This window comes from Nocardia sp. NPDC005746, from assembly GCF_040630785.1.
Lineage (GTDB): Bacteria > Actinomycetota > Actinomycetes > Mycobacteriales > Mycobacteriaceae > Nocardia.
Map to the genome: position 1 here is coordinate 112,596 of NZ_JBEXYE010000012.1, position 57,671 is coordinate 170,266.

The 57,671-nt window shown below is 69.7% G+C and carries 46 protein-coding genes (2 of these 46 cut by a window edge); 23 read left to right on the forward strand and 23 right to left on the reverse strand.

The annotated features are described in order from the left end of the window. On the forward strand, positions 1-366 hold the 3' end of the coding sequence (locus ABZ412_RS23150) for a long-chain fatty acid--CoA ligase (protein ID WP_357283379.1). Its footprint begins 1,431 nt before the window's first position; 366 of the gene's 1,797 nt are visible here — the last part of the coding sequence; its start codon lies beyond the left edge, outside the window; the stop codon is at positions 364-366. A 73-nt stretch (positions 367-439) separates the two neighbouring features. Here the strand turns inward: ABZ412_RS23150 and ABZ412_RS23155 are convergent, their stop codons facing one another. Continuing rightward, positions 440-1,309 (reverse strand): alpha/beta hydrolase, encoded by an 870-nt coding sequence (locus ABZ412_RS23155; protein ID WP_357283381.1) that lies wholly within the window; start codon positions 1,307-1,309, stop codon positions 440-442. A 140-nt stretch (positions 1,310-1,449) separates the two neighbouring features. Between ABZ412_RS23155 and ABZ412_RS23160 the strand changes: the two genes are divergently transcribed. The 3 genes from ABZ412_RS23160 to ABZ412_RS23170 all read left to right on the forward strand — a co-directional run bounded on the left by ABZ412_RS23160 (position 1,450) and on the right by ABZ412_RS23170 (position 4,366). Continuing rightward, entirely contained in the window at positions 1,450-1,881 is a 432-nt protein-coding gene (locus ABZ412_RS23160; protein WP_357087266.1) for a VOC family protein, read from the forward strand. Between the two features lie 66 nt (positions 1,882-1,947). Beyond that, complete coding sequence (locus ABZ412_RS23165) at positions 1,948-3,501, forward strand: molybdopterin-dependent oxidoreductase (RefSeq protein ID WP_357283383.1); 1,554 nt, start codon at positions 1,948-1,950, stop codon at positions 3,499-3,501. Positions 3,502-3,745: 244 nt separating this feature from the next. Further along, positions 3,746-4,366: a Uma2 family endonuclease gene (locus ABZ412_RS23170; RefSeq protein WP_357283386.1), complete on the forward strand. Its 621-nt coding sequence runs from the start codon at positions 3,746-3,748 to the stop codon at positions 4,364-4,366. Positions 4,367-4,474: 108 nt separating this feature from the next. On the opposite strand, the gene ABZ412_RS23175 is transcribed toward ABZ412_RS23170, so the two are convergent. Together ABZ412_RS23175 and ABZ412_RS23180 are read right to left on the reverse strand one after the other, a co-directional pair. Next, positions 4,475-5,971, reverse strand: a complete 1,497-nt coding sequence (locus tag ABZ412_RS23175; protein WP_357283388.1) for a DHA2 family efflux MFS transporter permease subunit — start codon at positions 5,969-5,971, stop codon at positions 4,475-4,477. Positions 5,972-5,983: 12 nt separating this feature from the next. Further along, positions 5,984-6,640: a PadR family transcriptional regulator gene (locus ABZ412_RS23180; protein ID WP_357283391.1), complete on the reverse strand. Its 657-nt coding sequence runs from the start codon at positions 6,638-6,640 to the stop codon at positions 5,984-5,986. Positions 6,641-6,861: 221 nt separating this feature from the next. On the opposite strand from ABZ412_RS23180, the gene ABZ412_RS23185 reads away from it, so the two are divergent. Continuing rightward, positions 6,862-6,990, forward strand: coding sequence for a hypothetical protein (locus ABZ412_RS23185; RefSeq protein ID WP_357283393.1), 129 nt, complete (start codon positions 6,862-6,864; stop codon positions 6,988-6,990). Between the two features lie 86 nt (positions 6,991-7,076). After that, positions 7,077-7,925, forward strand: a complete 849-nt coding sequence (locus ABZ412_RS23190; RefSeq protein ID WP_357283396.1) for a GNAT family N-acetyltransferase — start codon at positions 7,077-7,079, stop codon at positions 7,923-7,925. Between the two features lie 58 nt (positions 7,926-7,983). Here ABZ412_RS23190 and ABZ412_RS23195 read toward each other — a convergent pair whose 3' ends face one another. Together ABZ412_RS23195 and ABZ412_RS23200 are read right to left on the reverse strand one after the other, a co-directional pair. After that, positions 7,984-11,730 (reverse strand): multifunctional oxoglutarate decarboxylase/oxoglutarate dehydrogenase thiamine pyrophosphate-binding subunit/dihydrolipoyllysine-residue succinyltransferase subunit, encoded by a 3,747-nt coding sequence (locus tag ABZ412_RS23195; RefSeq protein ID WP_357283398.1) that lies wholly within the window; start codon positions 11,728-11,730, stop codon positions 7,984-7,986. Between the two features lie 112 nt (positions 11,731-11,842). After that, complete coding sequence (locus ABZ412_RS23200; RefSeq protein WP_357283401.1) at positions 11,843-15,592, reverse strand: ABC transporter ATP-binding protein; 3,750 nt, start codon at positions 15,590-15,592, stop codon at positions 11,843-11,845. A gap of 145 nt (positions 15,593-15,737) precedes the next feature. Here ABZ412_RS23200 and ABZ412_RS23205 point away from each other — a divergent pair, with 145 nt between their 5' ends. Beyond that, complete coding sequence (locus ABZ412_RS23205) at positions 15,738-16,271, forward strand: VOC family protein (RefSeq protein WP_357283404.1); 534 nt, start codon at positions 15,738-15,740, stop codon at positions 16,269-16,271. A 3-nt stretch (positions 16,272-16,274) separates the two neighbouring features. Here ABZ412_RS23205 and ABZ412_RS23210 read toward each other — a convergent pair whose 3' ends face one another. From ABZ412_RS23210 to ABZ412_RS23220, 3 genes are all read right to left on the reverse strand, one after another. Further along, the gene (locus ABZ412_RS23210; RefSeq protein ID WP_357283406.1) at positions 16,275-17,063 is read right to left on the reverse strand and encodes a hypothetical protein; all 789 of its coding nucleotides are present in this window, start codon (positions 17,061-17,063) and stop codon (positions 16,275-16,277) included. Positions 17,064-17,250: 187 nt separating this feature from the next. Further along, positions 17,251-18,198, reverse strand: a complete 948-nt coding sequence (locus ABZ412_RS23215) for an ABC transporter ATP-binding protein (RefSeq protein ID WP_357283409.1) — start codon at positions 18,196-18,198, stop codon at positions 17,251-17,253. Further along, positions 18,195-18,911 (reverse strand): hypothetical protein, encoded by a 717-nt coding sequence (locus ABZ412_RS23220; protein WP_357087233.1) that lies wholly within the window; start codon positions 18,909-18,911, stop codon positions 18,195-18,197. The genes ABZ412_RS23215 and ABZ412_RS23220 overlap by 4 nt, the downstream gene beginning before the upstream one ends. 130 nt (positions 18,912-19,041) lie before the next feature. Here ABZ412_RS23220 and ABZ412_RS23225 point away from each other — a divergent pair, with 130 nt between their 5' ends. Both ABZ412_RS23225 and ABZ412_RS23230 read left to right on the forward strand, forming a co-directional pair. Beyond that, the gene (locus tag ABZ412_RS23225; protein ID WP_357283411.1) at positions 19,042-19,881 is read left to right on the forward strand and encodes a helix-turn-helix transcriptional regulator; all 840 of its coding nucleotides are present in this window, start codon (positions 19,042-19,044) and stop codon (positions 19,879-19,881) included. Between the two features lie 4 nt (positions 19,882-19,885). Further along, positions 19,886-20,305: a VOC family protein gene (locus ABZ412_RS23230; RefSeq protein ID WP_357283414.1), complete on the forward strand. Its 420-nt coding sequence runs from the start codon at positions 19,886-19,888 to the stop codon at positions 20,303-20,305. A 4-nt stretch (positions 20,306-20,309) separates the two neighbouring features. On the opposite strand, the gene ABZ412_RS23235 is transcribed toward ABZ412_RS23230, so the two are convergent. Further along, entirely contained in the window at positions 20,310-21,335 is a 1,026-nt protein-coding gene (locus ABZ412_RS23235) for a glutathione S-transferase C-terminal domain-containing protein (RefSeq protein WP_357283416.1), read from the reverse strand. 208 nt (positions 21,336-21,543) lie between these two features. Here ABZ412_RS23235 and ABZ412_RS23240 point away from each other — a divergent pair, with 208 nt between their 5' ends. After that, a complete protein-coding gene (locus tag ABZ412_RS23240; RefSeq protein WP_357283419.1) occupies positions 21,544-22,338 on the forward strand; it encodes an enoyl-CoA hydratase/isomerase family protein in 795 nt (264 codons plus the stop codon). Between the two features lie 320 nt (positions 22,339-22,658). Then, positions 22,659-23,909, forward strand: a complete 1,251-nt coding sequence (locus ABZ412_RS23245; protein ID WP_357283422.1) for an AMP-binding protein — start codon at positions 22,659-22,661, stop codon at positions 23,907-23,909. 27 nt (positions 23,910-23,936) lie between these two features. Here the strand turns inward: ABZ412_RS23245 and ABZ412_RS23250 are convergent, their stop codons facing one another. Beyond that, positions 23,937-24,671, reverse strand: a complete 735-nt coding sequence (locus ABZ412_RS23250; protein WP_357283425.1) for a tyrosine-protein phosphatase — start codon at positions 24,669-24,671, stop codon at positions 23,937-23,939. A gap of 419 nt (positions 24,672-25,090) precedes the next feature. Between ABZ412_RS23250 and ABZ412_RS23255 the strand changes: the two genes are divergently transcribed. Together ABZ412_RS23255 and ABZ412_RS23260 are read left to right on the forward strand one after the other, a co-directional pair. After that, a complete protein-coding gene (locus ABZ412_RS23255; protein WP_357283428.1) occupies positions 25,091-25,570 on the forward strand; it encodes a TetR family transcriptional regulator in 480 nt (159 codons plus the stop codon). A 56-nt stretch (positions 25,571-25,626) separates the two neighbouring features. Next, complete coding sequence (locus ABZ412_RS23260) at positions 25,627-26,802, forward strand: amino acid deaminase/aldolase (protein WP_357283430.1); 1,176 nt, start codon at positions 25,627-25,629, stop codon at positions 26,800-26,802. Positions 26,803-26,851: 49 nt separating this feature from the next. Here ABZ412_RS23260 and ABZ412_RS23265 read toward each other — a convergent pair whose 3' ends face one another. Continuing rightward, a complete protein-coding gene (locus ABZ412_RS23265) occupies positions 26,852-30,592 on the reverse strand; it encodes an AAA domain-containing protein (protein ID WP_357283433.1) in 3,741 nt (1,246 codons plus the stop codon). Between the two features lie 422 nt (positions 30,593-31,014). Here ABZ412_RS23265 and ABZ412_RS23270 point away from each other — a divergent pair, with 422 nt between their 5' ends. After that, positions 31,015-31,758, forward strand: coding sequence for an alpha/beta fold hydrolase (locus tag ABZ412_RS23270; protein WP_357283436.1), 744 nt, complete (start codon positions 31,015-31,017; stop codon positions 31,756-31,758). Positions 31,759-31,764: 6 nt separating this feature from the next. On the opposite strand, the gene ABZ412_RS23275 is transcribed toward ABZ412_RS23270, so the two are convergent. Beyond that, the gene (locus ABZ412_RS23275; protein ID WP_357283439.1) at positions 31,765-32,412 is read right to left on the reverse strand and encodes a phosphoribosyltransferase family protein; all 648 of its coding nucleotides are present in this window, start codon (positions 32,410-32,412) and stop codon (positions 31,765-31,767) included. A gap of 41 nt (positions 32,413-32,453) precedes the next feature. Then, entirely contained in the window at positions 32,454-33,257 is an 804-nt protein-coding gene (locus ABZ412_RS23280) for a carbon-nitrogen hydrolase family protein (protein ID WP_357283713.1), read from the reverse strand. A gap of 272 nt (positions 33,258-33,529) precedes the next feature. On the opposite strand from ABZ412_RS23280, the gene ABZ412_RS23285 reads away from it, so the two are divergent. Next, positions 33,530-35,329, forward strand: a complete 1,800-nt coding sequence (locus tag ABZ412_RS23285) for a DEAD/DEAH box helicase (protein WP_357283442.1) — start codon at positions 33,530-33,532, stop codon at positions 35,327-35,329. A gap of 73 nt (positions 35,330-35,402) precedes the next feature. On the opposite strand, the gene ABZ412_RS23290 is transcribed toward ABZ412_RS23285, so the two are convergent. Next, positions 35,403-36,161, reverse strand: a complete 759-nt coding sequence (locus ABZ412_RS23290) for a hypothetical protein (protein ID WP_357283445.1) — start codon at positions 36,159-36,161, stop codon at positions 35,403-35,405. Positions 36,162-36,324: 163 nt separating this feature from the next. Between ABZ412_RS23290 and ABZ412_RS23295 the strand changes: the two genes are divergently transcribed. The 3 genes from ABZ412_RS23295 to ABZ412_RS23305 all read left to right on the forward strand — a co-directional run bounded on the left by ABZ412_RS23295 (position 36,325) and on the right by ABZ412_RS23305 (position 39,825). Beyond that, the gene (locus ABZ412_RS23295; protein WP_357283448.1) at positions 36,325-37,494 is read left to right on the forward strand and encodes an acyl-CoA dehydrogenase family protein; all 1,170 of its coding nucleotides are present in this window, start codon (positions 36,325-36,327) and stop codon (positions 37,492-37,494) included. A gap of 9 nt (positions 37,495-37,503) precedes the next feature. Then, positions 37,504-38,631: an acyl-CoA dehydrogenase family protein gene (locus tag ABZ412_RS23300; RefSeq protein WP_357283451.1), complete on the forward strand. Its 1,128-nt coding sequence runs from the start codon at positions 37,504-37,506 to the stop codon at positions 38,629-38,631. Positions 38,632-38,751: 120 nt separating this feature from the next. Beyond that, positions 38,752-39,825 carry a hypothetical protein gene (locus tag ABZ412_RS23305; RefSeq protein WP_357283454.1) on the forward strand — a complete coding sequence of 358 codons (1,074 nt, stop codon included), beginning with the start codon at positions 38,752-38,754 and terminating at the stop codon, positions 39,823-39,825. A gap of 59 nt (positions 39,826-39,884) precedes the next feature. On the opposite strand, the gene ABZ412_RS23310 is transcribed toward ABZ412_RS23305, so the two are convergent. After that, positions 39,885-40,412 carry a hypothetical protein gene (locus ABZ412_RS23310; protein WP_357283456.1) on the reverse strand — a complete coding sequence of 176 codons (528 nt, stop codon included), beginning with the start codon at positions 40,410-40,412 and terminating at the stop codon, positions 39,885-39,887. A gap of 303 nt (positions 40,413-40,715) precedes the next feature. Here ABZ412_RS23310 and ABZ412_RS23315 point away from each other — a divergent pair, with 303 nt between their 5' ends. Next, positions 40,716-40,964, forward strand: a complete 249-nt coding sequence (locus ABZ412_RS23315; RefSeq protein WP_357283459.1) for a hypothetical protein — start codon at positions 40,716-40,718, stop codon at positions 40,962-40,964. Positions 40,965-40,975: 11 nt separating this feature from the next. Here the strand turns inward: ABZ412_RS23315 and ABZ412_RS23320 are convergent, their stop codons facing one another. The 4 genes from ABZ412_RS23320 to ABZ412_RS23335 form a co-directional block, all read right to left on the reverse strand. Further along, positions 40,976-41,902 carry a hydroxymethylglutaryl-CoA lyase gene (locus ABZ412_RS23320; protein WP_357283462.1) on the reverse strand — a complete coding sequence of 309 codons (927 nt, stop codon included), beginning with the start codon at positions 41,900-41,902 and terminating at the stop codon, positions 40,976-40,978. Next, on the reverse strand, positions 41,899-43,116 hold the full coding sequence (locus ABZ412_RS23325) for a CaiB/BaiF CoA-transferase family protein (protein WP_357283465.1): 1,218 nt from the start codon (positions 43,114-43,116) through the stop codon (positions 41,899-41,901). The genes ABZ412_RS23320 and ABZ412_RS23325 overlap by 4 nt, the downstream gene beginning before the upstream one ends. A gap of 375 nt (positions 43,117-43,491) precedes the next feature. Further along, positions 43,492-44,442, reverse strand: coding sequence for a TauD/TfdA family dioxygenase (locus tag ABZ412_RS23330; protein ID WP_357283467.1), 951 nt, complete (start codon positions 44,440-44,442; stop codon positions 43,492-43,494). A 127-nt stretch (positions 44,443-44,569) separates the two neighbouring features. Then, positions 44,570-45,340: a deoxyribonuclease IV gene (locus tag ABZ412_RS23335; protein WP_357283469.1), complete on the reverse strand. Its 771-nt coding sequence runs from the start codon at positions 45,338-45,340 to the stop codon at positions 44,570-44,572. Positions 45,341-45,660: 320 nt separating this feature from the next. Between ABZ412_RS23335 and ABZ412_RS23340 the strand changes: the two genes are divergently transcribed. The 4 genes from ABZ412_RS23340 (at position 45,661) to ABZ412_RS23355 (ending at position 52,837) form a co-directional block, all read left to right on the forward strand. Further along, the gene (locus ABZ412_RS23340) at positions 45,661-47,571 is read left to right on the forward strand and encodes a protein kinase (protein ID WP_357283472.1); all 1,911 of its coding nucleotides are present in this window, start codon (positions 45,661-45,663) and stop codon (positions 47,569-47,571) included. A 79-nt stretch (positions 47,572-47,650) separates the two neighbouring features. Continuing rightward, the gene (locus ABZ412_RS23345; protein WP_357283475.1) at positions 47,651-49,417 is read left to right on the forward strand and encodes a protein kinase; all 1,767 of its coding nucleotides are present in this window, start codon (positions 47,651-47,653) and stop codon (positions 49,415-49,417) included. A 97-nt stretch (positions 49,418-49,514) separates the two neighbouring features. After that, positions 49,515-50,306: an ABC transporter ATP-binding protein gene (locus ABZ412_RS23350; RefSeq protein WP_357283477.1), complete on the forward strand. Its 792-nt coding sequence runs from the start codon at positions 49,515-49,517 to the stop codon at positions 50,304-50,306. Then, complete coding sequence (locus ABZ412_RS23355) at positions 50,306-52,837, forward strand: FtsX-like permease family protein (protein ID WP_357283480.1); 2,532 nt, start codon at positions 50,306-50,308, stop codon at positions 52,835-52,837. The genes ABZ412_RS23350 and ABZ412_RS23355 overlap by 1 nt, the downstream gene beginning before the upstream one ends. Positions 52,838-53,001: 164 nt before the next feature. Here the strand turns inward: ABZ412_RS23355 and chrA are convergent, their stop codons facing one another. From chrA to ABZ412_RS23375, 4 genes are all read right to left on the reverse strand, one after another. Beyond that, positions 53,002-54,183, reverse strand: coding sequence for a chromate efflux transporter (gene chrA / locus ABZ412_RS23360; protein ID WP_357283482.1), 1,182 nt, complete (start codon positions 54,181-54,183; stop codon positions 53,002-53,004). Positions 54,184-54,255: 72 nt separating this feature from the next. Then, the gene (locus tag ABZ412_RS23365; protein ID WP_357283485.1) at positions 54,256-55,401 is read right to left on the reverse strand and encodes a serine hydrolase domain-containing protein; all 1,146 of its coding nucleotides are present in this window, start codon (positions 55,399-55,401) and stop codon (positions 54,256-54,258) included. Between the two features lie 79 nt (positions 55,402-55,480). Next, positions 55,481-56,905, reverse strand: a complete 1,425-nt coding sequence (locus tag ABZ412_RS23370; protein ID WP_357283487.1) for a protein kinase — start codon at positions 56,903-56,905, stop codon at positions 55,481-55,483. Between the two features lie 178 nt (positions 56,906-57,083). Further along, positions 57,084-57,671, reverse strand: the 3' portion of a protein-coding gene (locus ABZ412_RS23375; protein WP_357283490.1) for a VWA domain-containing protein. The gene runs 582 nt beyond the window's last position; 588 of the gene's 1,170 nt are visible here — the last part of the coding sequence; its start codon lies off the right edge, out of view; it ends in the stop codon at positions 57,084-57,086.

The following is a 57,671-nucleotide window of genomic DNA, read 5'->3' on the forward strand; positions in this document are numbered from 1 at the left end:
GAGGACTCGCTGCGGCAGAACGCGCTGATCAGCCAGGTCATGGTGGTCGGCGACGGGCAGCCCTTCATCGGCGCGCTGGTCACCCTCGACCCTGAGGCGCTGCCGGCGTGGAAGACCCGCAACGGGATTCCCGCCGACACCCCGATCGAGCACCTCATCGAGAACCCGGCCCTGGTCGGCGAGATCAATGACGCGGTCGCGGCCACCAACAAGCTGGTCTCGCACGCGGAGGCGATCAAGAAGGTCCGCATTCTGTCGGTCGACTGGACCCAGGAGGGTGGCGAGCTGACCCCGAAGCTGTCGCTCAAGCGGGCCGTCGTCATGAAGCAGTACGCGGCCGACGTGGACGCGATCTACAACTCCTGATCGGAGTCGACTCCTGATCCGAGTCGAAAGCAGGCGCTGCCGGTGGAATTTCCACCGGCAGCGCCTTTTCCGTTCAGGCGGGCAACCGGTCCAGGAAGTCCGCGATCAGCCGGGCGATCTCGGCTGCATGCGTTTCCAGTGCGAAGTGGCCGGTGTCGAACAGGTGCAGTTCGGCGTCGGGAACATCCGCGAGATACGCGTGCGCGCCCGGGGCGGGAAAGAACATGTCGTTCGCACCCCAGGTGATGAGGGTCGGGGGAGTGTATTTGCGCAGCCACGCTTGCCATTCGGGGTAGCGGGCCACATTCGACTTGTAGTCGTAGGCCAGGGCCAGCTGCGCTTCCTTGCGGCCGGGGAGGTCCAGGTAGTGCTGGTCCAGGGTCCAGGCGTCGGGGTTCAGCAGGCTCGGATCGGGAACCCCGCCCTCGTACTGGCCGCGGGTGCCCTCGAGGGTGAGCAGGCCGAGGATGACGTCCTCGTCGCCCTCGTGATCGGGCCGCAACGCGACGAAACCCTGTGCGGCCTCGGACAGTCCGGCCTCGTAGGCATTGCCGTTCTGGACCACGAGCCCGGCGATCCACTCCGGATGGCGGGCTGCCACGCGCAGGCCGATCGGCGCGCCGAAGTCGAAGATGTACATGGCGAACCGGGTCAGGCCGAGCCCCCGCACGAATCCCTCGGTGATATCGGCCAACCGGTCGAAGGTGTAGTCGAAATCCGCCGGCGCCACGGTGTTTCCGAAACCCGGGTAGTCCGGCGCGATCAGCCGGTAGCGGTCGCCGAGCGCGTCCATGAGCCGCCGGAACTGGTGCGAGGCGGCGGGAAAGCCGTGCAGTAGCAGCAGGACCGGGGCATCGGCGCGGGTGGGGACCGATTCGCGGTAGAACACGTCGACGCCGTCCACCTCGAGGTGACGGTGCTGGACCCGGGGCAGTTCGCTCATAGCTAGGTCAACCGGGGGACGCACCGAATATTTCTCGCATTCACCGAAATTTCCCGGCCGCGACCGATGATTTCCGGGCGGCCCCCGCGTCCTACCTGTCGGGTGCCGCCGCACCCGCCACACCGACCGAGGAGGAACCCATGCCCGCACTGAACCCGTACCTGGTCTTCAACGGCAATGCCGAGGAGGCGATCACCTTCTACCAGTCCGTCTTCGGCGGCGAGGCCACCATCGTCCGCTTCGGTGACATGGGCGGCGACACCCCGGGCGACCTGCCCCCGGAGATCGCCAACCGGGTCGCCAACGCGCAGCTGCCGCTGAGCGCCACCAATATCCTCATGGTGTCCGACACCCCGCCCGGCAACGACATCGACAACTCCAACCCCGGCTTCGCCGTCCAGGTCGAGGTGGAGTCCGCGGCCGAGGCCGAGCGCCTGTTCAACGAGTTCGCCCCCGGCGGCACCGTCACCATGCCGCTCGGCAAGGTCGAGTGGGCCGACGCGTTCGCCATGGTCACCGACAAGTTCTCGGTGCCGTGGATGATCAACTACACCGGTTCCGCCACCATGTGACGACGTCACCGGATCGTCATTTCTCGCGCGGGTTCGCGCGGCGGTTCCCGCAGTAGGGTCGGTTTCGTGGCCGATCGCGAAGTACGAATCGCCGGCGGCATCGTCGCGGGCCTGGTCACGCTCGGTGTGGCCGAAGTGGTGTCGGTGCTGGTCAGTCCGGACGGCACCCCCTTGCAGGCCGTCGGGGCGTGGGTCGTCGATCAGACGCCGGACGGGTTCCGGGAATGGGTGATCGGGCTGGTCGGCACCAACGACAAACTGCTGTTGTTCGTGTCGATGGGCGTGGCGGCCGTCGTGCTGGCGGCCGTCGCCGGACTCGCCGAGCGCGTCCGGCGGCCCTGGGGATCGATACTGTTCGGGGTCTTCGGACTGCTCGCGATGTCGGCCGCGGTGGGACGACCCGCTGCCGCCTGGACCTGGGCGATACCCGCGCTGCTCGGCACCGTGGCCGGAATTCTCGTGCTGCGCAGCCTGATTCGCCGACTCGAGGAGTCCGCGGAACGCGCCGGCGCGACACCGGCCCCCGCGGAGTCCGCCGCGGAACAGACCACGCAACGGCGGCAGGTGATGCGCTGGCTCGCCATCACCGGAGCCGCCGCGGTCGCCGGTGGCCTGGCCGGACGGATCATCGGGCTGCGGTCGCGGGACGTCTCCGCCGAGCGGGCCGACGTCGAATTGCCCACGCCGACCAGCGTCGAGCCGCCCGTCGATCCGGGCGGGGACCTGAAACTGCCGGGCCTCACGCCCTACCTCACCTCGAACTCCAGCTTCTACCGCATCGACACGGCGCTGACCGTGCCGCAGGTCAGCAAGGACGACTGGTCCCTGCGCATCCACGGCATGGTCGATCGCGAGATCCGGCTCGGTTACGCCGATCTCGCCGCCCGCACCCCCATCGAACGGCTGGTCACCCTGGCCTGCGTCTCCAACCCGGTCGGCGGCGAACTGGTCGGCAATGCCCGCTGGCTCGGCTACCGGCTCGACGAACTGATCGCCCAGGCCGGGCCGCACCCCGACGCCGACATGGTGCTCTCCCGCAGCGTCGACGGCTTCACCGCGGGCAGCCCCCTCGCCGTGCTCACCGACGGCCGCGACGCCATGCTGGCGGTCGGCATGAACGGTGAACCGCTGCCCACCGCGCACGGCTATCCCGCGCGGCTGGTGGTGCCGGGCCTGTACGGGTACGTGTCGGCCACCAAGTGGGTGACCGAACTCGAGATCACCAGATTCGATCGCGCGGAAGCGTTCTGGACCAAACGCGGCTGGTCGGCATACGGCCCCATCAAGACCGAATGCCGCATCGACACCCCGCGCGGCCGGACCCTCGCGCCCGGCAAGGTCACCATCGCGGGGGTGGCGTGGGCGCAGCATCGCGGCATCCGCGGCGTGGAAGTCCGTATCGACCAAGGGGACTGGCAGCCCGCGCGCCTGGCGACCGCCCCGTCCATCGACACCTGGGTGCAGTGGGCCTTCGACTGGGACGCGCCCGCGGGCAGCGGCGTGCACACCGTCTGGGCGCGCGCCACCGACGGCACTGGGGAGACCCAGACCGAGCGGCGACAGGACGTCGTGCCCGACGGCGCGACCGGATATCCGTCGTTGACCGTGCGAATCGGCTGAAAAAGACTGTTCCGCCCCAAGAATCGGCGCCGCGTCACGCACGCCGCCGATCCAGTGCGCGAAACACCTCGTGCCCGACCATCGTCCGCGCGGCTCGCCGGTCCGGCGCGGGCGAACGTTCCGAACAACCGTTTCGGCGGCCGCGCGGATTAAGATCATCGCGGCAGTCGTGGCTCGGTCCGGCCGCTCGGGGGCATCCGCTCGCCCGGGGGCACAACTCGTTCGGGGAATGAGGGGAGCGCGCATGTTCGGCGTACTCGAATGGGCGCGGGCGGAAAACCTGCAGCCCGAACCGATCACGCTCGACATCTGGAAGCAGCTGCCCCCCGACTTCTGCCGGCTCGTCGAGGTGGTCAACGGTGACGTGGTGCGCGCCGAAACGCCCGCCCTGCCCCACCGCAACGCCACCCGCCGGCTGGCCGCCATGCTGGAGTCCGGGGCCGAGCACCATATGAGCCGATACAACGACGGCTCGCTCTACGTCGGCGTCGACCAGGACGTGCTGCTGTGGGAATCGCCGCGCCTCACCATCCGCCGCCCCGATATCATCCTGTTCTCCTGTGCGCCCGCCGATGTCGGCCCGCTGCGGGCCGAGCGGGTGAAGATCGCCGTCGAGGTGGTGTCCCCGGCGACCGAACGCGTCGACACCGCGGACAAGATGGCCGAGTACGCACTGGCCGGAATCCCCTGGTACTGGCTGGTCTACATGGATCGCGATCGAGTGCGCGCCATCCAGACCCACGTCCTGGTACTGGGCCACTACCGGCCGCTGCGGCGGCTGACCGCCCACATCGGCGAGACCCTGACGGATATGCCGATCGACATCCGCATCGACTGGACCCGCCTCATCGGCCTGCTGCTCTGACCGCGACCCGCAGGGGACGGAAGCAGCGCTGCCCGCCGGGAAGCCCTGGCGGGCAGCACCTTTGGATTCGAGCCCATCGACCAGCGGCCGATCAGGCCCTGCGATAGGTCAGTGCGCTCCGATGTTCGCCTTCGCCATATCGTCCTGCTTCCCGTCGCCCTGCTTGCCGAAGCCGATGAACATGGCCGAGGCGACCACGCCGATCAGCAGGATCGCCGCGGGCAGGTACATGGACTGGCTCAGCGCGGTGCTGAGCTTCTCCAGGATCGGATCCCGCACCTGTGCGGGCAGATCGCTCAGGCTCTTACCGCCCGAGCCCTCGCCGATCGGTCCGCTCTGCAGGCCCTGCGCCGAGATCCGCGCCGACAGCAGCGCGCTGATCGCCGCCGAACCGAGCACCGAACCCACCTGGCGGGTGGTGTTGTAGACGCCCGCGCCCGCACCGGCCTGCTGCACCGGCAGGTTGTGGGTGGCGGTGGAGGCCAGCGGCGCCCAGATGCAGGCGTTGGCGATACCGGCGAAACCGCCGACGATCATGAACAGCGGCAGCGAGCCGTCCGGCTTCATCAGCACGGCGAAACCGAACAGGGTGGCCGCGAACATCGCGAAACCGAGGGTCGGGATGACCCGCGGCGCGACCTTGTCCGAGATCTTGCCGATGATCGGCGCGAACACACCGGTCAGAACGGCCATCGGCGCGAAGATCAGCGCCGAGCGGGTCGGCGACAGCTCGTGCACCTGCTGCAGGTAGAAGTAGGCGGGCACGAACACACTGGTCACCGCCGCGCCCATGGCTGCGATCCCCACATTGGACAGCGCGAAGTTGCGGTCCTTGAACAGGCTCAGCGGCACCAGCGGCTCACCGGTATTGCGAGCTTGGTTGACCACGAACAGCGCCAGCACCACCACACCGGCGGCGATCATGGCCCAGATCTGGGCGTCCCAGTCGTGGGTGTTGCCCTCCTGGATACCGAACACCAGCAGGAACATGCCGACGCCCGACAGCGCCACACCGACCAGGTCGAACTTGTGCTCGTGCGTGGGCAGCGAGGGGACCAGCCAGAACGCCAGCGCGAAGGCGATGATGCCGATCGGCACGTTCACGTAGAAGATCCACTGCCAGCCCTGCCAGTCCACCAGCACGCCGCCCAGGATCGGGCCGACCAGGGTGGCCAGACCGGCCACACCGCCCCACAGGCCCATGGCCGCGCCGCGCTTGTCCGGCGGGAAGGTGCGGGTGATGACGGCCATGGTCTGCGGCGTCATCAGCGCCGCGCCCAGGCCCTGCACGGCGCGGGCCGCGATCAGCATGTCGATGCTGGTCGACTCGGCGCACCAGAGCGAGGCGAGGGTGAATACGACCAGGCCGCCGAGGTAGATGTTCTTGGGGCCGAAGCGATCCCCGAGCCGGCCGGTGACCAGCAGCGGCACCGCGTAGGCCAGCAGGTAGGCGGAGGTGACCCAGATGACCTGGGAGACATCGGCGTTCAGGTCCTTCATGATCGCCGGATTGGCCACCGCGACGATGGTCATGTCCAGCAGGATCATGAAGAACCCGACGACCAGCGCGTACAGCGCGAGCCACGGGTTGCGTTGAGTGGACATGGATTCGGGTTCCTATCCCTGGGAGTGGGTTCTGGTGTCGACGCGCTCGCCGGACTCGGAGTCGAAGGTTTCCCATTCGAGTTCGCCGCTGCGGAGCTCGTCCATGAGTCCGCGGAGCCAGGTGACTTCGGCGGTGCTGTGCGCGCGTATGTAGTCGACCCGCATCCAGTAACGGCGCGGGACATCGGAGGCGGCGGCCAGGTCGCGGAGCGTGGTCAGCTCGGCCACCCGCGCCTCGATCGAGGCGACGCGTTCGCGGAGGGCATCGATGACCTCGTCCACGGGCAGATTGTGCGCTTCGGCCAATCCGGTCACGAACGCCGGGTACTCGTGGACCGGTTCCCGCAGCAGGTCCCGGACTCGTTCACGCAGCGCCGCGTGCCCGGCCGTGCGAATGCGATAGGTGGTCCGTTCCGGCCGGTTACCGGCCCGATCGGTGCTCTCCGCCGCGATCAGTTCCTGATCGGTCAGCCGCGCCACCGTGTGATACAGCGACCCCGGCTTGATCTTGGTGAACTGGTCCTCATGGCGGCTCAATAACAGCTGATACATCTCGTACGGGTGCATCGGACGTTCCTCCAGCAGTGCGAGAACCAGCAGCGCCATCGGCGTGAGCGCTGGAGCCGACTGCTTCTTGATCACCACGACCTCCGTTTCGAGTGACGCCATCACCGCCACCACCATCCTCCGGACCAAATATTCCACGTGGAATATACGACGCCGAACACCCCGCCCGCAACCCCTCCCGGGCGACCGGCTCCCCGGCATTTGTGACCCCTGTCACTTATCTGTGAAATCGCTTGTCGCAGGCCATTTCTCGGCGCGCGGCAACTGAAACCGACCGGTAACATCAACCTTTCGTCAGGGAAGTAGCAGAAAGAGGTACCCGCATGTCGGACCAGGAATCGACCACTCAGGACACCGCCGCCGCGGACGGCCTCGCCGCGATGATGGCGGCCTGGGACATCAAGGGCACGGCCGATTCCACTGCGGAGCAGGCGGATTCGGCGGGCGAGTAACTCGTCCCGGCACCGGACACCGAACAGCCCGCCGAGTCGTTCTCGGCGGGCTGTTCCGTTCCCGTCGTCTGCGCCATGATGGACGCATGGGGTGGACGATTACCGAGGAGCTGTCGGCGTACGAGCGGGCGGCGGGCGAATTCCTGCGGTCGGATCCGATCCGGAACACCGTGCTGCTCACGGTGCTGGATCGATTGCGACGGCAGGGGCCGACGATCTACGGGGACGCCCCACCCCACTTCGGATGGTGGACCACGACCGGAGGCGAGGTCGCAGCCGCGTTCTTCCGGACACCACCCTTCGGAATCGTGGTGTCCCCGTTGCCGTCCGAGGCGATCGTTCCACTCGTGCGCGACTACTCGGCGATCGATCCGGCGCTGCCCGCGGTGTCCGGCCCCTCCGACTCGGCCCGTCCCGTCGCGGAAGCCTGGGCGCGGTCGCACGGCAGGTCGGTCACCCTGAGCCGCGCCGATCGCCTCTACCGGCTGGGCGATCTGATCCCGCCCGATCCGATGCCGGACGGCATTGGACGCCTCGCGACCGACCGTGACCGGGAACTGGCGATCGAATGGCTGCTCGAATTCACCCGGGATATCGGCGACCCGCCCCCGGCGCACCTGGACCGCATGGTCGACGAACGCCTCACGCGGGGCGGCCTGTCACTGTGGGAAGTGGACGGCACCCCGGTGTCGATGGCCGGAACCGGCCCGGTCGTAACCGGAACCGTCCGCATCGCCCCGGTCTTCACCCCGAAACCCCTGCGCGGCAAGGGCTTCGCGGCCGCCGCCACCACCTTCGCCTGCCGCCACGCTCTCGCCTCCGGCGCGCGAGATGTCATGCTCTTCGCTGATCTGGCGAACCGCACCAGCACGGCCCTCTATCAGCGACTCGGCTTCCGGCCACTCGGCGACTACGACATCTACCGCCTCGACTGAGAAACGGCGCGGGGCCGGATCTCGGTGAGAGATCCGGCCCCGCACTGGGATTCGGTGACTAGACGGTCGGGGAGAACGCCTCGTCGATGATTTCCTGCTGCTCCACGGCGTGCACCTTGGACGAACCCGAGGACGGGGCCGACATGGCGCGGCGGGAGATGCGACGCAGCTTGCCGAAGCGGGCCGGGAGGATCTCCGGGAGGTTGAGGCCGAAGAAGGGCCAGGCGCCCTGGTTGGCCGGTTCCTCCTGGACCCACGCCAGATCGGAGGCGTTGGGGTACTGCTCCAGGGCCTCGTTGAGGCGGAACTTCGGAATCGGGTACAGCTGCTCGACGCGGACGATGGCCACGTCGTCGCGGTTGTGCTTGTTCTTCTCGGCCACCAGCTCGTAGTAGATCTTGCCGGAGGTGAGCAGCACGCGCTTGACCTTGGCGCGGTCGCCGTTGCCCGACTCGTAGGTGGGCTCCTCGAGTACGGTGCGGAACTTGTTGTCGGTGAAGTCCTCGACCTCGGAGACCACAGCCTTGTTGCGCAGCATGGACTTCGGGGTGAACACCACCAGCGGGCGGCGGATGCCGTCCAGGGCGTGGCGGCGCAGCAGGTGGAAGTAGTTCGACGGGGTGGAGGGGACCGCCACCGTCATCGAACCCTCGGCGCACAGCTGCAGGAAGCGCTCGATACGACCCGAGGTGTGGTCCGGGCCCTGGCCCTCGTGACCGTGCGGCAGCAGCAGCACGACCTCGGAGAGCTGACCCCACTTGGCCTCACCGGAGGAGATGAACTCGTCGATGATGGACTGCGCGCCGTTGACGAAGTCACCGAACTGCGCCTCCCACAGGACGAGCGCGTCCGGGTTGCCCAGTGAGTAGCCGTACTCGAAGCCGACCGCCGCGTACTCCGACAGCGCCGAGTCGTGCACCGCGAACCAGCCCGGGTTGGCCGAGCCGATGTTGTGCAGCGGGGTGTACTCGTCGCCGTTCTTGCGGTCGATGATGACCGAGTGGCGCTGCGAGAAGGTACCGCGACGCGAGTCCTGACCGGTCAGGCGGACGGCCTTGCCTTCGTCGATGAGCGTGCCGAAGGCCAGCAACTCGGCCATGGCCCAGTCGACCTTGCCCTCGTAGGCCATCTCGCGGCGCTTCTCCAGCACCGGCTTGACGCGCGGGTGCACGGTGAAGCCCTCGGGCACGTTCAGGAACGCGTCGCCGATGCGCTGCAGCACCGTCTTGTCCACGGAGGTCACGAGATTCGGCGGCAGCTGCTGCTCTTCCTCGATCGACTCCGACTTTTCCGGCGGGAACTTCTCCAGTTCGCGCACCTCGTTGAAGATCCGCTCCAGCTGACCCTGGTAGTCCCGCAGGGCGTCTTCGGCTTCCTTCATGGAGATGTCGCCACGGCCGATCAGCGACTCGGTGTACGCCTTGCGGACCGAACGCTTGGTGTCGATCACGTCGTACATGCCCGGCTGGGTCATCGACGGGTCGTCGCCCTCGTTGTGACCGCGACGGCGGTAGCAGATCAGGTCGATCACGACGTCGCGCTGGAACTTCTGCCGGTAGTCGACGGCCAGCTTGGCCACCCACACACAGGCTTCCGGGTCGTCGCCGTTCACGTGGAAGATCGGGGCGCCGATGAACTTCGCGATGTCGGTGGAGTATTCGGTGGAACGCGAGTACTCCGGCGCGGTGGTGAAGCCGATCTGGTTGTTCACCACGATGTGCACGGTGCCACCGGTGCGGTAGCCGCGCAGACCCGACAGGTTCAGGGTCTCGGCAACGACACCCTGGCCGGCGAAGGCCGCGTCACCGTGCAGCATCAGCGGCACGACCGAGAACGACCGCGCCTCTTCGCCCTTGGTGACGATGTCTTCCTTGGTGAGCAGGTCCTGCTTGGCGCGGACCAGACCCTCCAGCACCGGGTCGACGGCCTCGAGGTGCGAGGGGTTCGCGGTCAGCGACACCTCGATCTCGTTGTCGCCGAACATCTGCAGGTAGGTGCCGCGCGCACCCAGGTGGTACTTCACGTCGCCGGAGCCGTGGGTGGCGGCCGGGTTCATGTTGCCCTCGAACTCGGTGAAGATCTTCGAGTAGGGCTTGCCCACGATGTTGGCCAGCACGTTCAGGCGGCCACGGTGCGGCATACCGATGACGACCTCGTCGAGGGCGTACTCGGCGCACTGGTCGATGACGGCGTCCATCATCGGGATGACCGACTCGGCGCCTTCCAGCGAGAAGCGCTTCTGGCCGACGTATTTGGTCTGCAGGAAGGTCTCGAACGCCTCGGCCGCGTTGAGCCGGGACATGATGTACTTCTGCTCCGCGACGGTCGGCTTCGCGTGCTTCTGCTCGACCCGCTCCTGAATCCACTTGAGCTGCTCGGGATCCAGAATGTGGGTGTACTCCACACCTACGTGGCGGGCGTAGGCGTCGCGCAGGATGGACAGCACGTCGCGCAGCTTCATGCGCTCCTGGCCGTGGAAGCCCGCGACATTGAACTCGCGGTCCAGGTCCCACAGGGTCAGGCCGTGCTGGGTGACATCCAGGTCGGGGTGCGAGCGGAACTTGTCCTTCACCAGCCGCAGCGGGTCGGTGTCGGCCATCAGGTGGCCGCGGCTGCGGTAGGCGTTGATCATCTCCTGGACGCGGGTCGACTTGTCGATACCGCGTTCCTGAATATCCTTGCGCCAGCGGACCGGCTCGTAGGGGACACCCATGCCGTGGAAGATCTCGTCGTAGAACTCGTCGGAGATCAGCAGGTTGTGGACGGTCCGCAGGAAGTCGCCGGACTCCGCGCCCTGGATGATGCGGTGGTCGTAGGTCGAGGTCAGGGTCATCAGCTTGCCGATGCCCATTTCCGCGAGCTGCTGATCACTCATGCCCTGGAACTCGGCCGGGTACTCCATGGCGCCCGCGCCGATGATCGCGCCCTGGCCCAGCATCAGACGCGGCACCGAGTGGTTGGTGCCGATGGTGCCCGGGTTGGTGAGCGAGATGGTGACGCCGGAGAAGTCGTCGTTGGTGAGCTTGCCGTCACGGGCGCGCCGCACGACGTCCTCGTACGCGCTGTGGAACTGCGCGAAGGTCATGCCCTCGGTGTTCTTGATGGCCGCGACCGCGAGCGCGCGGTTGCCGTCCTTGCCCGGAAGATCGATGGCCAGACCGAGATTGGTGTGCGCGGGGGTGACCGCGTTCGGCTTCCCGTCGACCTCGGCGAAGTGCCGGTTCATGTTCGGGAAGGCCTTGATGGCCTGCACAATGGCGTAGCCCAGCAGGTGGGTGAAGGAGATCTTGCCACCGCGGGTGCGGGCCAGGTGGTTGTTGATGACCAGCCGGTTGTCGATCATCAGCTTCGCCGGGATGGCACGCACCGAGGTAGCGGTGGGGATGGCCAGCGACGCCGACATGTTCTTCACGGTCGCGGCGGCCGCGCCGCGCAGCACCTTGGTCTCGTCCTCGGCGGACGGCTTGGGGCCGCCGGAGGTCGGGGCCGCGTTCGAGCTCGGGGCCGGGGTGGTCTGCGGGGCGCGCACCTGCGCGGGGGCCGGAGCCGGGGCGGGCGCGGCGGGTGCGGCGACGGGGGGAGCGGCGGGCGCGACGGCGGCGGGGGCCGGAGCGACGGCGGCGGCCGCCTGGCTGTTGTTACCAATCTCGGCAGTGTTCTCCGGCGTGTAGTCCGCCAGGAACTCGTGCCAGCTCTCATCGACGGACGAGGGGTCTTGCTTGTACTTCTGGTACATCTCGTCGACAAGCCACTGGTTCTGTCCGAACTGGTCTGTTGAGCTGCTCACAGCAGGTGTTCGCCTCATTTCGTTCTTCGCGCTGCGACGTTTGTGACGTGCCCGGCACGGGTAATCGGCGGATGCGCGCCGATGCGCCCCCACTGAGGATATGCCCACCCCCGTTCGCCGTCGGTCGTGGCTACCACCGAGCGGACGCATTCTCTCGTGACGACTCGTCCTCGCTCGAGAATATTCCTTCCGTCGCCCGCGCCGCAGCCCACAAGCGGGAGTACGCGCCGCGGGCCGCGAGGAGTTCGTCGTGCGACCCGATTTCGCTGATCCGGCCGTGCTCGACGACCGCGATCCGATCGGCCTGCGCGGCTGTCGCGAGCCGGTGCGCCACGATGATCGAGGTCCGCCCCCGCGTCACCGATTCGCTCGCGACCAGCACCGATGCCTCGGCGGCCGGATCCAGCACGGCGGTGGCCTCGTCGAGCAGGAGCAGGTCGGGCCGGACCAGTTCGGCCCGGGCCAGGGCGATGAGCTGGCGTTGCCCGGCCGAGAGCCCGCGCCCGCGTTCCCCGACCGGCTGTGACATGCCCCGGGGCAGCGCCGCGATGGTGTCCAGCGCACCGACCGCGGCGGCCGCCGCCTCGATTTCAACGCGACTCGCAAAAGGTTTGCCAAATGCAATGTTGCTGGCAATGTCGCCGGTGAAGAGGTGAGCTTCCTGCGGCACCACGCCGAGCCGGGAACGGAAGTCGGCGAGGCGATAGTCGCGAATATCCACGCCGTCCACCCGAATTGCGCCGTGGGTGTCCGGATCACGGGCTTTATCATGCGTTTTCGCTATGGAGATTGCCGTCGCGGCGTCGGTAACTTCGTGATTCGCGTCACCGGACACACGTTCTCGTGGCATGTCGTAGAGCCGGGCCAGCAACTTCACGATGGTCGACTTGCCCGCGCCGGTCTCACCCACCAGCGCGAGGCTGCCGCCCGCCGGAATGCCGAGGCTGACGCCCTCCAGGGCGGGCCGCACCGCACCCGGGTACTGGAAACGCACGTCGTCGAACACCACCTCGCCGCGCAGCTGCCCGTCGATCGGGGCCGCGTCCGCGGGATCGGGGGCGATCGAGGACGGGGTGCGCAGCAGTTCCCCGATGCGCCGCAACCCGACCCGCGCCTGCTGGTACCCGTCGAAGAGTTGCGACAACTGCATGATCGGCCCGAACAGCAGCTGCAGGTACAGCACGAACGCGACCAGGGTGCCCGCGGTGGTGGTCCCGTGCGCGACCGCCCAGGCCCCGGTGAACACGACGGCGGCCAGCGCCAGGTCCGCCCACATGCCGACGAAGGCGAAGAAGGTGGCGATGGCCCGCTGCGCCTGCATCCGGCTGACCCGGTAGTTGTCCGAGTATCCGGCGAAGCGCCGCTCGGAGATCGCCTCGTGCCGATTGGCCTGCACCACCCGCAGTCCCGCGACGTTCTCGGCGAAGTCGGCGTTCACGGTCGCCGAATGTTCCCGGGAGGCGCTGTAGGCGGCGTCGGAGACCTTGCGGAACTTCCAGCTGGCCACCAGCAGCGCGGGCACCGTCACGAACACCACCAGGGCCAGGCCCGGATCGATGATGGTGAGCGCCACCGCGATTCCGCCGACGGTCAGCAGCGCGACCAGCGCGTCCGGCAGGCCGGTCTGCATGAACGTCGACAGCGCGTCGATGTCGGTGGTCATCCGGGTCATGATGCGGCCGGACAGTTCCCGCTCGTAGAAGTCCAGGCCGAGCCGCTGCAGATGTGCGTAACTGCGCACCCGCAACCCGAACAGCACCCGTTCCCCGGCCCGGTTGCTCCACAGCAGCGCGGTCGCCGCGACCAGCCACCCGGCCACGACCAGGACGACGCCGATGATGGTGGCCCGGACCAGCGCCGCGCCGTCGTGCCGCCCGACGCCCGCGTCCACCGCATACCGCACCACCGACGGGAAACCCACGCCGACAAGCGCGTTCAGTGCGAGCAGGATCATGGTTCCGGCGACCAGCCATTTCACCAGTCCCAGCGCGTGACTCAGCCGGAACCCGGGGTCGGGCTCCCGCAACGAGTCCGCGTCCAGCCCTGGCTCTTCCAGCGCGGGCGGCAGCTTGCCGAGCACCCGCCGCACTTCCTCGGGCGTATCCCGGTCCGGTTGCGAGCCCGCCGCGGTCTGCCCGAGCTCGAGGTCGGAGTCCGCGGCCGCCGGATCGAGCGGCGCGAATTCCGGTGCGGGCAGCCGGATCACGCGGTCGGCGTGGGACAGCGTCGATTCGCGGTGGGCCAGGATCAGGGTGGTCCGGCCGGAATCGGTGGGCAGGGACGCGAAGATCGCGGCCTCGGTGACCGCGTCGACCGCTGAGGTGGCGTCGTCGAGGATCAGGACGCGCGGGTTGGTCAGCAGGGCACGGGCCAGGGCGATGCGCTGGCGCTGACCGCCGGACAAGGTCAGGCCGCGTTCGCCGACCACGGTGTCGTAACCGTCGGCGAGGGCATTGATGAAGTCGTCCGCCGCGGCCTGTGCGGCGGCCGCGTGGATCTCGGCCGCGGTCGCCTCCGGGCGGCCCAGGGCGATATTGGCGGCGATGGTGTCGGACAGCAGGAACGCCTCGTCGAACACCACCCCGACGGCCGCGCGCAGGTCGGCCGCGCGCAGGTCGGCGACATCGGCGCGGGAATCGGTGCCGTACAGGCTGATCCGGCCGGAGCCGGGGGAGTAGAAGCGCGGCAGCAGCAGGCTCAGCGTGGACTTGCCCGAGCCCGCCGGGCCGATGATCGCCACCGTCTCCCCGGGCGCGATGTCGAGGCTGAAATCGCGCAGCACCGGCCGGTCCGGATCGAAACCGAAAGTGACGCCCTCGATGTCGATGCCGAGCGGTCCGTCGGGCACCGGCGCCGGATGCTCGGGGTCGACGCGGTCGGGCGCGCTGTCGATGACCTGGTGCACGCGTTCGGCCGCGGCCCGCGTCAACTGCGCCATCACCACCACGTACGACACGATCCGGGTGGAGTTGGTCATGGTGGCCACGTAGGCGACGAAGGCCAGGAAGGTGCCGAGCCCGATGCTGCCGTGGAAGGCCAGCAGCCCGCCCGCCGCGATCACCGCGACCAGCCCGGCCTGCGGAATCGAGCCCAGTGTCGGGCTGAAGCGGGCGTCGATGCGGGCCGCGCGCATGCGTTCGGCGTACAGCTCGCGGCCGTGGCCCTCCAGCAGGTCGACCATGCGGGCCTCCTGACCGAAGCCCTTCACCACGCGCACGCCGGTGACGGTCTCCTCGACGTGCTGGGCCAGATCGGCGGCGCGCTGCTGCGCGGACCAGGTGGCGGCGTACAGACGCGGCCGCACCCGGTAGACCACGAAGGCCAGCACCGGCACCACCAGCAGCGCGGCCAGCGCCAGTGGCGGCGAGAGCCACAGCATGACGCCCGCGGCGAGCACGAATTGCAGCGCCGCCACCGAGGACCAGGGCGCCATCGACAGCAGCCCCTGCACCAGGGTGAGGTCGCTGATCGAGCGGGAGATGACCTGGCCGGTGCGCAGCTCGTCCTGCCCGGGCCCGTCCAGGCGTTGCAGGGCGGCCAGCAGATCCACCCGCAGTTCGTGCTGGACGTCGAGGGCGAGCCGCCCGGCCAGCATGCGGCGGCCGAAGGAGGCGAGGAAGCGTCCCACGGCGAGCGCGCCCAAGGCGATCGCCAGGCCCGCGATGATGCCGGTATTGCCCGCGGTCGCGCCGTCGAGGGCGCGTTTGGCCAGCAGCGGCCCGGTCACCTCGACGACCGCGCCGGCCACGATCGCCGCCGCCAGCCCGGCCAGCATCCACGGGTGCCCCGCGCACCTGTCCCACAGCCGCCGCAGCCATCCGCGGCCTGTTCCGTCACCGGCCCCGGTCACCATCGCCTCGCCCACATCGCTCGAACTCATCGCGGAGAACAACGACCGCCCCACCCCCTGTTTGTTCCCGTCCCCTCACCAGTGTGGCCGGGACGCCGCCTTGTGTCTCCGGTCCCGGCGTGTTCCGCTGAACTTCGCACCCCGCGTCCGGTCTCGTCGAAACGGAGTTCCCGCCATGCCGATTCAGCGCCTCAATCACGCTGTCCTGTTCGTCTCCGACGTGGAACGCTCGGTCGCGTTCTACAGCGAGGTGCTCGGCTTCCGCCGGTTGCCCGGCGGCTTCCCGGGCGGGGCGTTCCTACAGGCCGAGGGGTCGGCCAATGACCACGACCTGGGTCTGTTCCAGTCCCCGGACCCGTCGGTCCCGCACCGCACCGGCCGGGTCGGGCTCTATCACCTGGCCTGGGAGGTGGACACGCTCAGCGAGTTGCAGCGGGTGCGCGACGCCCTGATCGCGGCGGGCGCGCTCACGGGGGCGTCCGACCATGCCTCCACCAAGGCCCTCTACGCCGCCGATCCGGACGGCATCGAATTCGAGGTCTGCTGGCTGGTTCCCGACACCGCGGTGGAGGCCGAACTGGCGGGTATGACCGCGCCGAGCCTGCCGCTCGACCTGCCGGGGCTCATCGCCGAGTACGGCGCGGACACCCCGGGCGGCCCGCGCACCGATCACGCGGTCTGGCAGCGGGTGTTCGCCGACCGAGGCTGAGCGTCAGATGTCGCGGCGGGTGTAGAACCACCAGCCCGCCGCGCCCGCGGCCGCGCTCCACAGCACCAGCATCGCCATGGCCGCCGGCGTGGGCGCGATGAGCGCGTTCTTGGCGTACCGTCCGCCGCTGATCGCCCCGACCGTCGAGGACACCGGCAGGATGGCCGCCAGCCCGCCGAATCCGATGGCGCGCGCGGTGATCCAGATCAGCGGTTCCAGCACCGCCCAGCCCAGCACCGCCATCAGCGCCTGGGTGGGCGAGCGCAGCACGAAGCCCACCGCGGTCCCGATCACCGCCCAGCACACCGCGGCCAGCGCCACCCCGATCAGCACGCCGAAGAAGCCACCGTCCATGGGCACCCGCGAGCCGCCCGCCAGTCGCATGGCGGCTCCGCCGAGCACCTCCATGGCGACCACGGTGGCGAGCGAGAACGCCCCCGCCACCACGAGTTTCGCGCTCAGCAGCAGGGTCCGGTCGGGTGTGAACAGCGAGCTCATCGCCACGCCCCCGGTCGCGAACTCCGAGCCCGCGCCGACCGCCCCGAAGGCAGCGGCCGCGGCCACGGTCAGCACCACCACCCAGGCGGTCAGCACGGCCGCCCAGCCGGACCCGGAGCTGAACCCCTGCGCGTTCTCGCCCCCGGGCTGGAATCCGGCGCCCAGCGCCACGAACGCCGCCACACCCGCCGCGACGACCCCGCCGCCGATCACCCAGTTCAGCCGCACCGAAGTCACCTTCCGCACTTCGGAATTCGCGGCCCGGGCCACCACCGGCGGCACAGTGAACTTCATCGAGCGTCCTTTCGTGAAGCGTCCCCGGTCTGCGTGATCTGCCCGGCACCGCATATCCGTGCGGCACGGGGCGCTGCTCCGGAATCGAGCGTCTCGGCGGCGGTGCCGCGGACCGATCGTTCGCGGGCCGGGCCACCGGTTGCCGGCGCCGTCGACCGATAGCGAATGCCGATGTGGCACACCGATGTCACCGATACGCCCCGGGGGCGGCCGGGCCGGGGTAGGCGGGGGCGGTGGGTCCGGTGTGGGTGAGGGCGGCCAGCACCTGATCCGGATGGATGTGTTCGGGCGTGACCTCGGTGAGCTGGACCCGGGCGGCGGAGGCGGCCGATTCCAGTTGTGACAGTGAGGCTTCCGCGATCGCGAGGCGGCCGTCGGGCCGCATGACCGCGTCGGTGAAGCCCTGCGCGGCCAGCGAGGTGGCCAGCGCGATCGGGCTGGAGGCCTTGACCAGCAGCCGGTCCGGGTGGCTGCGGCGCAGCCGGGCGGGGCTGCCCTGGTAGGCGATGCGGCCGCGGTCCATGACGATGAGCTCGTCGGCGATGGGCAGCACGGTGCTCATGGTGCGCGAGGTGAGCAGCACGGTGCCGCCGCGGCGGGCGTGGCCGCGCAGATGGTCATTGAGCCAGGCGGTTTCGCCGATGTCGAGTCCGGTGGCCGGATCGTCGAGCACCAGCAGCGGGGGATCGCCGAGCAGGGCGACGGCCAGCGCCAGCCGGGTCCGCATGCCCTCGGTGAGATTGCCGATCCGTTCGTCGGCGGCGTCGAGGAGCCGGACCAGCCGCAGCAGTTCCTCGGCCCGCTCATCGGCGACGCCCGCGGCGGCGGCGTACACGCGCAGCTGGGCGAACACTCGCCGCGCCGGGTCCAGCCCGCGCGGGGTGAGCATCGCGCCGACCGCCCGCCGTCCGGCGCGCGCACCGGAACCGGGCCCGCCCACGCTCGCGGTGCCCGAGGTGGGGGCGAGCAGTCCGAGCAGCATGCGCAGCACCGTGGACTTGCCCGCGCCGTGCGGTCCCACCAGCGCGGCCACCGTCCCGGCGGGCACCACGAAACTGACGTCGTCGACGCCGGTGATGCTGTCGAAGGTCTTGGTCAGCCCGCCGGCGGCGAAGGCGAGGGGCCGGGCGCTCACTGCTGCTTGTTCCAGGCCGGCGCGTTCAGGGCGGTCAGCGGGTCGGCGTCGACGATCATGGGCTGTGGCCAGCTCAGCGGCGGCGCTCCGAAGGCGTTGCGGGCATTGTCGACGGTGCGGCGGCCCAGCGCCCGGTTGCCGAATCCGCCGATGGCCGCGCCGATTCCGGCCGGGATCACCTTGCCGACCATGAGCGCCCCGCGCTTGGCGATGAACTGCACCATGAACCGCTTGAGCAGCGAGTCGTTCATGGAGCTCAGGCCGGGGATCTTGGCGGCCATCAGGCCACCCCAGTTCTTGGCCGACACGCCGACGCTCTTCTGCACGATCTCCATGCCGCTCTCCCCGAGCACCACGGCCAGGACCAGGGCGCGGCGGCGTTCCTTGTCCTCGGGCGCGATGCCGTGCACGGCGGCCACGGCCAGGGTGAACACCGCGGACGCCTCCAGGAAGAACGCGGTCTCCGCGCTCATGGCGGCCACCGACGCGACGGTTCCGACGCCGGGCACGGCCGCCGTCGCTCCGACCGCGGTGCCGGAGGCGGTGACGGTGTTCAGATACAGCTTCTCGAACCGCGCGATGATCTGCCCGGGTGTCTCGTCAGGATGATCGGCCCGCAGCTTCGCGACGTATTTCGCGACCGCCGGGGCCTGCACCTGGGACCCGTTGTCGAGCAGCGAAACGACCGCCTTTTCGAATCCGCCCTTGAACATCGGCAACCCCTTACTTCCGTGCGGTCCTCTCCGACCGAAACTCTATGGCACCTCGACAACGATTCGCGAGATAGACCGGTTCCGGATGGGAGCATCGCGCACCGCGCCGGATCGGCCTAGGGTGGACCGCGTGGCAGGCGTGTCCGAAGGCGCGTTGGGTGTGCCCGACCCGCGGCTGAGCGCGTACGTCCTCGGCTACGAGGGCTACCTGTTGCACGGCTTCACCCCGGGCACCCATATCGGCATGCCGGGGTCGGCGCTGACGGTGATCATCACCATCGGCGAACCCATCCACGTCCCCGTCTCCAGCCATCCCGAGCAGGCGGGCGGCCATTGGGACATGCTGGCCAGCGGGCTCACGGTGCGTCCGGCGGTGATCGCGCACAACGGCTTCCAGCACGGCGTGCAGCTGAATCTGACCCCGCTGGGCTGCCGGGCGGTGCTGGGGATGCCGGCCGCGGCGCTCGGTTCGTGGATCGTGGACCTGGCCGACGTGCTCGGGCCGCGCGCGACGGAGCTGCGGGAACGGCTGGCGGAGCCGGTGTCGTGGCCGGAGCGGTTCGCCGTCATCGACGAGATCCTGCTGCGGCACCTCGCCCCCGTGCGCTGGGACGACGAGCTGACCCACGCCTGGGCGCTGCTGTCCGGGCCGGACCCGGCGGTGCGGGTGGCCGAGGTCGCCGACGAGATCGGCTGGAGCCGAAGGCATCTCGGCAGCCGTTTCGGCGCGGAGTTCGGCATCACCCCCAAGGACGCGGTCCGGGTGGCCCGTTTCGAACGCTCGCACCGGCTGCTGCGCGAGCCGGTCGCGCCGCAGCTGGCGACGGTGGCGGCCGCCGCCGGGTATTACGACCAGGCGCACATGGCCCGCGAGTGGCGGGAGCTGGCGGGCATGCCGCCGTCGGTGTGGCGGGAACACGAGGAGTTCCCATTCGTCCAAGACCAACCGGTGGCCGAGGTCGGAGGCTAGTGCCATGAGCGAAACCACCAATTCCGTGCGGACCGCCATCGTCGTCTGGCCGACCCTGGTCTACCGCGACGCCGCGGCCGCGATCACGTTCCTGGAGGCCGCCTTCGGCTTCGAGACCACCGCCCGCTACGACTCGGGCGACACCGTCGACCACGCCGAACTGGCCTGGCCGGGCGGCGGCGCGATCATGCTCGGCGGGGTGCGTGAGGGCATGGCGCTGGACTGCCAGCCGCCCGGCGTCGGCTCGGTGTACATCGCCCTCGACGACGTCGACGCGCTGTACGAGCGGGCGCGGGCCGCGGGCGCGACCGTCACCCGCGAACTGCGTGACGAAACCGATTACGAATCAAAGGGTTTCACCTGCCGCGACCCCGAAGGCGTCTACTGGAGCTTCGGCACCTATCGGGGCGCGGCGGGGGAGTGAGCGGTCAGACCGCGCCGTGACCGGCGGGCACCCGCTCGGCCTCCACCGGCGGAGGCGGCGGGGTGCCGTCACCGAACGGCTTGCCGCCCAGGGCTTCCCGGTCGTGCGGGGTCAGCCAGTCGCCGAGTTCGGGGCCCTTGGGCACGACCCGCGTCGGATTGATGTCGGTGTGCACGATGTAGTAGTGCTGCTTGATCTGCACGAAGTCGACGGTGTCGCCGAAACCGGGGGTCTGGAACAGGTCGCGGGCGTACGCCCACAGCACCGGCATCTCGGTGAGCTTCTGCCGGTTGGTCTTGAAGTGGCCGTGGTAGACCGGGTCGAAACGGGCCAGGGTGGTGAACAGCCGCACATCGGCCTCGGTGATGGTGTCGCCCATCAGGTACCGCTGGCCCGCGAGGCGTTCGCTCAGCCAGTCGAGGGCGGTGAAGAGCCGGTCGTAGGCGGCGTCGTAGGCCTGCTGGTCGCCCGCGAACCCGCACCGGTACACGCCGTTGTTGACCTCGGTGTAGATCCGGCGCATGACCGGATCCATTTCCGCGCGTAGATCTTCCGGGTACAGGTCGGGTGCGCCGGGCCGGTGGTACTCGGTCCACTCGGTGGAGAAGTCGAGGGTCATCTGCGCGTAGTCGTTGGTGACCACCGCGCCGGTGTGCTCGTCCACGACGGCGGGCACGGTGATGCCGCGCGGGTAGTCGGGGAACCGCTCGAAGTAGGCGTCGCGCAGGAAGTGGATGCCGAGCACCGGATCCACCTCGCCCGGATCCAGGTCGAATGTCCAGCTGCGCTTGTCGTGGGTCGGCCCGCACAAACCCAGGGACAGCACCGATTCCAGCCCGAGCAGCCGCCGCACGATCAGCGTGCGATTGGCCCACGGGCAGGCCCGCGCCGCGACCAGCCGGTACCGGCCCGGCTCGACCGGATACCCGTCCCGCCCGTCCGCGGTGATCCGCGTCTCGATGTAATTCGTGTCCCGCTTGAATTCGCCGGGCTCGACATAGGTCCCCGGCTCGCTGTTCGAGGTGGTCACCGTGTCTATTTTGCCCTCCGCTCCGCTCCGGGTGGGTTCGCGGCCCCGAGGTCTCGATTCTTCCCTCCTCCGCTCCAAGGCGGAGGTCTATCGAGGTGCGGTCCAGAATCGAGACGGCCGCGACCCTCTGGGTGATCTTGTTGCAGGTAGTCGTACCGATGTTGTGCCGCCTCTTTTGCGAAGGTAAGCGTCCGCATACATTCAGGGCATGACTGACTCGAAGCCCACCCGCCTGGAGCGCATCGTCACCGATGGCGGCGCGGACGCGGCGATCCTCACCATCGACCATCCGCCGCTGAACCTCTTCGACAAGGCGCTGATGGACACCCTCGCCTCGGATCTCGAGGAGCTGTCGGCGAATCCGCCCCGCGCGCTGCTGATCCGCGCCGACGGCAAGCTGGTGTCGGGCGGCGTGGACGTGCACGTCTTCGACGGGCTGTCGGAGGAGGAGGGCGCGCAGCTGTGGCAGGCCCTGTTCGCGCGCATCATCCACCCGCTCGAGGCGCTGCCCTGCCCGGTCGTCTTCGCCGCCCACTCGCTGACCCTGACCGCGGCCTTCGAGATGTCGCTGGCCTGCGACATCGTCCTGGCCGCTCCCAAGGCCAAGTTCGGCCTGGTGGAGACCGTGGTGGGCCTGACCCCGTCCATGGGCGGCCCGCAGCGGCTGGCCGAGCGGGCGGGTTCGGGCCGGGCCCGCGAGTTCGTCATGACCGGTGACCTCTACGACGCCGCCACCATGGCCGACTGGGGTGTGGTCAATGCCGTGCACGAGGACGTGGACGCCGCCGCCCGGGCGCTGCTGGCCCGCCTCGCCGAGGGTCCGACCCGCGCGCACGCGGCCACCAAGACGATCATCGAGGCCTGGCGGTCCGGTGGTGTCGCCCACGCGGATTCGGTGACCCCGGAGGTGTCCGGGCAACTTTTCGGCACCGCGGACCTGAAGGGCGCGGTGCGCAGCTTCCTGGAGGTCGGCCCCGGAAAGGCCACGTACACGGGCAAATAGACCCAGGCCGGCCGGACCGGCTGTGCGCGCCCGGGCGTGTCTAATGACGCCCGGGCGTGTCAAGCCGTCTACCTGCGATGCTGTCGGATCGGGTGCGACACGAGACCGCTCGATGCTCATTCCGGACGCCCGGTCGTGAACGACATCCCAAATCCTGCGTTTCCGCAGGCTCGATTGGGGGAACCGAGGTTTGGCAGGACGCCGATCTGTTTCCGTGGGGTCAAAGCCTGACATCCGTTTGCCGACAATCCGCCCACTTCTGTGATCTGCATCATATAGTCACTCATGCCTGGCAGGGCTTCGAGGCACTCGGAGGGACGATGTCGCAGTTACTCGTGGAATTCCCGCACACGCGAAACGGCTGGTGTGACAACCCGCTTGCGCGCGCCGCGGACGGCATCCTGCGCTACGGAAACCTCACCCCCGCACTGACCGAGCTACTCGACGTCCAGGTCCACACTTTCGCCGCCCGCGAGGCCGTCGTCGAGATCGGCGGCCCCCGGCTCACCTACCGCGAGCTCTGGTACTCGGCCTCCCGCATCGCGGGCGGGTTGCAGGAGCACGGCATCGGCTACGGCGACCGGGTCGCGGTCCGCATGCCGGTCGGCGCCCGGTGGGTCCAGGCCTTCCTGGGCGCGCTGCTCTCCGGCGCGGTCCCGGTGCTGGTCCACGACGGCCTCCCGGACGCGCTGGCGGACCGCGTGATTCGCGACGCCTGCGCCGACTTCGTGCTGGACGGCGGCGGTACCGCGACCGGTTTCGCCGCGGCCCTGCCCGACGGCGCGGCCTTCATCGACGACGGCGCGTCCCTGGGCGAGCTGGCGCTGCTCTCCTACACCAGCCCGGGCCCCGGCACCGCCCCGCGCGGGGTGGAGCTGACCAACGAGAACCTGCTCTCCGCAATCCGTTCCGTGGTCGGCGCGCTGGACCTGCCCACCGACGGCCTGCGCAACCTGGTGCTGCTGCCGCTCGCGCACGCCAGCGGGTGCGTGGATCAACTGCTGCCGACGTTCGCGGTCGGCGGCACGGTGGTGCTCACCCCGGACCGGTCCCTGGTGCCGCGGGCGCTGGTGGCCGAACGCATCGACATGGTCGCCGCGACCCCCAGCATCTTCGCCGGACTGCTGCCCGGCCTGGCGGGGCTGCGGGTGGAGCAGGTGCGTCAGGTGTGCAGCGCCGGGCACCGCGCCGAACTGGCCGCGGCCACCGCCGCCTCCGGCTCGGTCGCCGACACCCTGCGCGAGGTCTTCCCGGCCGCGCGGCAGTGGTCGGTGTGGGGCGCGACCGAGACCTCCGGCATCGGCCTGGCCCGCGACGACACCGCCGTGGACCTCGAGGACCACGACAGCGCTCGCGACACCCTCGGATTCGCCTTCGGGGGAACCGAACTCGCGTTATGGGGCCCGCGCGCGGACGCCGGGTGCGGCGAATTGCTGTGCCGCGGGCCGAATGTGAGCCCGCGGTACTGGAACGACCCGAAGACCACCGAATCGCGCTTCACCGGGCCCTGGTTCCACACCGGGAACCAGGTCAGCATCACCGCCGACGGCTTGGTCCGCCGCGTCGGCTGACGCGCGGACCCGACCGGACGCGAGCGCTCAGCCGAGCAGGCGGGTGTGCAGGGCGTCGCGGATCTCGATGGTGATGCCGATTTCGGTGAGGTAGCCGTCGAGGCCGCCGTAGAGGGCGTGCATCGAGGTGGTGGCGCATTCCAGGTATTCGGTGCGGACGCCGAGCAGGTCGTCGGAGACGTCCTTGTCGGACTCCGCGGTCATGAACGAGCGCAGCACCGGCACCGCGTCATTGCTGAGCAGGTAGTCGGCGAACACGTCGTCCTCGGTGACCCCGACCGCGCGCAGCAGCGTGGCCACCGCCCAGCCGGTGCGGTCCTTGCCGGCGGCGCAGTGCACCAGCGCGGTGCCGGCCAGCGCGGAGTCGGCCAGCGACTTGATCGCGACGTGGGCCTCGGGCAGGGCCGGGAACTCGCGGTAGACCTCGAGCATGTGGGCCTGGGCGGTCGCCTTGTCACGCGCCTCGTGCGGCGGGGTCTGGCCCATGCGGGAGTCGAAGGGCGTGACCCGCAGTCGCACGCCGTCCGGGATGACGTCGTGCCCGATGTACTCGATCTCGGCGTGTCCGCGCAGGTCGTGGATGTCGGTGACGCCCAGTGTGCGCAGGGTGTCGACACCGGCGTCGTCGATCCGGCTGAGCTGGGCGGACCGCAGCAGGACGCCTTCCTTGACGGTGGATCCGCCCACGGTCCGTGCTCCACCCAGATCACGGAAGTTGAAGGTGCCGGAGATCAGGAATTGGTCGTAGCGCGCAGAGGTCACGAGCTCAGGTTATCGGTGAGTGGGACTCGCGGTCGGCGATCGATCGGTGAGCGGGACTCGTTCGCGGCGAATCCGGGGCCCGAAAATACGCCGCCGGGTGTGGGTTCGCGCACACCCGCTCTGTGTGTCGCGCATACCGCCATAAAATACCGATTGGTCCAAATAGCGGCTTTACCTGGCGATCGTTCAATTTGATCATTCCCAATCGATCGCGGGCCCGTTTCAATCAGGTAACAAAACAATCCTGAGGTCCGTATTCGCCTATCAAAGCTGGTCGCAAGGCAAGTAAAAGACGTAACATCGGTACCCGTTGAACGGGTACGCCGGGGTACAGGCCGGTGATCGATGCTGATCTGCAACCCGTTGAGCGAGCCGCGCAGGCAGAGGTGCGCGAGTCTTTTCGCCAAAGGGAGTCGTCGTTGAGCGCAAGTGGAGAAATCACCCAGGTCGGACTTCGTCCGGCCATGACCGAGGCCATCGAGGCCGCGGCCGGGTCGCTCGATTTCAGCGGTAATCGTGCGCTTCGAGTTCTGTTGCACGCGGGCGTCAGCACGCTGTGGCCGATCCTGAAATCCTCACCCGATCGGCAGCTGCGAGCCTACGAATCGACCCTGTCGGTCCTGCGGCGGCGCTGGGAGAACCAGACCGGTTGCGTACCGGATCCGATCGCCACCGCCATGTTCCGCGAACTGGACGCCGACGTGACCGAGTTCCTGGACCTGTGCGCCCGCCGATCGGGCACCCAGTGGCTGGAACCGGTCGATGCCATCGCCGCCTACCTGCTGGCCGTCATCCAGGGCATGGTGTTGCGCTGGCTGGCGGACTGCGATGACGAGATCTCGCTGGTCGTGCTGGATGACCTGGTCTCGTACCTGTCCACCAAGGCCGTCGACCTCTGAGGATTCCCCCGAACTTTGTGCTGGACGAGTGACCAGGTTCGTGGTCGAATGATCTGGTGACCGATTCGTCGCCGATCAGCGGGCTGCACGCGGCCACCGCCGACCTGGAACCACCGCTGGCCGCGGTCGACCTGACCGCCCTGCGCGCCAATGCCGCCGATCTGGTGCGCCGCGCCCGCGGCGTGCCGATCCGGGTAGCCAGTAAATCCGTCCGCTGCCGCGCGGTGCTCGAGGAAGTGCTGGGCGACAAACTCACCGCGTCCGGCGGCTTCGCCGGGATCATGGGTTACTCACTGCGCGAAGCGATCTGGCTGGTCCGCGAGGGCGCGCGCGACGTGCTGCTCGGCTATCCCACCGTCGACCGGCACGCGCTGGCCGAACTCGCCGCAGATCCGCTGCTGCTCGACTCCATCACCCTCATGGTCGACGACACCGACCAGCTGGACTTCATCCGCGCCGTCGTCGGCGAGAAGGCCGCTCCCCGTGTGTGTCTCGACGTCGACGCCTCCCTGCGCATCGGACCGCTCCACCTGGGCGTGCGCCGCTCCCCGATTCGCACCCCCGACCAGGCCGCGAAGCTGGCGACCGAAACCCGTTCCCGCGGTTTCCGGCTCGTCGGCGTGATGACCTACGAGGCCCAGATCGCTGGCCTGCCCGACACCAATCTGGCTGTGCGCCTGGTGAAGTGGGCCTCCGCCGCGGAGATCGGCAAGCGCCGCCGCCAGGTGCTGGACGCGGTGCGGTCGGTGGCCGGTGAACTGGAGCTGGTCAACAGCGGCGGCACCGGGTCCATCGAGGTCTCCATCACCGACCCGGGTGTCACCGAGGTGACCGCGGGTTCGGGCCTGTACCTGCCGACCCTGTTCGACGGCTACCGCAATCTCGCTCCGCGCCCGTCCATGTACTTCGCGGCCCCCGTGCTGCGCCGTCCCGCGCCCGGGATCGCCACCGTGTACTCGGGCGGCTACATCGCCTCGGGTCCCACGGGTGCGTCCCGGGTGCCGAAACCGGTGTGGCCCTTGGGCTTGAAGCTGATCGGCACCGAGGGCGCGGGTGAGGTGCAGACCCCGCTGACCGGCGCCGACGGGCTGCGGATCGGCGATCGCGTCTGGTTCCGGCACGCCAAGGCGGGCGAGCTGTGCGAGCGGTTCGACGAGGTTCATCTCGTCGACGCCGACGGCAGCCGCACCACCGTGCCGACCTATCGCGGCGAAGGCCACAACTTCGGCTGACCCCGAGTGCACCGAGTTCCGGCAGTCGGGGGAACTCGGTGGCGCGGTGTCAGACCCGGTCGAGTTGCAGGACCGCGGCCAGGTCGGACAGTTCGGCCGTGGTGGCCGGGAGGAATTCGGTCAGCAGCGGCGAGCGCACGATGATCGCCGACCACATGGCCCGCGAGATGGCGCTGGTCAGCCAGTGCCGCGACAGCAGCGCCCCGATGCCGTGCGGGGCGTCCTCGGGCGCGGAGGTGGTCATGGAGACCAGCACCACCGCCGCCTCGCGGCCCTGGAAGTGGTCGGGCGTGCCGACCAGCACGTCCTCGATCTTGGCCCGTGACAACAGGGTTCGGATGCGCGCCACCTGCGCGTGATACGGGGCCACCACCAGGATGTCGTGCGGGTGCAGGCGGCGGGTGACCGCCCCGGTGTGCCAGGGCAGGCCGAGTAGCGTCCGCACCTGGCGCACGATCTCGCGCGCCTCCTCGGCGGATTCGGTGCCGTTGCCGTGATGCTCCACCGCGACCGTGCGCACGCCCGGCGGAATGCCGTCGAGTTCCCGTGCCAGGGTGACGGTTTCGTTCGAGCGCAGCCGATTCTCGTAGCGCAGCCGCGACACCGGCACGCACATGCGCGGATGCATGCGCCAGGTGCGGTCCAGGAAGTAGCCGTAGGCGGCGGGCAGGGTGCGGTGCGCGCCGAGCAGCCGGCCCAGCACGGATTCGGCGATGGGTTCGGGGTGGGTGCCGTGCGCGGTGGGCGGCGCGGGGTCGCCGACCAGCAGCAGGTTGCGCGCGCACACCGCGACCGCGGCTGCCTCGGCCAGCGGGAACTTCCCGGCGTCCACGATGACCAGCAGGTCCAGGCTGTCGCGTGCGATGCGTTCGGGATCGGTGAAGTCGCCCGAGAGTCCGCCCACCACACAGCCGTTCACGGCATTGTCGAGGAAGCGCGGATAACGGGACGCCTCGATGGGCAGCCATTCCGGGGCCACCGCGCGGCTGTCGGCCTTGGCCACCAGCTCCGGCAGCACGCCCACCTCGACGACGGCGTCGAGCAGATGCTCGACCGCCCGGTGCGTGCGCGCCACCACCCCGACCCGCCACTTGTAGCGGGTGACGAGGCGTTCCACGGCGCGCGCGGTGGTGACGGTCTTGCCGGTGCCGGGCGGACCCTGCACGGCCGCATAGGAATTGTCGAGGTCCAGCACGGCCGCGGTGACGGCGGCGGCGTGGTCGCCGAACACCTCGGGCAGCGCCGCGCCGGTGCGCAGCCGGGGCGGGCGGCGGGTGAGGATGTCGAAGACGGCCGTCTCGGGCACGTGGGGGAGCGTCACCAGCAGCTGATGTGCGGTGTCCTCCAAGGCTTCCGCGAGACGTGCGTCGGTGCCGGGCGGGCAGGGCGCGATGGCGGTGGGCAGCTCGTCGTAGGGCGCGCAGCCCTCGGGCAGGAACTCGACGACGCGCACCACGTCCTCGAAGCCCGCGTCCAAGGAACAGCCGAGCACCGTGGCGTGCGCGGTGGCGCGCAGGCCCGGGGTGACGGCCATCCCGGGCGCGGCGTGGTCGTAGAGGGTGAGCACGGGGGTGCCGGGCGGCGGCGCGTTGCCGGTGCCCAGGCGTCCGGTCAGGGTCAGGTACCGGCGCAGGGGCCGTTGTCCGGTGCCGTGCCAGTCGGTGTCGACCGAACCGGAGTCGGCGACGAGCACGCCCGCGGTGTCGGCCCATTCGTCCACGGGGTGGTCGAGGCGGTCGTCGTGGGCCCAGCGCAGCGGGCGGCGTTCGCGCCGGTGATAGCCGAGCGCGGCCGCGGTCAGTCCGGCGGCCTCCTGGGCCGGGCCGCGTCGAGCGCCCGAGCTCTCGGCGAATTCCCGCAGCGCGGCCTCGACATCGTCGGGTCCGGTCTCGGCGTAGTCGTAGGCCCAGCGACGGCTCGGCCGCACCTGGTGTTCGGCGGCCAGCTCCAGCAGCCAATCCCGCAGGCGCAGCACCGCTTCGGCACCGTGCCCGCTCTCCTCCTGGTTGGGCGGCAGCTGATGCAGGTCGTAGGACCGCTCGCCGACCACCAGCGCGGCCCGCACCACCGGGTACAGATCGACCAGCGCGGGCAGCAGCTCCGCCACCGCGTCCTCGGCCTCGGAGTCGCGCTCCCCGACGGCATCGAGCACCTCGCGCAGATCAGCGCGGTAGTGGTGGATCCGCAGCTCCGGGAACTCGCGCTGCCGCTCCATCAGGAACTCCAGCAGCTCGTCCGCGTCGTCCCGCCTCCGGGTGAGCGACACCCCGCCGTCCCGCTCGGCGCCTCGAATCACGAAGGTGCGCTCGGTTTTCGGCAGTGCGGGCGCGGGTACGAAGCCCAGGTCGATGGTGCTCACGCCGGGCATCGGCCCGGGCTCGGCGGTGGCCACGCGATCTCCGACGGTCCCGGGGGCCGTCTCGCCGGGCGTTCTGGGACCGAAACTCAGTGCCACCGGAGGGATTTCCGCGTTACCGAGCCGGGCCGCGGCGTGTTCCGGCTCGCGCGGGTGTTCGGCGGTGTCGGTCCGCGTGTCGCGTGGACTGTCGGCGCGGTGGCGGGCGTTCGTGGGATCGGCGTCGCCGACCGCTGCGGCGAAACCCACGTGGACGATCAGATCACCTGCGGTGCGGCGTATTCCGGCCCGGGGGCGGGCTGTTCCGCAGGTGGTGAGCATGGGGATGGCGGCGCCGTCGGGTCCCGGCGGCGCGGTGACGCTGACGAAGAGCTCGCCCGGGGCGGGGGCGGCCAGGGCGGCGAGAGCGGCCGGCTCGACGAGGCCGTGCACGGGGCGGCCGGTGCGTTCGCGCAGGATCTGGACCTCGGCCTGGCGGCGCAGGGTGGTGAGGGTGGCGGCGGGGATGCCGGTGACCGTGGAGTCGGCGACCGCGAGCCGGTCCACGGTGGTGATGCCGGCGTCGCGCAGGTGGGCGCGGGTGGCCGGGCGCATGCCCGCGACCAGCAGCAGGTCGCGGCGGGCCTCGAGTTCGGCGGTGCAGGTGGGGCAGTGTCCGCAGGCCAGGAAGCGCCGATCGCCCCACTGCACCGGAAGTAGTTCGCCGAGTTTGGATTCCACGATGAGGTTCAGCCGCGCGCGCCGGGCCTGGTAGACCACCGCCATGTCGGCGAGCCGGTGGGTCGCACGGACCCCGTCCTCCCACACCAGCGCGTGTGAGGCGGCCCGGAAGCCGTTGTGCCGCAGGGCTTCCGCTGCCGCTGCCAGGCCGAGCAGGGTGGCGACCCCGCCGCGGCGTCCGGCGACCCCGGTCACGATGTAGTCGTGGCCCTCGGGTGCGTGGTCGCGGACCAGGAATTCGCAGCGCGCCGCGAAGTCGCCGTCGAACAGGACGGCCCCCGCGACCGCCTCGGCCGCGCCGCGCAGTGCCGCCGCGGTCTGCTCGTGCGCGACCCACAGTCCGGCCAGCGCCTCGTCCTGCGTGTGTTCGGGCGTCGCGGTCGCGGTGTCGCGGCGTAGCGCGCGGGGATGGTCGTCGGGTAGGCCCGCGAGTGGGCCGGCCTCCGGGGGCGTGAGGGCGGCCACGCCGAGGGTGGCCGCGGCGGCCCGGGATAGGCGGATGCGGGTGACGGCGTCGCCGTGGCGGTCGCGGAGGTCGGCGAGGCGGTGTTCGACGGCCGGGTCCGGGGTGCGCGTGAGCGCGCCGCGCGACGGGAACTCGACCGGGGTCACCAGTCCCAGTTCGGCGTCGAGCGCGCGCAGCAGCGCGAACTCACAACGCGCCGCCGCCACCAGGTCTCCGGTGCTGCACACGACACGATCACCGAACAGCATCAATCGCGGCCCTCCTGTGCCATTGCTCCGCCCGCCCGGCCGGGAATCGTCACGTGCCGAGTCGGCCATAGCGTAATGACTGCGGGCGGTGTGATGTGCCGCCAGGTGGGGCCCGCGTACGGGGTCGTCCCGGTCACGAGCCGCCACGTCAGCGCGCGTTTGCGGGCGGTGTTGGGAGACAACGCGACTCGTGCGGGGCGCGGTGGCCGAAGTTGGCTCAACGCCCGGTCGGACGCCAGAAATCGCCCCGCCATTCCGGCGTGTCGCCCGGCGGGCGAGACCGAGTCGCCCATCCGGTCCGGCCGCCGGGACCGGCCCCGGACCGGAAACCCGGGCCGACCGTTCGGTCTCTCCATTAATTACTGACCAGTTGCCTGTTCGGAGCTCCCCCACAGCCGCTTCCGGTCTGTCACAATCTGCCGATGCTTTACCTCGCGAGCGCTCGCGGCCGCCTTCACTACCGACGATGGCGGCTCGACCATGCGCAGGCCGTCCTGGCTCTGCTGCCCGGAATCGGCCAGCACAGCGCGCACTACCATCGGTTTGCCCGGGCGCTCGCCGCCCACGGAATCGAACTCTGGGCCCTGGACACCTCCGGCCACGGTCTCAGCGAAGGAGACCCGGAGCGGCCCGGCAATATCCACGAACTGGCCGCCGACGCGCGCCTGTTCCTGGATCAGGTGCACGGGCACTCCGACTCCACGCCCTTCCTGATGGGTCACTCGCTCGGCGCGGCCACCGCGCTGGCGGTGCTGCGGGACGCCGAACCGCGGGACTTCTCCGGTCTGGTCCTGTCCGGTACGCCGCAGGCGGTGCTGGAGGGCCGGTCGCCGAAATCCGCCCGCGGCAGCGCGGTCGCGAATCGTGGCCGGGCCCAAGCCGTTTCCGGCGGAAGTTCGGCCGAGGCCCGCTCCCGGGCCGCGGCGGCGACGGCCAGCGAATCGGACTGGCCGGGCCCCCGGCTGCCCGAGGGCCTGCCGGTGCTGATCGTGCACGGCGCGGACGATCGGCGCGCGCCGATCGACCCGGTCCGGGCCTGGTCCGAACAGGTCGGGGCGCGCTTCCTCACCTATCCGGACACCGGCCACGATCTGCTGCACGAGCCCGCGCACGCGGCGGTCACCGCCGAGGTGGTCGATTTCGTGCACGCCCGCTCGCTGGTCTGACGGCGGTCACCGTTCCGGGTCGCGGGCGGTGGCGGGCCGCAACAGCCGCACCACCTCCGCGTCGGTGAGCTGGTGGAAGTCGCGATACGCGCCGCCCACGCCGCCGAGATTGCGCGGCACCATCGGGCACACCACCTCATCGGCGATGGCCCGGATCCGGTGCAGCGCTTCGGCCGAGGACACCGGCACGGCGACGACCACCCGCCGGGGCTCGTGCCGGCGCGCGATCTCGCATCCGGCGGCCACGGTCGCGCCGGTGGCCATGCCGTCGTCGACGATCACCACGGTCCGGTCGGTCATGTCGATCGGCGGCCCCTCGCGCAGCACCCGCCGCCGCCGTTCCAGCTCGGCGCGTTCGACGTGCTCGATGTCGATCAGCTGCTCCGGGGACACACCGGTCTGCCGCATGACGTCGTGATTGAGGACCCGCACCCCGTCCTCGCCGATGGCCCCCATGGCCAGCTCCGGCTGCCAGGGCACTCCGAGCTTGCGGACCAGCAGCACATCCAGATCGCCGCCGATCGCCGTACGGACCGCCGCCGCCACCGGAACCCCGCCGCGAGGCAGTCCCAGCACCAACGGATCCGCCGCGCGCAGGTGCCCGAGCACCTCACCCAGCGCGCGTCCGGCGGCCCCGCGATCCGGATAGATCATCGGTATTCAGTCTAGTTGCGTGAGCCCCGGCTCACCGGGGCTCATTCGCCGCGGATGGTGTACCGGCGCAGCGCCAGGCTGGGGTTGGTGGCCCGGACCTCGCCCAGGTGCGCCAGGTCGACGCGGGCGGTGGCGATGCCCGGCTGATCGCCGAGTTCGGCCAGCACCGCGCCGGTGGGGGCGACGATCATGGAGGCGCCGGAGCCGCGCGGCGCGGCCTGGTCGGCGGCGGCCACGTACATGGTGTTCTCGATGGCCCGGGCCCGCAGCAGGGTGGTCCACTGATCGACCTTGCCGGGGCCGGGAATCCACTGCGCGGGCAACAGCAGGGTGTGCGCGCCGGCGGCGGCCAGGCGGCGAATGCCCTCGGGGAAACGCAGATCGAAACAGGTCTGCATGCCGAATACGACGCCGTCGACGGTGAAGGTCTGGGACTGGTCGAGCGGGCCGGGGATGAGCAGGTCGGATTCGCGGGAGCCGAAAGCGTCGTAGAGGTGAACTTTTCGGTACACGGCGGCGAACTCGGCGTCCGGGGAGGCGGCGACGAGCGTGTTGTAGATGTGCCCGGCGGGCTGGTCCGGGCCCCCGGCCTCGACCACGCCGGCGACCACGTGCACGCCGAATTCGGCTGCCACGCCGCGCAATCCGGTGACGAACTCTCCGGTGAGCGGCTCCGCGGCGGCCAGCACCCGCTCGTCGAGGCGCTTGGTGGCGAACATCGCGTACTCGGGGGCCACTACCACCTTCGCTCCGAGTTCGCTGGCCGCTTTGACCTCGGCGCGCAGGGCGGTGAGATTGGCCACGGTGTCGGTGTGCGGATCGAACTGCACCACCGCCACGTCCACCGACCCCGCGGGCGCGGTGCCGGCCTGCTGCCGGGCCGCGGCGCCGGGCTCGGGGACGGCCGTCGCCACGGCTCCCGAGCTGGCCGCATCGGGCGAGGCCAGGGTCCCGGCGGCATAGCTGTGGACGGGAGCGGCTTCGGTATTTCCGAGTCCGGAAACCGGACTCGAGGGCGTCGGGAGGGCGGGCGCGGGCGGGTTGTCCGGTTGCACGACTCCCAGGGTATTCACCCGATGGTCAGGCCCGCAGCTAGCAGGCAGTAAAATCCATGGCAATGAGCACCTCACCGGCCGACAGCGTTCCCACTGACGACGAGAGGGACGTTTCCGGCCCGTCCTTCGCCGATCTCGGGCTCGATGACCGCATTCTGCGGGCCATCGCCGATGTCGGCTACGAATCGCCGTCGCCGATCCAGGCGGCGACGATTCCGCCGCTGTTGGACGGCCATGACGTGGTGGGTCTCGCCCAGACCGGTACCGGTAAGACGGCGGCATTCGCCATCCCGGTGTTGATGGGCATGCACGGAGCGGGCAAGGCGCCGAAGGCGTTGGTGCTGGCACCGACTCGTGAGTTGGCGATCCAGGTAGCGGAGGCGTTCGGCCGGTACGCCACCCATATGCCCGGAACGCATGTGCTGCCGATCTACGGTGGTCAGAACTACGCGGTGCAGCTGTCGGGGCTGCGGCGCGGCGCCCAGGTGGTGGTCGGCACCCCGGGTCGCGTCATCGATCACCTCGAGCGCGGCACGCTCGACCTGTCGGAGCTGCAGTACCTGGTGCTCGACGAGGCCGACGAGATGCTCAAGATGGGCTTCCAGGAGGACGTCGAGCGCATCCTGCGCGACACGCCCGAGGAGAAGCAGGTCGCCCTGTTCTCGGCCACCATGCCGACGGTGATCCGCAAGATCTCCAAGCAGTACCTGAAGGACCCGGTCGAGATCACGGTCAAGACCAAGACCTCCACCAACACCAACATCACCCAGCGCTGGGTGCAGGTGTCGCATCAGCGCAAGCTGGACGCGCTGACCCGCATCCTCGAGGTGGAGCCCTTCGAGGCCATCATCATGTTCGTGCGCACCAAGCAGGCCACCGAGGAGCTGGCCGAGAAGTTGCGCGCGCGTGGGTATTCCGCAGCGGCCATCAACGGTGACATCGCGCAGGCGCAGCGTGAGCGCACCATCGGCCAGCTCAAGTCGGGCGTGCTCGACATCCTGGTCGCCACCGACGTCGCCGCCCGCGGCCTGGACGTGGAACGCATCTCGCACGTCGTCAACTACGACATCCCGCACGACACCGAGTCCTACGTGCACCGCATCGGCCGCACCGGCCGCGCCGGCCGCACCGGTACCGCCCTGCTGTTCGTGGCCCCGCGCGAGCGCCGGTTGCTCGACGCCATCGAGCGCGCCACCCGCCAGCAGGTCACCGAGATGCAGCTGCCCAGCGTCGATGACGTGAACGCGCAACGCGTCACCAAGTTCCACGACGCCATCACCGACAACCTGGCCTCGGACAACCTGCCGCTGTTCCGCAAGCTCATCGAGGACTACGAGCGCGAGCACAACATCCCGCTGGTGGACATCGCGGCGGCGCTGGCGGTCGGCGGCCACGACGGTGACAACTTCTTCATGGAGCCCGACCCGGAGCCCGCCCCGCGCGAGCGCCGTGAGCGTGCCCCCCGCTCCTTCGACGACCGCGATCGCGGACCCCGCGAACGCCGCGAGCCCAGCGGTCCGTCCCGGCACCGTCAGACCGGCGCGGAACTGGTCACCTACCGGATCTCGGTCGGCAAGCGCCACAAGGTCGCCCCCGGCGCGATCGTCGGCGCCATCGCCAACGAGGGCGGCCTGCGCCGCAGCGACTTCGGGCACATCAGCATCCGCCCGGACCACTCGCTGGTGGAGCTGCCCGCCGACCTGTCCAAGGAAACGCTGAACGCGTTGAGCCGCACCCGGATCAGCGGCCAGCTCATCGAGCTCACCCTGGACGGCGGCCCGCCCGGACAGCGCTCCATGAGCCGCGCCCCGCGCCGCGAGGGCAAGCGCCCGGACCAGCATCGGCGCAAGCCGCGCTTCTGAGACAGCGCTCCGAAACGACGACGCCCGCATCCGGAATGGATGCGGGCGTCGTGTTTTCGGGAGTCGCGAGTGTCTAGGCCGGAGCGCTGCCGGAGCCGGAGTTGTCGGCCGGGGTCTGCGCGGGAGTGGTCGGCGCGGCCGGGGTGCTGGACGGGGTCGCCCCGGAGGCGTCCGGGGCCGCCGGGGCGGTGGCGGGCGGGGTGGCCTGGACCGCGGGGGCATCCGGGACGGTCGAGAGGCCGACGGTCGGGAGGACGACGCACCGGGCGTTGGGGTAGTCGATGGTGCCCCAGAGCGAGGCGATGACGGTGCCCGGGCCGGTCTCGACGGTCTTGGACAGCGACGGCAGGCTGTACTCGGTGTGGTCGTCGAGGGGGACGATGCCGCTGCGGCCGTTGTTCACATTCAGCCAGGCGACGGTCAGGCCGGATCCGATCGGGAACCCGTTCTGCTGGGCCATGACCTGGAAGCTGATGTTCCCGGCCGGGAGTGACACCGTGCCGTTGGGGCCCGCGACGCCGGTGACCGCGGTGGCCGAGGTGAGGCTGAATGGCATGTTGAAGCCGCAGCCGAGGGTGGGGGCCAGGTACGAGAACGGCGTGAACTGAACGTTTTCCAACTTCGCGGCGGCGATCAGCTGCGCCGTCCGGGCGATGTCGGCGACCGCGGTCTTCCCCGCGACATTGTCGCCGACGGCCTGGGTGAGCTGGTCGATGCCCATCTGGGGCGTCGTCTCGGTCCAGTCGGCCGTGGCCGTGGGGGCTCCCAGGGCCGCGACGGTGGTCATCGCGGCGATCGCCGCGGCGCGCCGGAAAAGCGTGCTGCCGTTCACTCTGGCTGCTCCTGCGTTGCGGGTGTGGGGTTCTCGGGCAACCTACCAGTTCAGGTCGGTCCCGGTGCCGCCGAGCCGCCCCGTCGGTGTGATCCGGGTGGCAAATGGATCGTTACCGGGGGGTAGGTTTGATGGCGACATCACAGCGAGCTCGGGAGAAGCAATGAAGCTGGCCCTTTCACCCGATGAGGTGACATTCCGGGACGAACTGCGTGAGTTCTACCGGACCAAGATCCCGGCGGAGATCCGTGACCGCGTCAAGTACGGTCTCGAGCTCTCTCGCGATGACATCGTCACCACCCACCGCATCCTCAACGAGAATCACCTGGCCGTGCCCAAGTGGCCGGTGCAATGGGGTGGCCGCGACTTCTCGCCCATGCAGCTGCACATCTGGGAAGACGAGATGCAGCTGGCGTCGGTGCCGGAGCCGCTCACCTTCAACGCCCAGATGATCGGCCCGGTCATCGCCCAGTTCGGCTCCGAGGAGCTCAAGCAGCGCTTCCTGCCGGCCACCGCCAACCTCGACATCTGGTGGTGCCAAGGCTTTTCCGAGCCCGACGCGGGTTCGGACCTGGCCTCGCTGCGTACCACGGCGGTCCGCGACGGCGACTCCTACATCGTCAACGGCCAGAAGATCTGGACCACCCTGGCTCAGTACGCCGACTGGATCTTCTGCCTGGTCCGCACCGACCCGAACGCCAAGAAGCAGGCGGGCATCTCGATGCTGCTCTTCGACGTGAAGACCCCGGGCGTCACCATCCGCCCGATCAAGCTGATCGACGGCCACCACGAGGTCAACGAGGTCTTCTTCGAGAACGTCCGGGTTCCGGCCGACCAGCTGGTCGGCGAGGAGAACATGGGCTGGACCTACGCCAAGTTCCTGCTCGGCAACGAGCGCACCGGCATCACCGGCGTGGGCCGCACCAAGGTCAAGCTGGGTGTCGCGAAAGAGTATGCGGCGCAGATCCGTTCGGGCAACGGCACGCTGCTCGAGGATCCGGTCTTCGCCGCGCGGGTGGCCGAGATCGAGAACGAGCTGCTGGCGCTGGAGCTCACCCTGATGCGGGTGATCTCGAATTCCAGTGACGGCAAGCCGAATCCGGCCTCCTCGGTGCTGAAGCTGCGCGGTTCGGAGCTGCAGCAGGCCGCCACCGAACTGCTGCTCGAGATCGCCGGTCCGGACGCGCTGCCGGTGAACGCCGCCGACATCGCCTCGCCGGGCTGGGCGCAGCGCAGCGGCCCCGGGTACCTCAACTACCGCAAGACCACCATCTACGGAGGCTCCAGCGAGGTGCAGCGCACCATCATCGCCTCCACCATCCTCGGATTGTGAGCCGCCGCCATGGATTTCGAACTCACCGATGAACAGGTCATGCTGCGCGATACGGTCCGGGACCTGCTGGGCCGCGCCTACGACCCGGAGACGCGCCTGAAGGTCATCGACACCGAGCTCGGCTGGAACCGCGACGTGTGGCGGCAGCTGGCCGAATTGGGCGTCCTCGGACTGCCTTTCGACGAGGAGGACGGCGGCGTGGGCGCGGGCCCGGTCGAGACCATGGTCGTCATGGAGGAGATCGGCCGCCGCAACGCGCCCGAGCCCTACCTCGACGCCGTGCTGGTCCCCGGCGGGCTGATCGCGCGTGGCGGCACCGCCGAACAGCGGCAGCGCGTGCTGCCCGCGCTCACGGGCGGGGAGACCCTGCTGGCCTTCGCGCACGACGAGCCCGGCGTCCGGTGGCCCGCGGCCGAGTTGTCCACCACCGCGGTGGCAGACGGGGACGGCTACCGGATCACCGGCGTCAAGAACCCGGTGCCGCACGGTGACTGCGCCGATCAGCTGGTGGTCAGCGCCGCCCTGCCCGGAGGAGGAGTGGGGCTGTTCCTGCTCGCCGCCGACGCCGAGGGCGTCACCCGCACCCCGTTCCGCACCTTCGACGGGCGGCGCGGCGCACAGCTCGAATTCGCCTCCGCGGCAGCCGAACCGCTCGGCGAGGGCGGCGACGCGCAGCCGGTGATCGACGCGGTCACGCTGGCGGCGCAGGCGAGCCTGTGCGCGGAATCGCTGGGCGCGATGGAGGAGGCCCTGCGGCTCAGCACCGATTACCTGAAGACGCGCAAGCAGTTCGGGGTCACGCTGTCGAAGTTCCAGACGCTGACCCAGCGGGCCGCGAACATGTACGTCTCGCTGGAACTGGCCCGCTCCATGAGCCTGTACGCGACGGCGGCGGTGGCCGACGGTTCCGCGGACCGGGTCGCGGCGTCGCGGGCCCGGCTGCAGGTCGGGCGCTCGGCCCGGCACATCGGGCAGGAATCGGTCCAGATGCACGGCGGCATCGGCATCACCACCGAATACCCGGTGAGCCATTATGTCGCCCGGCTCACCGCCATCGCCCGCACCCTGGGCGGCGATCTGGAGCACCTGCGGGTGCTCAGCGATCGGGTCGGCGAGTACGGCCTCGTGGAGTTCTGACCCGGAGCCCCCGAACGCACCCCGCTCGAGCCACGAGCGGGGTGCGTTCGTGTTTCGGCCCGGGGTGCGAAGCTGAAATTCAGGTGTCGGCAAACGGATTGGCGGGCGTAGGGTCGGAGCATGGGAGGAGACGCCGTACGGCTGGACGGGAACACCCTGGTGTTGCCCGGTGAGGTGGGGGTGCGGTTCATCCGCACGCTGAGACTGCCCGAGCAGGGGACGCATCCGCTGCCGCCCGGGCTCGGTGAGTTCCCGGTGCGGCGGGTGACGGACTACGCCGCCTCGGTGCCGCCGGAATGGGCCGAACGTGGTGGCGTCATGCTGCCCATGTATCTGCGCGAGGCCATGTGGCTGTCGTTCTCCGCGAAGGAGCCCGCGGCGCTGCAGATCGGCGTGGGCAAGGTGTGCGCGGTGTCGGGGAAGCCGTGGAGCGCCCGGCTCGATCACGATCCGCAGAACTACGTGGTGCTGCCCAGGCAGCCGTGGCTGGGCGGCATCAATTCCGGCAAGGGCACCATCCGGCAATTCGTCGCGGTGCCACTCGGATTGGGCGCGACCGTGGAGGGCCAGGTCACCGGGGAGGAGACCTGGGGCGGGATTCAACTCCAGAACTTCGCGCTCAACGATCTCGAACTGGCCCGCTGGCGCAAGGCCGAGGAGGAGCGCCGCGAGCGAGCCTCGAGGAGGCGCTACCACGAGTCCGGTTACGACTTCATGGCCGGCCCCGGCGCTCTTCCGCCCCCGGCGGCGGCTCCGGCCTACGGCGCGCCGCCGCCCGCCCCGGGTGGTCATCCGGCCGGGGCACCGCGAGCCACCGCCATGGGGCTGGGGGTCGGCGGCACCATGCGGCAGGAGATCTACAAGGACGAACGGCCGCTGGCGGATTGGTCCACCGAGCGTTCGGGCCGCGTCTTCGTGCACCTGGTGACCCCGCCGGACTGGCGGCGCATCACCGGCGAGGCCGCGCCGCCGTCGCCGGTCGACCGCGCCGCGTACACCGCTGCCGGCCTACCCTGGTTCGACTACTTCGATTCGGACGCAACCGATCTCGCGCCCGCAGATCCGCTCGCGAATGTGGTCCCGGTCGGTGACTGGCTGGGCGACGACCAGGAACCGTGGCAGTCGCCGGCGCCCGGTCAGGTGCATCAGCTGGGCGACAAGCAGGGTAAGCCCGTCGAGGACGGCGACTGGTAGAGGCTGGTCGTCCGAGCGTGCCGAATGTCGGAGGCGCGCTGGTCGTCCGAGGTGTCCGACTAGTTGTCCGAGGTGTCCGAAGCCGCGTGGTCCGTGGGCGAGACGCTCGGGGGCTGTGTGGTCTCCGGGCGGGTGGTGACCGGCGCCTCGGTGGTGGTGCGCGGGGATTCCGTTGTGGTCCGGCTGGATTCGGTCGTCACCGGCCGGGTGGTGGTGGTGGGGCGGGCCGGGGTCGAGCGGGTATTGCTCGGGTCGGCCGGATCCTCCGGGGTGCCGGTGACGGTGGAGATGGGAGCGCGCCGCGACGGCTGGTCGGCGGCCACACGCCAGGTCGGGGATGGCGGGATGACGATCGCCGGGGTGGCGGAGGCGCCGCTCTTGGCCGAAGTCACCGGGGCCGCTTGCAGATCCGCGTTGAGCGGCGGCGGCGCGACATAGGTGTCGGTGTGGCCGAGACCGCACGCGCCGAGCAGGATGAGCCCCGCCGAGACCGTGCCGACCGCGGCCGCGGCGTACACCACGGGCTTGGGCAGGCGACGCCACGGGGTGACCGCGTGGTCGTCCGCGCGGGCGTTGCTGCCGTCCATGGGTGGCACTCCTGATTCGTATCGAGTGGGCTCACCCTAACGGAGGCGATGGGCATCGGCCAGGCGGGTGGTCGGTTCGATCGGAGGACCCACTCTGCGCATTTCCGGGTCCCCGAAATTATCTCAAACAGCAGTGATTCAGATATCGAATTAGTAAACTCGGCGCGTTTTGCATACGTGTCGCATGGACTTCCCGTTGCCGGTCCGTAATGTGTGTCCAAAGTTACACAAGAGACGCTCGAAATTAGCCGAGGGGCGCGCCGAAGATTCGCGAACCCGGCGGGCGTCACCGAGGAGTGGATGATGGGTGCATTCTCGATATCTCCGCTGCGCGCGTCAGCGCGCTCCGGAGAGCCTGCGGCCCCTCCGACGCCGCGGGTGCCGGCGCTCCTGGCTCGCATCGCCGCCTGGCTGTTCTTTCTGGGCGGTCTCACCGGTGCGATTCTCGGTATTGCGGGACTGCGGGTGGAGATCACCGTCGCGGGTTTGATCCTGGCCTGTACCGCGGGTCTTATTCTGCTCAAGATTCGCGCCGACGCGCACGAGAGCTAATTTCTAGCGAATCAATTCCGACTGGTAATTGTCCACTCGAATGCCGTGGCTTCCGAGTTCGCGCCTTCGATGGTCCGGGATCGATTCGGTTCGCCGAGTTCTTTCAGCAAATCCTCGGAAATGCACACCAAATCCGACAATGCGGACGGTGTGAACCATTCCGGCCGGGTCGCGAACAACAGATCCTCGCTCGAGGTGTTCCCGGAGGCGCCCGGCGCGAACGGGCAGCCGCCCAGCCCGCCCAGCGAACCGTCCACGACGCCCGCGCCCGCGGCCAGCGCCGCCAGCGAATTGGCCACCCCCATACCCCAGGTGTCGTGCCCGTGGAAGACGATGCGGTGCTCCGGAGTTCCCCAGCGTCCGGTCGCGGCCACCGAAGCCACCAGTGCGCCAACCTGACCCGGATGCGCTTGCCCGAGGGTATCGGCGATCACGATGTCCGCGGCGCCCTCCGCGCGCGGATCGGCCGCGATGGCCAGCACCCGCGCGGGATCCACCGGCCCGTCGAACGGACAGGTGAAAGCCGTTGCCAGGCAGAGCTGGATGCGCCCGCCCGCCTCGTGCGCGTACCGCACCGCCTCCGGCATGGCGGCCAGACTGTCCTCGGTGGTGCGGCCGATATTGGCCTTGTTGTGCGCGTCCGACACCGAGAAGCAGTACTGGAAGTTGCGCACCCCGGCCTCGGCGGCCTTGGCGACATGCCGCGGCGTGGCCACCCACACCCAGCAGCGTTCCAGCTCCTCGGGTGTCAGCCGCTCGACCAGTTCGAGGGTATTGGCCATGGGCGGCACCAGATCCGGGCGCGCCATGGAACCGATCTCCAGCTCCGGCACGCCCGCGGCCAGCAGCTGCCGGGCGATCTGGACCTTGCGCTCGGTGGGCAGCACCTTCCCGGTGAGCTGCAGTCCGTCGCGCAGTGTGACATCGCGCAGGGTCATGGCTTCGCCTCCAGGGCATCGATCTCGGCGTCGGTCAGGCCGAGCAGCTCGGACAGCACCTCGCGGGTGTGCTCGCCGAGGTCCGGGCCGACAGTGCGGATGGGCAGCGATTGCCCGCCGATCACGGGGACGATGCCGGGGAAACCGACTTCCTTGGGCTCCGGCTCGCCCACGTCCACCGGGAAGGGCTGGATCATATTGCGTGCCTTGTACTGCTCGTCGGCGACGATGTCGGCGGCGGTGTAGATGGGCCCGCACGGGATGGCGGCCGCCTCCAGCACCTTCAGCGCTTCCTCGCGGGTGCGCAGGCGCGTCCAGTCGGCGATCGAGGCGTCGAGTCGATCGCGGTTGCGCCAGCGTCCCGCGTTGTCCTGCAACTCCGGGTCGGCGGCCAGGTCGGGGCGATCGATGACCTGCATGTAGCGCTGGAAGATGGCATCGCCGTTGCCGCCGATGATGATGCTGTAGCCGTCGCTGGTCGGATACGCGTTGCTCGGCGCGATGCCCTCCATCCGCCCGCCGACTCGCTCCCGATTGATGCCGTAGGCCAGATAGTCGGGCACCAGCGATTCCATCACCGAAAGGATGGACTCGTTCAACGCCACGTCGATGACGCGCTGCTCCAACGGAACCCGCTGCACCCGTTCCCGCTGGAACAAGGCCATGACGGTGCCGAAGGCGGCGTAGATGCCCGCGATGGAATCGCCGATGGACACGCCGACCCGCACCGGCGGCCGATCGGGATCGCCCACGAGTTCACGCAGCCCGCCGACCGCCTCGGCCACCGCCGCGAAGCCCGGCCGCTGCGACAGCGGCCCGGTCTGCCCGTAGGCGGAGATCCGCGTGATCACCAGATCCGGGTTCGCCGCGTTCAGCACCTCGGGCCCGAGACCCCACTTCTCGAGCATCCCCGGCCGGAAGTTCTCCAGCAGCACATCGCATCGTTTGATCAGGTCGAGCACGATCCCGCGCCCCGCCTCGGTCCGCAGATCCAGCGTGATCGACTTCTTGTTCCGGTTGACCGTCCGGTACAGCATCGACGTATCCCCGCCGTATAGCCGCCAATTCCGCAGCTCGTCACCGGTTTCCGGCCGCTCGACCTTGATCACCTCGGCCCCGAAGTCACCGAGTATCCGCCCGGCCGTCGGCGCGGCCACGTAATTACCCAACTCCAGAACCCGAACCCCGTCGAGCGGCCGAATCTCTGTGTCCAATTTGCCCTCCGCTTCGCTACGGGCGGGTTCGCGGCCCTGGAGGTCTCGTTCTTCCCTCCCTGCGCTCCTCCGCTTCGCTCCCCGCTCCGCTCAGTCCAGAACGAGACGGGCCGCGAACCATTATGGTGCAGCGCACAGTGTGCGAGGCGACGGGTTCCCCCGATGCGTGCGGGTCGGAGAACCACCGGGCGAACGAAAAGGCCGGTGCGACGACGAGAGAGAGGTTCGGGTCGGCGCACCGGCCTGGCCATGGGGCGCGGGGTGTACGTGTGGCACGCGACCCATGGCATCGAGTCGTGTCGGTCCACGGGACGGGCGGAACGGGTGAGTGGCAGCACCCGGCAGGGCCCGAATCGCGGTGCTCCGCGCCGGGTTTCAGGCGGCGCGGGGCGTGACCTCCTCGATGATCGAGTAGTGCTCGGCGTTGCCGGTGATGATGGTGCTGGGGTCGCCGTGGACGTCGACGGGGACGTCGCCCGCGAGGGTGATGCGGGTGAGGCGGCGGGGCTGGCCGTCGTAGTCGTCGATGGCGTAGTGCTGGGTGGCGCGGTTGTCCCAGATCGCGATATCGCCCAGCTGCCAGTTCCAGCGGGTGGTGTTCTCCAGGCGGGTGACGCGGTTCTGGAGGAGCTGGAACAGGGCCTGGGATTCGGCGGCGGAGAAGCCGACGAAGTTCTTCACGAAGTGGCCGAGCAGCAGGGCGCGTTCACCGGTCACCGGGTGCACGCGCACCACTGGGTGCTCGGTCTCGTAGTAGCTGGACTCGAATTCCTCGCGATAGGCCTTGATATTGGCGGTCACCTCCGCGTTCTCGCCGCGCGCCACCTCGGTCCGGTCGGCGGCGTAGTCATAGGCGTTGGTGTGGCGGGCCCGCAGGTTCTCCACGAACACCTTGAGCGGCGCGGGCAGCGAGTCGTAGGCGGCCACGGTGGAGGCCCAGGTGGTGGAGCCGCCGTAGGACGGCAGGTGCACCGCGCGCAGGATGGACGCCTTCGGCACCCGGTCCACGAAGGTGACATCGGTGTGCCAGCTGTTGGCGCGGCCGTACTCGGAGTCGATGGGCAGGGTCTTGACGCCCTTGGAGGTGACGGTCGGGTGCGGGGTGGTGGGCGCGCCCAGCAGCTGCGCGAACTCGTACTGCCCGTCCTCGGTCAGGTGCTCCTGGCCGCGGAAGAAGATCACCTTGTGCTTGTGCAGCGCGTCCTGGATGGCCTGCACGGTCACCGAATCCAGGTCGCCGCTGAGCCGGACGCCGTCGATGCGCGCGCCGATCCTGCTGCCCAGCTGCACGACCGTGGGGGTGGAAGTTGCGTAATCGACGGACATGCCATGCCTTTCGCCCGGTGGAGTCCGGCCCGGATTCGAGCCATGATCAGGACACCATCGGGTGCGCCGCCGAAACAGGTTCAGGATCAGCGGGATCGAAAGGACGCCCGGCGGGCGCCGCGGGCGCTCACCCCAGGTGTTCGCGCAGATACTTCAGATCGTCGGCCACGCCGTCGGCGGGGGTTTCCAGAATCACCGGCGCGCCCGCGGTGCGGCACACCTCCGCCAGCAACTGCGGATCGATGGTGCCGTCGGCGAAATTGGCGTGCCGGTCCGCGCCCGAGTCGAAGGCGTCGCGCGAGGAGTTCAGGTGCACCAGGTCGATGCGCCCGGTGATGGCCTTGATCCGCTCCACGATCCCGACCAGTTCCTCACCGCCCGCCCAGGCGTGGCAGGTGTCCAGGCAGAACCCGGCCCCGTACTCGCCGACCGCGTCCCACAGCCGCCCGATATCGTCGAAGTACCGTGCCATGGCGTGATTCCCGCCGGCGGTGTTCTCGATCAGGATCGGCACCGGGAACCCGCCCTTGTCGGCCTGGCGTTCGAACAGCTTGCGCCAGTTGGCGAATCCCTCGACCTTCTCCTCGTCGGAGCGGACGTGCCCGCCGTGCACCACCAGGCCGAACGCTCCCAGGTCGGCCGCGGCCTTGGCCTGCTGCGCCACCGCGCTGCGTGAGGGCATGCGCAGCCGGTTGTTCAGGCTGGCCACGTTGATCTGATACGACGAGTGCACCACCACGTCGATGTCGCTGGCCGTGATCTGCTCGGTCAACGGGTGGGGTTTGGGTTTGTCCCAGCTCTGCGGATCCACCACGAACATCTGGATGACATCGGCCCCGAGCTGCTCGCCGAAGCCGATCGGGTCGCTGTCCGTCCGGACGTGAGCTCCAATGCGCATACGCCCAGCGTATCCCCGACCCCCGACAGCCCAGGGCGGGTCCGACCGGGACGACAAGCAAACGTTGAGTGTTGCGTTAGCGAGTCGTGCGTAGATAGTTCGGTAGGAATTCCGAAGCCCGGCCGATCAGAGGAGGTGAATACCGTTGCAGGCGAACGCTGCAGGTTCGCGCGGCGCGCCCGGCCCGGCGCGAGGCGCGGGTCGGATCGGCTACAGTTTCGGTGTTTTCCGGATCGGCCCGTTAACGATCACGCCGATCGTCTGTGGTACTCCGCACGCTGGTGGGTCCCGGCGCGTGGAGTGGGAAGTGGGAGATCGTCATGCTGTCCGAAGGTGACGTTTTTGCTGAGTATGTCATCGAGCGGCAGCTCGGCCGGGGTGGCATGGGTTCGGTGTACCTGGCCAAACACCCGCGGCTGCCCCGTCTGACGGCGCTCAAGCTGCTGAATCGGGAGATGGTCTTCGACAAGGAGGTCCGGGCCCGCTTCGAACGCGAGGCCGACCTGGTCGCCCAGCTGGACCACCACAACATCGTCACCGTCTACGACCGCGGGCTCGAGGACGGCCAGCTGTGGATCTCCATGCAGTACATCGACGGCATCGACGCCGCCAGCGTGAATCCGCAGACCCTGCCGCCCGAGCGGGCCGTGCAGATCGTCGCCGAGATGGCCGACGCCCTGGACTACGCGCACCGCAACGAGGTGCTGCACCGGGACGTGAAGCCGGCCAATATCCTGCTGGCCCGGTCCACCGGCGGTAAGGGCGAGCGGGTGTACCTGACCGACTTCGGCATCGCCCGCCTTCGCGACGACAGCGGTCATCTCACCCAGACCGGGACGTTCACCGCGACCCTCGCCTACGCCTCGCCGGAACAGCTGACCGGATCCGCGCTGGACGGCCGCTCCGACCAGTACTCGCTGGCGTGCACGCTGTTCTGGTTGTTCACCGGGTCCGGGCCGTTCTCGGCGACCAACCCGGCCGCGGTCATCCAGGGGCATCTGCAGAATCCGCCGCCGCCGCTGAGCAGCGCGCGGGCCGGACTGCCGCCGAGCATGGACCTGGTGATCGCCAAGGCCATGGCCAAGCGCCCCGAGGACCGCTTCGCCAGTTGCAGCGACTTCGCGGCGGCCGCGCGCAGTGCGCTCGCGAATCCGAGCGCGCCCGCCATCCCGCTGGTCAACCGGACCGCGCCGCCCATGCCGGTCATGCCCTACACCGGGGGACCGGCCCCGGTCGCGCCGCTCACCGGCGGCGGCATGCAGACCGGGATGCCCATGTACACCGGCGGCGCGATGCCGACCGGCGCGCCGATGCAGACCGGTGGGCCCATGCCGACCGGCAATCCGCTGACCGGCGGCGCGCACCATACCGGGATGCCGGTCACCGGTGGCCCCATGCAGACCGCGCGCCCGCAGACCACGCCGCCGACCCCGGCCGTGCCGTATCCGGCTCCGACACAGGTCAATCCGGTCAATCCGGTCCCGCCGAAGCCGGTGACCGGCAGCTACACCGGCCACGGCACCAACCAGTACACGCAGCCCCCGGCCTACGGCTACTCGGGCCCTGGCCAGCAGCAGCGGCCGCCGATCGCCGGGCCGATGCCGCCCAAGAAGTCCAATGCCGGGCTCATCATCGGCATCGTGGCCGCGGCCGTGGTGCTGCTGATCGTCATGGTCGTGGTGCTGGCCGCGATCGGCAGCAAGGCGGGCGATGACAAGATGGGGTCGCCGACCATCTCGGCCACCACGTCGCCGGGGGGCGCGCCCAAGAGCGACAAGTCGATCGACTGGTCGGCCGCGGCCAAGGAGTTCCCGAAGCTGTTGCCCGCCACCAAGACCGGCGGCAAGGGCCTCAATGGCGCGACCTGCTGGGTGGCCGACTCCCCGGTCTCCTCCGACGCCACCGACGGCACCCCCGACTTCGGCGACTGGAAGGTGCAGTGGCGCTGCTACGGCGGCAGCGACAACAAGGACCCGTTCTACCGCATCTTCGCCTACTCCTCGTCGACCGCCGCGCAATCGGTGGTGAAGGGCCTAACCGCCGACACCACCACCCAGGACACCAACGGCGGCAAGACCTACACCAACTACCAGATGACCGACGACAGCCACCCGCGCATGGTGACCGCCTTCACGGACTCCGGCCGCACCCAGTACCTGATGTACACCGACGGCCTGGTCGGCAGCATCGACGACGTCGTCACGTGGTGGAAGAGCGCCCCCATCAACTGACCTGACCTGCGCGGATGACAGCCCCCGCGCGGGGCACGTAGGGTCGCGGACCGAAGCAGAGTCGGTCGGAAGGGTTCTTGTGCTGCGCAGCGGGGAGTTGTTCGCCGGGTACGAGATCGAACGTGAGCTCGGGCGTGGCGGCATGGGGGCGGTCTATCTGGCCCGGCATCCGCGCCTGCCTCGGCTGATCGCGCTCAAGCTACTGGGCCGGGAGCTGTTCGGCGATGCCGAGATCCGGGGCCGCTTCGAGCGGGAGGGCGATCTGATCGCCCGGCTCGATCATCCGAACATCGTGCCGATCTATGACCGGGGCATCGACGACGCGCAGCCGTGGATCGCCATGCGCTACGTCGACGGGCCCGACGCGTCGCGGTTGGAGGCGGCGAATCTGCCGCCGCGCGAGGCGATCCGGATCATCGCCGAGACCGCGCGGGCGCTGGACTTCGCGCACAAGCGCGGTGTGCTGCACCGGGATGTCAAGCCCGCCAACATCCTGCTGGAGCGGGCCGACGGCGAGGAGCGGGTCTTCCTCGCCGACTTCGGTATCGCGCGCCTGCGCGACGACGCGAGCAAACTCACCCAGACCGGCTCGTTCACCGCGACGCTGACCTACGCCTCGCCCGAACAGCTCTCGGGTCAGCCGCTCGATCCGCGGTCGGACCAGTATTCGCTGGCCTGCACCCTGTTCCGGCTGCTGACCGGGAACGTGCCGTTCGACGCCGAACATCCGGTCGGCATCATCCACGGTCACCTGAACCAGGCGCCGCCGCCGGTGAGCGCGCTGCGGCCCGGGCTGCCCGCGGCCCTGGACGCCGTCCTGGCCCGGGCCCTCGCGAAACACCCTGAGGGGCGGTTCGATTCGTGCGGCGAATTCGCCGCCGCGGCGCAGGACGCGCTGGAGAATCCGGCGGGTGCGACGCAGTTCCTCGCGCCCGCGCCGCTTGGGCACAGCGGGCCGCCGAGACAATCCGGCCCGGCCCCCACGGCGGTGCTGAACGCCCCGGCGGGCGTCGATCCGAATTCCGTTCCGGGAGCGCGCCGGACGATGCAGTACACCGCGGTGGCTCCGGTGACCACGCCCCCGCGCCCGCTGCCGCCGACCCCACCCGCGCCCCGCAAGAAGCGGTCCACGCTGCGCGGCTGCCTGATCGGCGCGGCCGCGATCGTGGTGCTGCCGCTGGTGGGCATCGCGGGCTGCCTGGCCGTACTCGACCGGGCCGCGACCTCGAACACCCCCTCGACCACCACCACCGCCGAGCCGGCTCCGAGCACCGAGGAGGTGCCCGCGCCGACCGAGACCACCGAGCCCGCCGGGATCCCCGAGCACTCGGGCACGGACGCCCAGCTGATCAGCCAGCGGTTCCCGCAGATGCTGCCGCCGGCCGACCCGGCCGCCGATACCAACTCCGGCATCGGCTACCAGGGCGCGGCCTGCACCACCTATCCGCGGTCCGCGCCGCCGCCCGAGACCGGTTCCGGCGATCCGGACCTGGGCGAGTGGGTGGTGGCGTGGAACTGCGCGGGCGGTGTCGGCCACCCGGCCTACCGGTTCGTCATGTACCGCTCGGCCGCCGACGCCGAGGCGGCGCTCGCCGCGCTGCCGGGCTACACCCGTTCCGACGTCAAGGTCCACGGCAACGTGTACACGAACTATCGGATCAATGACAGCGCGTTGCTGCGCCCGCGCCTGGTGACCGAGTTCCACGCTCAGGATGGCAAGAAGGACGGAAAGAAGGACGGCAAGCACGCCGGGGACGGTCAGCACGTCTTCCTCATGTACAGCACCGGTTTCCTCGCCACCGATGACCAGTTGCTGGACTGGTGGCGGGCCGCCCCCATCAATTGAGGCCCCGACCCGGCCGTTTGTGTGGACTTCGTGAAGACACGGCCATCAGGGACATCCCGGATGGCATCCGCCCGCGAAGCTAGACACACTGGACTGCATGACTTCGAACGTCTCCGAATCCGTCACTCTCGACACAGGCACCGACACGGTCGCGGCTCGCGCGACCGACCTGGTGAAGGTCTACGGCTCCGGCGATACACAGGTCCGCGCGCTCGCCGGGGTCACGGCCGAGTTCGCGAAGGGGGAGTTCACCGCGATCATGGGCCCGTCGGGCTCCGGGAAGTCGACGCTCATGCACTGCCTGGCCGGGCTCGACGCGGCCACCACGGGCACGGTCCACATCGGTGACACCGATCTGACCCGGCTCTCGGACAAGCAGATGACGAACCTGCGCCGCGACCGGATCGGCTTCGTGTTCCAGGCGTTCAACCTGGTCCCCACCCTGACCGCGCTGGAGAACATCACGCTGCCGCTCGACATCGCGGGCCGCAAGCCCGACGAGGAGTGGCTCTCCACGGTGACCAAGCGGCTCGGCCTGAACGACCGCCTGACGCACCGGCCCGCGGAACTGTCCGGCGGCCAGCAGCAGCGCGTGGCCTGCGCTCGCGCGCTGGCCGGGAAGCCGGACATCATCTTCGGCGACGAGCCGACCGGCAACCTGGACTCGCACTCCTCCGGTGAGGTGCTGTCCATTCTGCGCGCCGCGGTCGACGAGTTCGGGCAGACCGTGGTGATCGTGACCCACGATCCGCGCGCGGCCTCGCACGCCGACCGGGTGGTGTTCCTCGCCGACGGCCAGATCGTGGACGAGCTGCGCGAGCCCACCGCGGATTCCATTCTGGACAAGATGAAGTCGCTGGAGACGACGGCCGGGGAGGACGAACTCTGATGGCCGGCTCCCCGATGCGCAAGGTCGCCTTGCGCAATCTCGCCGCGCACAAGGTGCGGCTGGTGCTGACCCTGCTGTCGGTGGTGCTCGGCACCGCCTTCATCTCCGGGTCGTTCATCTTCACCGACACCCTGCAGAGCACCTTCGACGGCATCTTCGCCAATCAGGCCAAGGGCGTGGACGTGCGGGTGCAGCCCAAGGGGCAGCAGTCGCTCGGCGTGCCGGACGATGTGGTGACCCAGATTTCCCGGATGGACGGGGTGCGGACCGTCGCGCCGAGCGTCAACGGGCCCGTGGTCCTGTTGAAGGACGGGCACGCCGTACAGACCGGCGGCGCACCGGCTTTCGGGCAGTCGTATCTGCCGCCGGAGAAGTCGGTGGCCGAGCCGGAGAAGTACGTCGACGGCGTTCCGCCCACCAAGCCGGGTGAGATCTCCATCAACAACGGCGGCGCGGATCGGGCCGGTTTGAAGGTCGGCGATCGCACCCAGGTACTGGTGCCGTCCAAGGGCAATGTCGATGTGACCGTGTCCGGCATCTACGAGATCGACGGCTCCTCCAATACCGGTGGCTTCGTGCAGCTGCTGTTCGAGGACACGCAGGCGCGTCAGCTGTTCACCGACGGGAAGCACGTGGCGTGGGTGGACGTCGCGGCGCGGCCCGGCGTGCAGGCCGACGATCTGCGCGACGAGATCAAGGCGGCCCTGCCCGAGTACAAGGTGCAGAACGCCGACCAGGTGCGGGAGGACTTCAAGGCGCAGCTGGGCAACGCGCTGAAGTTCATCAACTACTTCCTGCTGGCGTTCGGGTCCATCGCGCTGCTGGTGGGCACGTTCATCATCTACAACACCTTCTCCATGCTGGTGGCGCAGCGGCTGCGGGAGCTGGCGCTGCTGCGGGCGGTCGGCGCGAGCCGGCAGCAGATTGCGCGGTCGGTGGTGGGGGAGTCGCTGATCGTCGGATTGATCGGCAGCGCACTGGGTCTGGCCGCCGGCGTCGGGCTGGCGTTCGGATTGTCCGGACTGCTCAACGCGTTCAAGCTGGGTCTGCCCACCGGGACCATGTCGCTGGAAACGCGGACCGTGGTGGTGGCGATCGTGGTCGGCACCGTCGTGACGGTGCTCAGCGCGTACGCTCCGGCGCGGCGGGCGGCGAAGGTGCCGCCGGTGGAGGCCATGCGGTCGGAGTCCAATTCGTCTGGAGAGTCGTTGCGGCTGCGGACCATTGTCGGCGCGGTGCTGGCGGTGGCTGGTGTGGTGCTGGTGGTACTGGGCGCGCGCGGTACCGGCGGGACGGCCGCCTCGGTGGTCGGGATCGGAGCGGCCGCACTGATTCTCGCGGTGCTGTTCGCCTCGCCCGCCCTGTCGCGGCCGGTGGTGTCGGCGCTCGGGGTGCTGACCCGGCCGTTCGGCCCGGTCGGACGGATGGCGCGCAACAACGCGATTCGCAATCCGCGGCGCACCGCGGCGACCGCGTTCGCGTTGACGCTGGGCCTGATGCTGGTGTCCGCCATCGGCATGCTGGGGTCCTCGGCCAAGGCCAGCATCAGCGAACTGGTCGACCACGGCGTGAAGGCCGACTACATGCTGGCGGGCCCGCCCGGCGGCCTGATCGGCGTCCCGCTCGCCGCCACCGCCACCGTCGCCCAGGTGCCGCAGGTCAAGGATGTGGTGGCCTTCCACGGGGTCGCGCTGAAGGTTGACGGCAAGCAGGTGCTGGGCACGGCGCCCGAGGGCCAGATGACCAAGGTGCTCGACTACACCATGCGGGAAGGCACCGACCAGCTCGGCGCCGACGACATCATGGTCTCGGAAACCTTTGCGGCCGACCACGGCTGGCGGGTCGGCGACACCGTCGACATCACCAGCCTGGACTACCGCAAGTTCCCGGTCACCGTGGCGGGCGTCTACAAGGACACCCAGCTGCTGCAGAACCTGGTCACCTCCATGTCCCTGTACGACCGGACCGTGCCGGTCAGCTACCAGAGCAGCTTCCTGGTCCTGGTCGCCGCCCAGCCCGGCGCGGACCTGTCGGCCATGCGCACCGATCTGGAGAAGGCCACCGAGCAGTACGTGATCGTCCAGGTCCAGGACCGCGAGGACTTCAAGGGCGCGCAGGGCAAGCAGATCGACACCCTGCTGGCCATCCTCTACGGACTGCTGGCCCTGGCGGTGGTGATCGCCATCCTCGGCATCGTCAACACCCTGGCCCTGTCGGTGGTGGAACGCCGCCGCGAGATCGGCATGCTCCGCGCGGTCGGCATGCAACGCCCGCAGGTGCGCCGCAGCATCTACCTGGAATCCATGCTGATCGCCATCTTCGGCGCGGTGGTCGGCGTCATCCTCGGCATCGGCCTGGGCATCGGATTCCTCAGCACCCTGAAGGATCTCGGCATCGCGACCATCGCCGTCCCCTGGAGTCAGATCATCCTGATGCTCCTGGCCTCCGGTTTCGTCGGTGTGCTGGCCGCCCTGTGGCCCGCTATCCGAGCCGCCCGCACACCCCCACTGGCCGCCATCGCCGACCTGTAACCGGCTCCGAGCCCCGGGACGTCATCCCGTCGGTTTCCCCGCCCATGAAAGCGGGGGCCTTCGGAAATGACAACGTTTCACTAACGTGACTGGCCTGGGGGACGAGAGCCCGGGGTAGGGAGAAAGGGCCGACGCGGAATCCGCGTCGGCCCTTTGCTTTGCGCTCAGGTGATCGGGAGGCCCACCGCCGCGGCGGCGATTCCGATGGCGGCGGCGGTCAGGAGGGTGGTGACCACGCCACGGCGGGCGACCAGGAGGAAGACGGCGGCCGCGGCCAGGACGGCGAACTGCCAGGCGTGCTGGAGGGCCAGGGCGAGGGGGATGGCGGAGCCGAGGATGGCGCCGATGACGGCCGGGCCGGCGCCCGCGAGAAAGGCCAGGACTCGGGGGTTTTCGCGGAGCTGGTCGAAACGAGGGCCGCCGAAGATGACGAAGAGGAATGACGGGGTGAAGGCAACGAGGGCGGCGAGCAGGCCGCCGGGGACGCCCGCGGCGGCGTAGCCGACCACCGCGACCGTCTGGACGACCGGACCCGGGGTGATCTGGCCCAGGGCAACGGCATTGAGGAATTGGGCGTCGGTCATCCAGTGATAGTGGGTGACCGCGTCGGACTGCATGAGCGGGATGATGACGAAGCCGCCGCCGTAGGACAGGGCTCCGACCTTGAAGGCGACCCAGCTCACGGCCGCCAGACCGCCGAGGGTGGGCAGGGTGAACGCCAAGGGCAGCGGTGCCGCCGACGAGGTCGATCGGCCCGGAATGCCGGTACACACAACAACTTCCAGGATGCCCGCGGCGACGAGGACGAGCACCAGCCACGGACCGATCAAGGCCGCGGCGAGCGCCCCCACCACCAGGTAAGCGATCCAGCGCAGGCGGGACGCCCGCTCCGTTCCGGCGCGCTGCCAGCTGGCGGGCACCAATCCGACGCCGGCGTGGACGGCCACCGCCGCCACGGCCGCACCCGCACCGGCCGCCGCGCCGAGCGCCCAGCGCGGCACGCCCCCGGCGAGGAAGAACGCCGCCAACGCCAGAATGACCACGAGACCGGGCACGATGAAGCACACCCCGCCCACCAGCGCCCCGGCCGTTCCCCGCAGTCGCCAGGCCGAGAAGATGGCCAGCTGTGTGGACGCCGGGCCCGGCAGCAGATTCGTCGCCGCGATCGCGTCCTCGAATTCATTGGGCGCGATCCACTTCCGCTCCTCGACGCACAGCCGCCGCAGCAGCGCTATGTGCGTGGGCGGCCCGCCGAATCCGATGCACCCGATCCGCCCCCACTCGCGGGCGATCGTGCTGAGGCGAACCTCGACCGCGTGATCGCCCCGCCCGGCCCCGCCATCCACGCCCGCAGCCCTCGCTCCATCGTCCTGACCAGCACTGAACCCGCAGTACAGGCAGACGATAACAGCGTTCGGTTACGGGCACAGGGCGTGGTCGATCAGGGCGGCGGCCGCGGATTCCTGTGCCAGGACGTGCTCCGGGGTGTCGCCGAGGGCCTCCGACATGGAGACCACGGCGCTGCGGGCGCCGTCGCCGGTGACGCCATTGAGGGTGATGTAGCCGCCGTCGCCGCCCTCGTGGGACCAGTAGGCGCCGCCGCAGCTCAACGGGCGTTCGGCGAGACCGAGGCCGTATCGGCCACCCGGCCACATGGTTTCGAGGTCCCCGCTCACCGGCACGGTCCGCTTCATCTCCGCCAGCCGGTCGGCCGGGAGCAGACGCCCGCCGAGCAGGGCTCGGAAGAAGGTGTTCTCGTCCTCGGTGGTGGTGACCCAGGAGAGGTTCTCCGGTTCCAGCGCGATCTGGTCGGTGACGTCGACTTCGGAACCGGGGCCGAAGAACTGATAGGCGCGGGCGTGCGGCTCCGGGAGCGTGGGCGAGTCGCCGAGCCACCGGGTTCCGTGCAGGCCGAGCGGTGTGACGATGCGGTTCTCGATCTCGGTATGAGCGGGTCGGCCGGTGGCGCGCTGGATGATCTCGGCGAGCAGGATGTAGCCGGTATTGGAGTACTGCCAGCTCGAGCCGGGCGCGAAGTCGGGCGCGTGGGCCATGGCCCGGGCGATCAGCTGTGCGGGGGTGTAGGTGTCGTGGCGCTGCTGGTAGTACTCGGCGGGTGTGGTGTACCCCGGCAGATCGTCGTGAATGCCGCTGGTGTGCTGCAACAGCTGGCGGAGGGTGATCCGGGCGCCGTCGTTCCCGTTGCCCCGCACCACATCCGGCAGCCACCGTTCGAGGGTGTCGTCGAGGGTGAGCGAGCCCTCGCTCGTCAGCTGCAGGACCACGGTGGCGACGAGTGTCTTGGCGGTGCTGGCCATCCGGAAGTACCCGTCGGACGGGACCGGGTCGCTTGTCGCCAGGTCCGCCGTCCCGCTGGTGGCGACCGATCGCGTGCCGTCGGGCTCGATGACGCGGGCCTGCACGCCGCTGATGCCGAGGGCGTGGATCGTCTCGGTGTCCTGGCGCAACCGCTGAGCGATGGAGGACTCCGCGGGCTGGGCGCAGCCGACGGCCGCCCCGGCGATCAGTAGAGCGCCGAGGACGGCGGCACGGCGTTTGACCATGGTTGAACGCTATGTCCGCGTGCGGCCCCGGGTAATCCGGCGGATCCCTGGAATCCGGGTGGGGGAGATCCCCCATGTCTCACAGGGTGGTGCGGAAAGCCTTGTCGCCGAGGACGCTCTCGGGCGTGCGATGGTCCGCGAAGGCCGAATACACGATGGTGTCGGGCTGCAGTGGAGCGTCGGCCTTGGACTTGCTGCTCTTGACGATCACCGCGATCACGATGATGACGATGACCAGCACCGCGACGATAGCGGCGATCAACCAGGCCGTGCTGTTCGAATTGCGTTGCTGAGGAGCGTAATTCGGCTGCGGGGCATGGTGTGCGTAGGTCTGCGGCGGCGGGTACGACGGACCCTGCTGACTCGTGAAATGGTGCGGCGCGGGCTGGTTCGGGTAGGCGGGCGTCGAGGTCTGCTGGTTGTGGATCGGGTGGTGCGGGTACGACGGGGCCTGCTGGTTCGGGTACGACGGGCCCGACGTCGGCGGCGACGGGTACGCGGGGCCCTGATTGGTGTAGGCGGGGCCGGGGCCGACCAGCGGGCGCGGGGTCGACGGGGTGGGCGTCGGTGGGCGCTGGATCACCGGCTGAGGGTGGGCCGGGGTCGGCGGGCGCGGGGCCACGATCGGCTGGGGGTGCGCGGGCGTCGGGGGACGCGGCGGGGCGGCCGGAGCCGAGAGGGCTCGTTCGGCGGCCGTGGCGAATTCGACGCACGAGCGGTAGCGGTCGGCGGGGCGCTTGGCCAGGGCCTTGGCCAGGACGGCGTCGATGGCGCGGGGCAGGGCCTGGCGCAGCGGGCTGGCCGAGGGCGGCGGTTGCTGCAGGTGGCCGCGGATGACGGCGGCCGGGCTGGTGCCCTCGAACGGAACCGCGCCGGTGAGCAGCTGGAACAGGGTGCAGGCCAGCGAGTACTGGTCGGAGCGGCCGTCGAGGGACGCGCCGGTCAGCTGCTCGGGGGAGGCGTAGGCGAGCGTGGCGGTGACGGTGCCGGTCTGGGTCAGATGCCCGGTGTCGTCACGCAGGCGGGCGATACCGAAGTCGGTCAGGTAGACCCGCTCGCTGGAGCCGGTCTTGGAGGACGAGCGGGCCAGCAGGATATTGGCCGGCTTCACGTCCCGGTGCAGGACATTGAGGCCGTGCGCGTAGTCGAGGGCCTTGGCGGTCTCGGTGATGATCTGGACCGCCCGCAGCGGCGGCAGCGTGCCGGGGCTGATGGAGGAGGCGTTCACGCCGTCGATGAACTGCATCGAGATCCACAGCTGCTCGCCCTCGTCGCCGCGGTCGTAAACGGTGACGATATTCGGGTGGTCCAGCCGGGCGACGAGATCCGCCTCGCGGATGAATCGGGCGCGAATCTCGTCGTCGGAGAACATCTCCTGATTGAGCAGCTTGAGGGCGGTCATCCGGGGCAGCCGCGGATGCTTGGCCAGATACACCGAGCCCATCCCGCCACGACCGAGCTCGCGTTCGATGACGTAACCGGCGAACACATCACCTGAACGCAAAACCGAGCACCCGCTTTCGTAATCTTTGCCCTCCGCTTCGCTACGGGCGGGTTCGCGGCCCCGGAGGTCTCGTTCTTCCCTCCCTCCGCTCCTCCGCTTCGCTCCCCCGCTCCGCTCCGCTCAGTCCAGAACGAGACGGGCCGCGAACATCAGGCGCTTCCAATCTCAAGCGCACCTATTATGGCTGCCCACGGAACGTATTGTGTGCCCACGTCCCAACATCGCCGCGGTCCAGCGCCACCGCGAGCAGGTCCGGGAACTTGTCCGGCGTGCACGCGAAAGCGGGCACACCCAGGGCGGTCAGCGCCGCCGCGTTGTCGCGGTCGTAGGCCGGGGCGCCCTCGTCCGACAGCGCCAGCAGCACCACCACCTGCACCCCCGACTCCTTCATGGCGCGAATGCGCCGCAGCATCTCCGCCCGGACTCCGCCCTCGTAGAGATCGGAGATCAGCACGAACAGCGAATCGGCCGGGCGGGTGATGAGCGACTGCGAGTACGCGATGGCCCGATTGATATCGGTGCCGCCGCCCAGTTGGGTGCCGAACAGCACCTCCACCGGATCCGACAGCTTCTCGGTGAGATCCACGACGGCGGTGTCGAACACCACCAGCGAGGTGCGCAGCGACCGCATGGACGCCAGCACCGCGCCGAACACCGACGCGTACACCACACTCGACGCCATCGACCCGGACTGGTCGATGGCCAGCACCACGTCCCGCTTCACCGCCTGCGCCTTACGGCCGTACCCGACCAGTCGCTCGGGCAC

Excerpts from the sequence above, each read along its gene's own strand:
- ABZ412_RS23155 (WP_357283381.1), bottom strand. The coding sequence starts at position 1,309 with ATGAGCGAACTGCCCCGGGTCCAGCACCGTCACCTCGAGGTGGACGGC.
- ABZ412_RS23160 (WP_357087266.1), top strand. The coding sequence starts at position 1,450 with ATGCCCGCACTGAACCCGTACCTGGTCTTCAACGGCAATGCCGAGGAG.
- ABZ412_RS23170 (WP_357283386.1), top strand. The coding sequence starts at position 3,746 with ATGTTCGGCGTACTCGAATGGGCGCGGGCGGAAAACCTGCAGCCCGAA.
- ABZ412_RS23175 (WP_357283388.1), bottom strand. The coding sequence starts at position 5,971 with ATGTCCACTCAACGCAACCCGTGGCTCGCGCTGTACGCGCTGGTCGTC.
- ABZ412_RS23180 (WP_357283391.1), bottom strand. The coding sequence starts at position 6,640 with ATGGCGTCACTCGAAACGGAGGTCGTGGTGATCAAGAAGCAGTCGGCT.
- ABZ412_RS23185 (WP_357283393.1), top strand. The coding sequence starts at position 6,862 with ATGTCGGACCAGGAATCGACCACTCAGGACACCGCCGCCGCGGACGGC.
- ABZ412_RS23190 (WP_357283396.1), top strand. The coding sequence starts at position 7,077 with ATGGGGTGGACGATTACCGAGGAGCTGTCGGCGTACGAGCGGGCGGCG.
- ABZ412_RS23195 (WP_357283398.1), bottom strand. The coding sequence starts at position 11,730 with ATGAGGCGAACACCTGCTGTGAGCAGCTCAACAGACCAGTTCGGACAG.
- ABZ412_RS23200 (WP_357283401.1), bottom strand. The coding sequence starts at position 15,592 with ATGAGTTCGAGCGATGTGGGCGAGGCGATGGTGACCGGGGCCGGTGAC.
- ABZ412_RS23205 (WP_357283404.1), top strand. The coding sequence starts at position 15,738 with ATGCCGATTCAGCGCCTCAATCACGCTGTCCTGTTCGTCTCCGACGTG.
- ABZ412_RS23210 (WP_357283406.1), bottom strand. The coding sequence starts at position 17,063 with ATGAAGTTCACTGTGCCGCCGGTGGTGGCCCGGGCCGCGAATTCCGAA.
- ABZ412_RS23220 (WP_357087233.1), bottom strand. The coding sequence starts at position 18,911 with ATGTTCAAGGGCGGATTCGAAAAGGCGGTCGTTTCGCTGCTCGACAAC.
- ABZ412_RS23230 (WP_357283414.1), top strand. The coding sequence starts at position 19,886 with ATGAGCGAAACCACCAATTCCGTGCGGACCGCCATCGTCGTCTGGCCG.
- ABZ412_RS23240 (WP_357283419.1), top strand. The coding sequence starts at position 21,544 with ATGACTGACTCGAAGCCCACCCGCCTGGAGCGCATCGTCACCGATGGC.
- ABZ412_RS23245 (WP_357283422.1), top strand. The coding sequence starts at position 22,659 with ATGTCGCAGTTACTCGTGGAATTCCCGCACACGCGAAACGGCTGGTGT.
- ABZ412_RS23265 (WP_357283433.1), bottom strand. The coding sequence starts at position 30,592 with ATGCTGTTCGGTGATCGTGTCGTGTGCAGCACCGGAGACCTGGTGGCG.
- ABZ412_RS23270 (WP_357283436.1), top strand. The coding sequence starts at position 31,015 with ATGCTTTACCTCGCGAGCGCTCGCGGCCGCCTTCACTACCGACGATGG.
- ABZ412_RS23275 (WP_357283439.1), bottom strand. The coding sequence starts at position 32,412 with ATGATCTATCCGGATCGCGGGGCCGCCGGACGCGCGCTGGGTGAGGTG.
- ABZ412_RS23285 (WP_357283442.1), top strand. The coding sequence starts at position 33,530 with ATGAGCACCTCACCGGCCGACAGCGTTCCCACTGACGACGAGAGGGAC.
- ABZ412_RS23295 (WP_357283448.1), top strand. The coding sequence starts at position 36,325 with ATGAAGCTGGCCCTTTCACCCGATGAGGTGACATTCCGGGACGAACTG.
- ABZ412_RS23300 (WP_357283451.1), top strand. The coding sequence starts at position 37,504 with ATGGATTTCGAACTCACCGATGAACAGGTCATGCTGCGCGATACGGTC.
- ABZ412_RS23305 (WP_357283454.1), top strand. The coding sequence starts at position 38,752 with ATGGGAGGAGACGCCGTACGGCTGGACGGGAACACCCTGGTGTTGCCC.
- ABZ412_RS23310 (WP_357283456.1), bottom strand. The coding sequence starts at position 40,412 with ATGGACGGCAGCAACGCCCGCGCGGACGACCACGCGGTCACCCCGTGG.
- ABZ412_RS23315 (WP_357283459.1), top strand. The coding sequence starts at position 40,716 with ATGGGTGCATTCTCGATATCTCCGCTGCGCGCGTCAGCGCGCTCCGGA.
- ABZ412_RS23320 (WP_357283462.1), bottom strand. The coding sequence starts at position 41,902 with ATGACCCTGCGCGATGTCACACTGCGCGACGGACTGCAGCTCACCGGG.
- ABZ412_RS23330 (WP_357283467.1), bottom strand. The coding sequence starts at position 44,442 with ATGTCCGTCGATTACGCAACTTCCACCCCCACGGTCGTGCAGCTGGGC.
- ABZ412_RS23335 (WP_357283469.1), bottom strand. The coding sequence starts at position 45,340 with ATGCGCATTGGAGCTCACGTCCGGACGGACAGCGACCCGATCGGCTTC.
- ABZ412_RS23340 (WP_357283472.1), top strand. The coding sequence starts at position 45,661 with ATGCTGTCCGAAGGTGACGTTTTTGCTGAGTATGTCATCGAGCGGCAG.
- ABZ412_RS23350 (WP_357283477.1), top strand. The coding sequence starts at position 49,515 with ATGACTTCGAACGTCTCCGAATCCGTCACTCTCGACACAGGCACCGAC.
- ABZ412_RS23355 (WP_357283480.1), top strand. The coding sequence starts at position 50,306 with ATGGCCGGCTCCCCGATGCGCAAGGTCGCCTTGCGCAATCTCGCCGCG.
- ABZ412_RS23365 (WP_357283485.1), bottom strand. The coding sequence starts at position 55,401 with ATGGTCAAACGCCGTGCCGCCGTCCTCGGCGCTCTACTGATCGCCGGG.